The sequence below is a fragment of the Pseudomonas sp. PA15(2017) genome (assembly GCF_001945395.1).
In the GTDB taxonomy this organism is placed as follows: domain Bacteria; phylum Pseudomonadota; class Gammaproteobacteria; order Pseudomonadales; family Pseudomonadaceae; genus Aquipseudomonas.
Genome location: NZ_MSXV01000015.1, coordinates 346 through 52548, shown reverse-complemented (window position 1 = coordinate 52548; position 52203 = coordinate 346). Strand labels below are relative to the sequence as shown.

45 protein-coding genes are annotated in these 52203 nt (G+C 63.3%); 8 read left to right on the top strand and 37 right to left on the bottom strand.

What is annotated here, in order from left to right; all coding sequences use genetic code 11:
* Window positions 1–148: 148 nt before the first annotated feature.
* The 24 genes from nuoN to cspD form a co-directional block, all read right to left on the bottom strand.
* Window positions 149–1636 (bottom strand): NADH-quinone oxidoreductase subunit NuoN, encoded by a 1488-nt coding sequence (gene nuoN, locus BVH03_RS06430; RefSeq protein ID WP_075960400.1) that lies wholly within the window; start codon window positions 1634–1636, stop codon window positions 149–151.
* 26 nt (window positions 1637–1662) lie between these two features.
* Window positions 1663–3192, bottom strand: coding sequence for an NADH-quinone oxidoreductase subunit M (gene nuoM / locus BVH03_RS06425; RefSeq protein ID WP_075960399.1), 1530 nt, complete (start codon window positions 3190–3192; stop codon window positions 1663–1665).
* Between the two features lie 41 nt (window positions 3193–3233).
* Window positions 3234–5081, bottom strand: coding sequence for an NADH-quinone oxidoreductase subunit L (gene nuoL, locus BVH03_RS06420; RefSeq protein ID WP_075960398.1), 1848 nt, complete (start codon window positions 5079–5081; stop codon window positions 3234–3236).
* Window positions 5078–5386 carry an NADH-quinone oxidoreductase subunit NuoK gene (gene nuoK / locus BVH03_RS06415; RefSeq protein ID WP_027905359.1) on the bottom strand — a complete coding sequence of 103 codons (309 nt, stop codon included), beginning with the start codon at window positions 5384–5386 and terminating at the stop codon, window positions 5078–5080. Before nuoK ends, nuoL begins: the two co-directional genes overlap by 4 nt.
* Window positions 5383–5892, bottom strand: coding sequence for an NADH-quinone oxidoreductase subunit J (gene nuoJ / locus BVH03_RS06410; RefSeq protein WP_027905360.1), 510 nt, complete (start codon window positions 5890–5892; stop codon window positions 5383–5385). Before nuoJ ends, nuoK begins: the two co-directional genes overlap by 4 nt.
* Window positions 5892–6440, bottom strand: a complete 549-nt coding sequence (gene nuoI, locus BVH03_RS06405) for an NADH-quinone oxidoreductase subunit NuoI (RefSeq protein WP_075960397.1) — start codon at window positions 6438–6440, stop codon at window positions 5892–5894. The genes nuoJ and nuoI overlap by 1 nt, the downstream gene beginning before the upstream one ends.
* A gap of 154 nt (window positions 6441–6594) precedes the next feature.
* On the bottom strand, window positions 6595–7587 hold the full coding sequence (gene nuoH, locus BVH03_RS06400) for an NADH-quinone oxidoreductase subunit NuoH (RefSeq protein WP_013791405.1): 993 nt from the start codon (window positions 7585–7587) through the stop codon (window positions 6595–6597).
* Window positions 7584–10313 carry an NADH-quinone oxidoreductase subunit NuoG gene (nuoG, locus tag BVH03_RS06395; protein WP_075960396.1) on the bottom strand — a complete coding sequence of 910 codons (2730 nt, stop codon included), beginning with the start codon at window positions 10311–10313 and terminating at the stop codon, window positions 7584–7586. The genes nuoH and nuoG overlap by 4 nt, the downstream gene beginning before the upstream one ends.
* A gap of 108 nt (window positions 10314–10421) precedes the next feature.
* Complete coding sequence (nuoF, locus tag BVH03_RS06390; protein ID WP_075960395.1) at window positions 10422–11783, bottom strand: NADH-quinone oxidoreductase subunit NuoF; 1362 nt, start codon at window positions 11781–11783, stop codon at window positions 10422–10424.
* Window positions 11780–12271 carry an NADH-quinone oxidoreductase subunit NuoE gene (gene nuoE, locus BVH03_RS06385; RefSeq protein WP_075960394.1) on the bottom strand — a complete coding sequence of 164 codons (492 nt, stop codon included), beginning with the start codon at window positions 12269–12271 and terminating at the stop codon, window positions 11780–11782. The genes nuoF and nuoE overlap by 4 nt, the downstream gene beginning before the upstream one ends.
* A 10-nt stretch (window positions 12272–12281) precedes the next feature.
* Window positions 12282–14063, bottom strand: a complete 1782-nt coding sequence (gene nuoC, locus BVH03_RS06380) for an NADH-quinone oxidoreductase subunit C/D (protein WP_075960393.1) — start codon at window positions 14061–14063, stop codon at window positions 12282–12284.
* A gap of 60 nt (window positions 14064–14123) precedes the next feature.
* Complete coding sequence (locus BVH03_RS06375) at window positions 14124–14801, bottom strand: NADH-quinone oxidoreductase subunit B family protein (RefSeq protein ID WP_013791410.1); 678 nt, start codon at window positions 14799–14801, stop codon at window positions 14124–14126.
* A 10-nt stretch (window positions 14802–14811) separates the two neighbouring features.
* Window positions 14812–15225, bottom strand: a complete 414-nt coding sequence (locus tag BVH03_RS06370) for an NADH-quinone oxidoreductase subunit A (protein ID WP_013791411.1) — start codon at window positions 15223–15225, stop codon at window positions 14812–14814.
* A 427-nt stretch (window positions 15226–15652) separates the two neighbouring features.
* On the bottom strand, window positions 15653–17248 hold the full coding sequence (locus BVH03_RS06365; protein ID WP_075960392.1) for an isocitrate lyase: 1596 nt from the start codon (window positions 17246–17248) through the stop codon (window positions 15653–15655).
* 470 nt (window positions 17249–17718) lie between these two features.
* The gene (locus tag BVH03_RS06360) at window positions 17719–18525 is read right to left on the bottom strand and encodes a secretin N-terminal domain-containing protein (RefSeq protein ID WP_075960391.1); all 807 of its coding nucleotides are present in this window, start codon (window positions 18523–18525) and stop codon (window positions 17719–17721) included.
* A gap of 14 nt (window positions 18526–18539) precedes the next feature.
* Window positions 18540–19154: a histone acetyltransferase HPA2 gene (locus BVH03_RS06355; RefSeq protein WP_075960390.1), complete on the bottom strand. Its 615-nt coding sequence runs from the start codon at window positions 19152–19154 to the stop codon at window positions 18540–18542.
* Between the two features lie 36 nt (window positions 19155–19190).
* Complete coding sequence (locus BVH03_RS06350) at window positions 19191–19613, bottom strand: GNAT family N-acetyltransferase (protein WP_013791415.1); 423 nt, start codon at window positions 19611–19613, stop codon at window positions 19191–19193.
* Window positions 19606–20775: a cupin domain-containing protein gene (locus tag BVH03_RS06345; RefSeq protein WP_027905369.1), complete on the bottom strand. Its 1170-nt coding sequence runs from the start codon at window positions 20773–20775 to the stop codon at window positions 19606–19608. The genes BVH03_RS06350 and BVH03_RS06345 overlap by 8 nt, the downstream gene beginning before the upstream one ends.
* Window positions 20776–20855: 80 nt before the next feature.
* The gene (purB, locus tag BVH03_RS06340; protein ID WP_075960389.1) at window positions 20856–22226 is read right to left on the bottom strand and encodes an adenylosuccinate lyase; all 1371 of its coding nucleotides are present in this window, start codon (window positions 22224–22226) and stop codon (window positions 20856–20858) included.
* A 167-nt stretch (window positions 22227–22393) separates the two neighbouring features.
* A complete protein-coding gene (gene hflD, locus BVH03_RS06335) occupies window positions 22394–23014 on the bottom strand; it encodes a high frequency lysogenization protein HflD (protein WP_075930300.1) in 621 nt (206 codons plus the stop codon).
* The gene (mnmA, locus tag BVH03_RS06330) at window positions 23011–24126 is read right to left on the bottom strand and encodes a tRNA 2-thiouridine(34) synthase MnmA (protein WP_075960388.1); all 1116 of its coding nucleotides are present in this window, start codon (window positions 24124–24126) and stop codon (window positions 23011–23013) included. The genes hflD and mnmA overlap by 4 nt, the downstream gene beginning before the upstream one ends.
* Window positions 24127–24209: 83 nt before the next feature.
* Window positions 24210–24656 carry an NUDIX hydrolase gene (locus BVH03_RS06325; protein ID WP_075960387.1) on the bottom strand — a complete coding sequence of 149 codons (447 nt, stop codon included), beginning with the start codon at window positions 24654–24656 and terminating at the stop codon, window positions 24210–24212.
* Between the two features lie 80 nt (window positions 24657–24736).
* Entirely contained in the window at window positions 24737–26965 is a 2229-nt protein-coding gene (locus tag BVH03_RS06320) for an NADP-dependent isocitrate dehydrogenase (RefSeq protein WP_075960386.1), read from the bottom strand.
* A gap of 582 nt (window positions 26966–27547) precedes the next feature.
* Entirely contained in the window at window positions 27548–27814 is a 267-nt protein-coding gene (gene cspD, locus BVH03_RS06315; RefSeq protein ID WP_075960385.1) for a cold shock domain-containing protein CspD, read from the bottom strand.
* A 221-nt stretch (window positions 27815–28035) separates the two neighbouring features.
* Here cspD and clpS point away from each other — a divergent pair, with 221 nt between their 5' ends.
* Together clpS and clpA are read left to right on the top strand one after the other, a co-directional pair.
* Complete coding sequence (gene clpS / locus BVH03_RS06310; RefSeq protein ID WP_075930296.1) at window positions 28036–28398, top strand: ATP-dependent Clp protease adapter ClpS; 363 nt, start codon at window positions 28036–28038, stop codon at window positions 28396–28398.
* Window positions 28399–28426: 28 nt separating this feature from the next.
* A complete protein-coding gene (clpA, locus tag BVH03_RS06305) occupies window positions 28427–30697 on the top strand; it encodes an ATP-dependent Clp protease ATP-binding subunit ClpA (protein ID WP_075960384.1) in 2271 nt (756 codons plus the stop codon).
* Window positions 30698–30820: 123 nt separating this feature from the next.
* Here clpA and infA read toward each other — a convergent pair whose 3' ends face one another.
* The 4 genes from infA to trxB form a co-directional block, all read right to left on the bottom strand.
* Entirely contained in the window at window positions 30821–31039 is a 219-nt protein-coding gene (gene infA, locus BVH03_RS06300; RefSeq protein WP_002553999.1) for a translation initiation factor IF-1, read from the bottom strand.
* 142 nt (window positions 31040–31181) lie between these two features.
* Window positions 31182–31889 carry an arginyltransferase gene (locus tag BVH03_RS06295; RefSeq protein WP_075960383.1) on the bottom strand — a complete coding sequence of 236 codons (708 nt, stop codon included), beginning with the start codon at window positions 31887–31889 and terminating at the stop codon, window positions 31182–31184.
* Window positions 31890–31958: 69 nt separating this feature from the next.
* Entirely contained in the window at window positions 31959–32651 is a 693-nt protein-coding gene (aat, locus tag BVH03_RS06290; protein WP_075960382.1) for a leucyl/phenylalanyl-tRNA--protein transferase, read from the bottom strand.
* A 47-nt stretch (window positions 32652–32698) separates the two neighbouring features.
* The gene (gene trxB / locus BVH03_RS06285; RefSeq protein WP_075960381.1) at window positions 32699–33649 is read right to left on the bottom strand and encodes a thioredoxin-disulfide reductase; all 951 of its coding nucleotides are present in this window, start codon (window positions 33647–33649) and stop codon (window positions 32699–32701) included.
* 215 nt (window positions 33650–33864) lie between these two features.
* On the opposite strand from trxB, the gene ftsK reads away from it, so the two are divergent.
* The 6 genes from ftsK (at window position 33865) to cysG (ending at window position 41468) form a co-directional block, all read left to right on the top strand.
* Window positions 33865–36273 (top strand): DNA translocase FtsK, encoded by a 2409-nt coding sequence (ftsK, locus tag BVH03_RS06280; protein WP_075960380.1) that lies wholly within the window; start codon window positions 33865–33867, stop codon window positions 36271–36273.
* Window positions 36274–36291: 18 nt separating this feature from the next.
* Complete coding sequence (lolA, locus tag BVH03_RS06275) at window positions 36292–36918, top strand: outer membrane lipoprotein chaperone LolA (RefSeq protein ID WP_075960379.1); 627 nt, start codon at window positions 36292–36294, stop codon at window positions 36916–36918.
* A 6-nt stretch (window positions 36919–36924) separates the two neighbouring features.
* Window positions 36925–38250, top strand: a complete 1326-nt coding sequence (locus BVH03_RS06270; RefSeq protein WP_075960378.1) for a replication-associated recombination protein A — start codon at window positions 36925–36927, stop codon at window positions 38248–38250.
* Window positions 38247–38621 carry a fluoride efflux transporter CrcB gene (gene crcB, locus BVH03_RS06265; RefSeq protein ID WP_075930289.1) on the top strand — a complete coding sequence of 125 codons (375 nt, stop codon included), beginning with the start codon at window positions 38247–38249 and terminating at the stop codon, window positions 38619–38621. The genes BVH03_RS06270 and crcB overlap by 4 nt, the downstream gene beginning before the upstream one ends.
* A gap of 16 nt (window positions 38622–38637) precedes the next feature.
* Window positions 38638–39915 (top strand): serine--tRNA ligase, encoded by a 1278-nt coding sequence (gene serS, locus BVH03_RS06260; RefSeq protein ID WP_075960377.1) that lies wholly within the window; start codon window positions 38638–38640, stop codon window positions 39913–39915.
* A 161-nt stretch (window positions 39916–40076) separates the two neighbouring features.
* Entirely contained in the window at window positions 40077–41468 is a 1392-nt protein-coding gene (gene cysG / locus BVH03_RS06255) for a siroheme synthase CysG (protein ID WP_075960376.1), read from the top strand.
* Between the two features lie 59 nt (window positions 41469–41527).
* Here cysG and BVH03_RS06250 read toward each other — a convergent pair whose 3' ends face one another.
* From BVH03_RS06250 to BVH03_RS26610, 9 genes are all read right to left on the bottom strand, one after another.
* Window positions 41528–42529, bottom strand: a complete 1002-nt coding sequence (locus BVH03_RS06250) for a TRAP transporter substrate-binding protein (RefSeq protein ID WP_075960375.1) — start codon at window positions 42527–42529, stop codon at window positions 41528–41530.
* 160 nt (window positions 42530–42689) lie between these two features.
* A complete protein-coding gene (locus BVH03_RS06245) occupies window positions 42690–43976 on the bottom strand; it encodes a glycosyltransferase family 4 protein (RefSeq protein WP_075960374.1) in 1287 nt (428 codons plus the stop codon).
* Window positions 43977–43982: 6 nt separating this feature from the next.
* The gene (locus tag BVH03_RS06240; protein WP_075960373.1) at window positions 43983–44480 is read right to left on the bottom strand and encodes a disulfide bond formation protein B; all 498 of its coding nucleotides are present in this window, start codon (window positions 44478–44480) and stop codon (window positions 43983–43985) included.
* A gap of 310 nt (window positions 44481–44790) precedes the next feature.
* The gene (locus tag BVH03_RS06235) at window positions 44791–46194 is read right to left on the bottom strand and encodes an efflux transporter outer membrane subunit (RefSeq protein WP_371915344.1); all 1404 of its coding nucleotides are present in this window, start codon (window positions 46192–46194) and stop codon (window positions 44791–44793) included.
* Between the two features lie 5 nt (window positions 46195–46199).
* Window positions 46200–49376 (bottom strand): efflux RND transporter permease subunit, encoded by a 3177-nt coding sequence (locus BVH03_RS06230; RefSeq protein ID WP_075960371.1) that lies wholly within the window; start codon window positions 49374–49376, stop codon window positions 46200–46202.
* Window positions 49377–49476: 100 nt separating this feature from the next.
* Window positions 49477–50697 carry a multidrug efflux RND transporter periplasmic adaptor subunit MexE gene (gene mexE, locus BVH03_RS06225; RefSeq protein ID WP_075960370.1) on the bottom strand — a complete coding sequence of 407 codons (1221 nt, stop codon included), beginning with the start codon at window positions 50695–50697 and terminating at the stop codon, window positions 49477–49479.
* Between the two features lie 581 nt (window positions 50698–51278).
* Complete coding sequence (locus tag BVH03_RS06220; RefSeq protein ID WP_075960369.1) at window positions 51279–51635, bottom strand: type II toxin-antitoxin system RelE/ParE family toxin; 357 nt, start codon at window positions 51633–51635, stop codon at window positions 51279–51281.
* A gap of 2 nt (window positions 51636–51637) precedes the next feature.
* Window positions 51638–51928, bottom strand: a complete 291-nt coding sequence (locus tag BVH03_RS06215; protein WP_075960368.1) for a type II toxin-antitoxin system ParD family antitoxin — start codon at window positions 51926–51928, stop codon at window positions 51638–51640.
* A 47-nt stretch (window positions 51929–51975) separates the two neighbouring features.
* Window positions 51976–52203: hypothetical protein (locus BVH03_RS26610; protein WP_218189536.1), on the bottom strand; the 228-nt coding region annotated here is incomplete at its 5' end.

The window sequence follows — 52203 nt, the reverse complement described above, 5'->3', positions numbered from 1 at the left end:
CTTTGCCCGCGACCTTCGCCCTGGATATAACCCATAAACGACAATGCCCCTATCAACCGATAGAGGCATTGTCTTCAACTCACCCTCGGACTGCTAGGTTTTCACACAGTCTGCTGAGGCAGCCGTTTTTCCATGGACGCCAATCGGATCAGAGCGCGGCAGTGGCCAGGCCGGCCTGCTGAACGAGATCCAGCAGCGGCTGCGGGTACACGCCGAGCACGAAGGCCAGGGCTGCGACCAGCATCAACATGATGCCGCCGGCACGTTGGCCCCAGTTGAACGGTGCATCGTGACGCTGCAGGTTCGGCTCGTTGAGGAACAGCGTGACCATCACGCGCAGGTAGTAGAACACCGCGATGGCGCTACCCAGGATCAGCGCACCGATCAGCCACCACAGTTGCGCCTGCACACCCGCGGCAATCACGTAGAACTTGCCGATGAATCCTGCAGTGAGTGGGATACCAGCCAGCGACAGCATCATCACGGTCAGCACCGCGGTCAGGTACGGGCGACGCCAGAACAGTCCGCGATACTCGTACAGTGCGTCGGCGTCACGGCCGTTGTAGGGCGTCGACATCAGGGTGATCACCCCGAAGGCGCCCAGGCTGGTCAGCACGTAGGTGGCCATGTACACGCCGATGGCTTCCACGGCCAGGCCTTTGCTGGCGATCAGCGCCACCAGCAGATAACCGAAGTGGGCGATCGACGAGTAGCCGAGCAGACGCTTGAGGTTGTTCTGCACCAGAGCCAGCAGGTTGCCGAACAGAATGGAGGCGATGGCGATGACCGTCAGCAGGTCGTTCAGCCAGCCGCCGGCGGTGGCCGGGGAGAGCTGGTACAGACGCAGCAGCACGGCGAACACGGCGACCTTGCTGGCAGTGGCCAGGAAGACGGCCACCGGCGCCGGAGCGCCTTCGTATACGTCCGGCGTCCACAGGTGGAAGGGCACCATGGACAGCTTGAACGCCAGGCCGATGAGCATCATGCCGATACCGATCTGCACCAGCTGGCTGCCGCTGGCAGCAGCCAGGCTGGCACCGATCTGGGCGAAGCTCAGGCTGCCGGCGTCGGCATACAGCAGCGCCATGCCGAACAGCAGGAAGGCGCTGCCGGCGGCCGACAGCACCATGTACTTGATGCCGGCTTCCAGCGACCGCCTGTTGAAATAGGCGTAGGCGATCATCCCGTAGGTCGGCACCGAAAGCAGTTCCAGGCCGATGAACAGCCCTGCCAGGTGCTCGGTGCTGACCAGCACCAGGCCACCGGCCGCGGAGAGCAGCAGCAGCAGGTACATTTCTTCGCGGTTGCGCGGGTAGCCCTTGGTCTGCCCGTCATTGACCTTGGCCTCGCCCAGGTAGGCATGGGTGAGGGTGACGCAAGCCAGCGTCGCGATCAGCACCAGCGCCATGTAGTAACAGGCGAAGGTGTCGATCTGCATCAGCGGGGTGACTTGCAGCGGGGTGACGCCAAGGGTCGGCAGCAGTGACAGCAGCGCCGCGTTGAGGCCGATCACCGAGAGCACGAAGGTCATCGCGTGGCTGCGTTTCCAGGCGATGGCCAGCATGACCACCACCACGGTGGCGCAGGTGACCAGCAGCGGCAGCAGGGCGATCAGGTGTTGGGTGGTGAATTGCACAGCATGATGTTCCATAGATTTAACCCTTACCGGCCCGAGGCGAGTTGATCGAGAGCGCCACTGAACCACTGCTGCACGCCTTGCATGCTGGCGGCAGAGGTGTCGAGCACCGGCTGCGGGTAAACGCCGAGCAGGATCAGCAGCACCGCGAGGCACAGCACCATGCTCAGTTCACGAAATTGCAGGCCCGGCAGCGGGCTGTCGTTCTTCACCCGGCCGAAGTGGGCGCGGTGAATCATGATCAGCGAGTACACCGAGCCCAGTACCAGGCCGGTCGCCGCGATCACGGTGACCCACGGTGCGGCCTTGAAGCTGCCGATCAGGATCAGGAACTCGCCGACGAAGTTGCCGGTGCCCGGCAAGCCCAGTGCCGCAGCCGCGAAGAACAGGCTCAACGCCGGCAGCCAGGACATGCGTGCCCAGATGCCGCCCATCTCGCGCATGTCGCGGGTGTGCAGGCGCTCGTACAGCTGGCCGCAGAGGATGAACAGCGCCGCAGCCGAAAGGCCGTGGGCCATCATCTGCACCACCGCACCCTGCAAGGCGATCTGGCTGCCCGAGTAGATGGCGATCAGCACGAAGCCCATGTGCGACACGCTGGAATAGGCCACCAGGCGCTTGATGTCGGTCTGCGCGAACGACAGCAGGGCGCCGTAGATGATCGCGAACACGCCCAGGTACATGGCGATCGGCGCGAACTCCGCCGAGGCATTCGGGAACAGCGGCAGCGAGAAGCGCAGCAGGCCGTAGGCGGCGGTTTTCAGCAGGATACCGGCGAGGTCCACCGAGCCTGCGGTCGGTGCCTGAGCGTGGGCATCGGGCAGCCAGGAGTGGAAGGGCACCACCGGGAACTTCACCGCGAAGGCGATGAAGAAGCCCAGCATCAGCAAGTATTCGGTACCTTCGGACAGCTCGGTCTTGAGCAGGTCGGCATAGTTGAAGGTGAACACGCCGGTCTGGTTGAAGTGCACGAACACCAGGCCAAGGATCGCCACCAGCATCACCAGGCCGCTGGCCTGGGTGAAGATGAAGAACTTGGTGGCCGCGTTGATGCGGCTCTTGCCAGGGCTACCGCTATGACCCCAGAGCGCGATGAGGAAATACATCGGCACCAGCATCATTTCCCAGAAGAAGAAGAACAGGAACAGGTCGATGGCCAGGAACACGCCGACCACACCGCCGAGAATCCACATCAGGTTGAGGTGGAAGAAGCCGACGCGGTTCTGGATCTCGTTCCACGAACAGAGCACCGACAGCACGCCGAGCAGGCCGGTGAGGGTGACCATCAGCACCGACAGGCCATCCATCGCCAGATGGATGCTGATGCCGAAGCGCTCGATCCAGCGTACCTGGAATTCGTGGGCCCAGCGTGGCTCGGCACCCGGCGCAGGCGCGAGGCTGAAGTCACCGGTGCCCCACAGCCAAAGGCCGAGGCCGAACAGCAGGGACATGGTCAGCAGCGCGATCCAGCGCGGCAGGGTTCCGCCGAAGCGCTCCGCCTGCCAGCACAACAGGCCGCCGATAAAGGGAATCAGGATTAGCCAAGGCAGAATCATGACGGGCGAGTTTCCTTAGAAAAAGTATTCGGGATCATCGGTCAGGCCAGCAGCACGGCAGCGAGCACCAGCACGGCGCCCCCGGCGATGGAGATGGCGTACCAGCGCAGATGCCCGGTTTCGCTGCGGCTCAGTACGCCATGACCACCACGCGCCAGGCGCGGGACGATGCCGATGGCACCGTCGATCGGGTCACGGGCGAGCACTCGGCAGAAGAACAGGTAGGGCTGCACGAAAATCTTGTCGTAAAGCCAGTCGAAGCCCCAGGCGGCGAACCACCAGGCCGACAGGAACCGACCCGGCGCGCTGCCCGCGACGGCGCTGACGAAATTGCGCTTGCCGAGGAACAGCATCGCTGCTAACAGGATACCGGCCAGGGCGATGCAGCCCGAGACGATTTCCAGGCTGTGCTTGGCCTCGCCACCGGCATGGCCGGCGCTCTGCGGCAGCACGCCAGCCAGCGGCGGGGTGATCCAGGCGCCGATGAAGGTCGACAGCACGATCAGCACGATCAGCGGCAGGTTGTGGGCGATGCCATGACCGGCATGGGCGTCGGTCTTTTGCTCGCCATGGAAGGCGATGAAGATCAGCCGGAAGGTGTAGATCGAGGTCATGAAGGCGCCCAGCAGGCCGGCGTAGAGCAGGCCGGAATTACCGCTGGCGAAGGCTTCCCAGAGAATCTCGTCCTTGGAGTAGAAGCCCACGGTGATCAGCGGCAGCGCCGCCAGGGCCGAGCCGCCGACGATGAAGCTGGCATAGGCCAGCGGCAGCTTCTTCCACAGGCCGCCCATCTTGAAGATGTTCTGCTCGTGGTGGCAGGCGTGGATCACCGAACCGGAGGCGAGGAACAGCAGCGCCTTGAAGAAGGCGTGGGTCATCAGGTGGAAGATCGCCGCGTCCCAGGCGCCAACGCCCAGGGCCAGGAACATGTAGCCGATCTGGCTCATGGTCGAGTAGGCGAGGATGCGCTTGATGTCGGTCTGTACCAGGGCGGCGAAACCCGCCAGCACCAGGGTCACGCCACCGACGATGCCGACCAGCTCGAGAATCTCCGGGGTCAACAGGAACAGGCCATTGGTACGGGCGATCAGATAGACGCCCGCGGTGACCATGGTGGCGGCGTGGATCAGTGCAGAAACCGGAGTCGGGCCGGCCATGGCGTCGGCCAGCCAGGTCTGCAGGGGCAACTGGGCGGATTTACCGACCGCGCCGCCGAGCAGCATCAGGGTCGCCAGCCATAGCCAGGTATCGCCGGCTGCGTACTTCTGCGGGGCCAGCACCATCAGCTCCTGGATGTTCAGGGTGCCGAGGTTGAGGAACAGCAGGAACAGGCCGATCATCAGGAACACGTCGCCGATCCGGGTGACGATGAACGCCTTCAGCGCCGCGTTACCGTTGGGCACGTGCTTGTAATAGAAGCCGATCAGCAGGTACGAGCACAGGCCCACGCCTTCCCACCCGAAGAACAGGGTCATCAGGTTGTCGCCCAGCACCAGCAGCAGCATGCTGAAGATGAACAGGTTGGTGTAGGAGAGGAAACGCGAGTAACCCTCTTCACCACGCATGTACCAACTGGCGAACATGTGGATCAGGAAGCCCACGCCGGTAACCACGCCGAGCATGGTCAGCGACAGGCCGTCCAGGTACAGGGTGAAGCTCGGCGCCAGGCCGTCGACGCTCATCCACTGCCACAGGGTCTGGGTGTAAACGCCGTCTGCCGGTGGCGCGACGTTGAACTGCCACATGATCCAGGCGGTGGTCAGGGCCGACAGGCCGACCGAGCCGACACCGACGATGGCGGCAGCGCCTTCGCTCAGGCGGCCGCGGGAAAAGGCCAGGATGAACCAGCCGATCAATGGGAACAGTAGGGTCAGGAATAGGAGGTTCATCCGCGCATCTCGCTGGCTGCGTCGATATCGAGGGTGTGGAAGCGGCGATACAGCTGCAGCAGGATCGCCAGGCCGATGCTCGCTTCGGCGGCGGCCAGGGCGATGACCAGAATGAACATGATCTGCCCGTCAGCCTGGCCCCAGCGCGCACCAGCGACCACGAAGGCGAGGGCGGCGGCATTCATCATCACTTCCAGGCTCATTAGCACGAACAGGATGTTGCGGCGCACCATCAGGCCGACCAGGCCGAGGCTGAACAGCACGCCGGCCAGCGCCAGGCCGTGCTCCATTGGAATACCGTTCATGGCGTAGCATCCTTGATGTCGTTACGGCCCAGGTGATAGGCGGCGACCAGTGCGGCCAGCAGCAGCATGGACGCCAGCTCGACGGCCAGCAGATAAGGGCCGAACAGGTGAATGCCCACGGCCTTGGCATCGACCGTGGTGTGGCCGATGGTGGCGCCGCTCGGGACGGCGAACAGCACGTACAACAGCTGACCCAGCAGCAGCGCGGAAAGCAACGCCGGGCCGATCCAGATGCCCGGGGTCAGCCAGGTGCGTTCCTGCTGTACCGAAGCCGGGCCGAGGTTGAGCATCATCACCACGAACACGAACAGCACCATGATGGCGCCGGCGTAGACGATGATCTCCAGGGCGCCGGCGAACGGCGCGCCGAGGCTGAAGAACACCATGGACACGGCGAGCAGCGAGATGATCAGGTAGAGCAGGGCATGCACCGGGTTCTTGCCGGTGATCACGCCGAAGGTCGAAGCAACCGCGACCCCTGCGGAGAAGTAGAAGGCGAATTCCATTATGGCAACAACCCCTTGACGTTGATCGGCTCGGCTTCGTCTTGCGCGGCGCCTTTCGGCTTGCCGGCGATGGCCATGCCGGCCACGCGGTAGAAGTTATAGTCCGGGTTCTTGCCGGGGCCGGAGATCAGCAGGTCTTCCTTCTCGTACACCAGGTCCTGACGCTTGAACTCGCCCATTTCGAAATCCGGGGTGAGCTGGATCGCGGTGGTCGGGCAGGCTTCCTCGCACAGGCCGCAGAAGATGCAGCGCGAGAAGTTGATGCGGAAGAAGTCCGGGTACCAGCGGCCGTCTTCGGTTTCCGCCTTCTGCAGCGAAATGCAGCCTACCGGGCAGGCCACGGCGCACAGGTTGCAGGCTACGCAGCGTTCTTCGCCGTCGGGGTCGCGGGTCAGGACGATGCGGCCGCGGTAGCGCGGCGGCAGGTAGACCTGTTCTTCCGGGTATTGCAGGGTGTCGCGCTTGCGAAAGCCATGGCCGAAGACCATGGCCAGGCTGCGCAATTGCGTGCCGGTGCCGACCAGTACGTCCCATATGTATTTGAACATCGCTCTTTCTCCTACGAGGAAATCTACAAATTGCTGCACTCGGCCATGCTGCGTTGAAGTCCACCTCAAAATGCTCATGTACTACTCGTACACTCCGCTTTTTCGGCGGACTTCGCCTTGCCTGACCTTCGTTCGCTGCTTTGTAAATCTCCTCTTACTGGGCCGTGGCCAGCACGACGGCGCCGGTCACCAGCAGGTTGATCAGGGTCAGCGGCAGGCAGAACTTCCAGCTGAAGGCCATGACCTGGTCATACCGCGGGCGCGGAATCGAGGCGCGCAGCAGGATGAAGATCATGATGAAGAAGCAGGTCTTGATCGCGAACCAGAAGAACGGGATCTGCGGCAGGATGCCGAACGGGCCGTGCCAGCCACCAAAGAACAGGGTCACCAGCAGCGCGGAGATGGTCACGATGCCGATGTATTCACCGACGAAGAACATGCCCCATTTCATGCCGGCGTATTCGATGTGGTAACCGTCGGCCAGCTCCTGCTCCGCTTCCGGCTGGTCGAAGGGGTGACGGTGCGTCACGGCCACGCCGGCGATGAAGAAGGTACAGAAGCCGAAGAACTGCGGGATGATGAACCACAGGTTCTGGGCCTGGTAATCGACGATGTCGCGCATGTTGAACGAGCCGACCTGGGCGACGATGCCCATCAGCGCCAGGGCCAGGAACACCTCGTAGGAGATGGTCTGGGCCGAGGCACGCAGGCTGCCGAGCAGGGCGAACTTGTTGTTGCTCGACCAGCCGGCGAACAGCACGGCGTACACCGACAGGCCTGCCATGGCGAAGAAGAACAGAATGCCGATGTTCAGGTCCGCCACGCCCCAGTTGGGGGTGATCGGGATGATCGCGAAGGCCACCAGCATGGCGCCCATGGCGATGATCGGCGCCAGGGTGAAGATCAGCTTGTCGGCGAACGGCGGCGTCCAGTCTTCCTTGAAGAACATCTTGAGCATGTCCGCAGCCAGCTGGAACATGCCGAACGGGCCGACCCGGTTAGGGCCGTAGCGATCCTGCCACCAGCCGAGCAGGCGGCGTTCGACGAAGCTCAGCAGCGCACCGCACACCACCACGGCAAGCAGGATGACGATGGCCTTGAGCACTTCCTGGATGATGTCGAGCAACTGTGGAGTCAGCCAACTCATTGCGCGGCCTCCCCAATGTTGCTCACGGTCGCACCAGCGACGGCGGCCGGAATGCCAGCCAGGCCGACCGGCAGGCCGACCAGACCGATGCCCAGCTCCTCAGTGACGCGCAGCGGCAGGCGCAGGTTCTGGCCGTTGACGCTCAGTTGCAGCAGTGCGCCGTCGTTGACGCCGAGGCGATCGGCTTCATCCTTGGCCAGCGCCACGTAGGCTTCGGGTGTGCGTTCGGCGATCGGCGCGGCGCGCGAGGACATTTCCTCGCTGCCGAACAGATGATGCAGCGGCACGGCCTGCCAGGTGCCCTGGGCCGGGTTGAAGGCCGTCGGTGCGCTGAACCAGCCCAGGCTTGCGCCCTTGGCTTCGATCAGGCGCACGCCGGGGTCGCCGGCACGCAGGTGACCACCGACTTCATCCTGGAATTTGTTCCAGGCCTGAGGCGAGTTCCAGCCGGGTGACCAGGCGAACGGGATCTGCTGACGGTCTTCCTTGCTGCCCGAGTAGCCTTCCATGGAGAAGGCGAAGGCGCTGTCCTTGTCCTGAGGCTGACGCGGCTCGTGCACGCTGATGTTGGCGCGCATGGCGGTACGACCGCTGTAGCGATGCGGTTCGCGGGCCAGCTTGAGGCCCTTGATGCGGAACGAGGCGCTTGGCGCAGCATCGCGAATACCGGCCAACTGTGCGGAGCTGTCGGCGCAGGCAGCGGTGACCTGGTCGAGCTGGGTCCAGTCGACGACGCGATTGTGCAGCGTGCTGTGCAGCGCATGCAGCCAGCGCCAGCCTTCGCGCACCAGAATATTGGCGTCGTAGTAGGACGGGTCATAGACCTGGAAGAAACGCTGGGCGCGGCCTTCCTGGCTGACCAGGGTGCCGTCGCCTTCGGCGAAGCTCGCAGCCGGCAGCAGCAGGTGCGCCTTGGCGGTGGTCGCGGTGCTCTGGTGATCGGCGACGATCACCACCTTGGCGGCTGCCAGGGCGGCGTCCACACGGCCGGCATCGGCGCGGTGGTAGAGATCGTTCTCCAGTACCACCAGGGCGTCGGCCTGACCGGAGGTCAGTGCTTCGAGGGCGTCGTCCAGGTTGTTGCCGGCGAACTGCTCGCCCATCAGCAGGGCCATGCCCATGCTGTTGGCTTCCGGCACCACCAGGCTGATGGAGCCGTTCTTCTCGCGGTTCTTCAGGGCGCTGGCGATGTTCGCAGCGGCCTCGATCAGCGCGCGATTGCCCAGCGAGGCGCCGGAAACGATCAGCGGGCGCTTGGCGCCCACCAGCGCCTCGGCGATGCGTTGCACCAGCTCACCGGCCTCGGTTTCCAGGCCTTCGACGGCCGGGGCGCTCGGGTCGATGGCGTGGGCCACCGCGAAGCCGATGCGCGCCAGGTCATCGGGCGCGGCGTGCACGCACTGCTCGGCGACGTCGTCGAGGCGGGTGGCGGTGACGCTGGCAATGAACAGCGGATTGAGCGCGTGCTGGGCGACGTTCTGCACGGCGGCCATGTGCCAATCCTGGATCTTCGCACCAGCGGCGATTTCGGTGGCCTTGCCCTTGACCGACTGGCGCAGGGCCAGGGCGACGCGGGCGGCGGTCTGGGTGAGGTCTTCACCAAGTACGAACACCGCGTCGTGGCTCTCGATGTCGCGCAGGGTCGGCACCGGCAGCGGGCCGTTCTGCAGCACGTCGCGGATCAGGCCGATGTTGGCCTGCTCGGCCGCGGCGATACCGGAGTAGAAGTTGCCAGCGCCGACCAGCTCGCGCAGGGCGAAGTTGCCCTCCAGGCTGGCACGCGGCGAACCGATGCCGATCACCTTGCGGCCCTTGAGCAGGGCAGCGGCCTGATCCAGTGCGGCGTCCAGGCCCATCTTCATCTTGCTGAGCATCATCAGCGGCTGACGCGGACGGTCTTCACGGTTGACGTAGCCATAGCCGAAGCGGCCACGGTCGCAGAGGAAATACTGGTTCACCGAGCCGTTGAAGCGGTTCTCGATGCGGCGCACTTCGCCGTAGCGCTCACCCGGGCTGGTGTTGCAGCCGCTGGAGCAGCCATGGCAGATGCTCGGGGCGAACTGCATGTCCCACTTGCGGTTGTAGCGCTCGGAGTGGGTCTTGTCGGTGAACACACCGGTGGGGCAGACCTCGACCAGGTTGCCGGAGAATTCGCTTTCCAGGGTGCCGTCTTCGACGCGGCCGAAGTACACGTTGTCGTGGGCACCGTAGACGCCCAGGTCGGTGCCGCCGGCGTAATCCTTGTAGTAGCGCACGCAGCGGTAGCAGGCGATGCAGCGGTTCATCTCATGGGCGATGAAGGGGCCGAGTTCCTGGTTCTGGTGGGTGCGCTTGCTGAACCGATAGCGACGGGCGTTGTGGCCGGTCATCACCGTCATGTCCTGCAGGTGGCAATGGCCGCCTTCCTCGCAGACCGGGCAGTCATGGGGGTGGTTGGTCATCAGCCACTCGACGACGCTCTTGCGGAAGGCCACGGCCTCTTCGTCGTCGATGGAGATCCAGCTGTTGTCGGTGGCCGGCGTCATGCAGGACATGACCAGGCGGCCGCGCTTGTCGTTTTCGTCGGTGTACTGCTTCACCGCGCACTGGCGGCAGGCGCCAACGCTGCCGAGCGCCGGGTGCCAGCAGAAGTAGGGGATGTCGAGACCAAGGGACAGACAGGCCTGCAGCAGGTTGTCCGCACCATCGACTTCGAGATCTTTGCCGTCTACGTGGATAGTGGCCATTTTTCTTCAGTCTTCGTTTGCCCACCGTGAGGTGGACGGGCTAAGGGAATTCTCTTCAACGACCTGGGCCGGACGGCGCCATCGCGCCCACTCGTCCGGCCAGCGGGCCTATACCGCGTGTGCCGTTACCGGCGGCTGTGGCGCAATGGCGCCCACGCCGGCTTCGAACTCTTCACGGAAATACTTGATCGCGCTGCCCAGTGGCTCCACGGCGCCCGGTGCGTGAGCACAGAAGGTCTTGCCGGGGCCGAGGAAGTTGACCAGGCCGAGCAGGGTGTCGATGTCCTCGCGGGTGCCCTGCTTGCGCTCCAGGGCACGGAGGATCTTCACGCTCCACGGCAGGCCGTCACGGCAGGGTGTGCACCAGCCGCAGGATTCGCGGGCGAAGAACTCCTCCATGTTGCGCAGCAGCGACACCATGTTCACCGTGTTGTCGATGGCCAGGGCCAGGCCGGTACCCATGCGGGTGCCGACCTTGGCGATGCCGGCGGCGTACATGGAGGCCTCGAGGTGCTCGGGCAGCAGGAAGCCGGTGCCGGCACCGCCGGGCTGCCAGGCCTTGAGGGTGTAACCGTCGCGCATGCCGCCGGCGTAGTCCTCGAACAGCTCGCGGGCGCTGATGCCGAACGGCAGCTCCCAGATACCCGGCGTCTTGACCTTGCCGGAGAAGCCCATCAGCTTGGTGCCGTGGTCTTCGCTGCCTTCGCGGGCCAGGGACTTGTACCAGTCCACGCCGTTGGCGACGATGGCCGGCACGTTGCACAGGGTCTCGACGTTGTTGACGCAGGTCGGCTTGCCCCACACGCCCACCGCAGCGGGGAAGGGTGGCTTGGCACGCGGGTTGGCGCGACGGCCTTCCAGGGAGTTGATCAGTGCGGTTTCTTCACCGCAGATGTAACGCCCGGCACCGGTGTGCACGAACAGCTCGAAATCGAAGCCGCTGCTCAGGATGTTCTTGCCGAGCAGGCCGGCGGCCTTGGCTTCCTCGATGGCACGGTTGAGGTTGGCGGCGGCGTCGACGTATTCGCCGCGCAGGAAGATGTAACCGCGGTAGGCCTTCAGGGCCCGGGCGCTGATCAGCATGCCTTCCACCAGCAGGTGCGGCAGCTGCTCCATCAGCATGCGGTCCTTCCAGGTATTGGGCTCCATCTCGTCCGCGTTGCACAGCAGGTAGCGGATGTTCATGGACTCGTCGTTGGGCATCAGGCCCCACTTCACGCCAGTGGGGAAGCCCGCACCGCCGCGGCCCTTGAGGCCGGAATCCTTGACCGTCTGCACGATGTCGGTCTGGGCCATTTCGGCCAGCGCCTTGCGGGCGGCGGCATAACCGTTCTTCTGCTGGTACTCGTCGAGCCACACCGGTTGGGCGTCATCGCGCAGGCGCCAGGTCAGCGGATGGGTCTCTTCGCTGCGGGCGATGCGGTTGGCCGGGCCGAAGGAGGTCAGCAGGTTGGAGCTGCGACTGATCATTGGAAGTTCTCCAGCAGTTGCGCCACGCCTTCGGGCTGCACGTCGCCAAAGGTTTCGTCGTCGATCATCAGCGCCGGCGCTTTGTCGCAGTTGCCCAGGCAGCACACCGGCAGCAGGGTGAAGCGGCCGTCGGCGGTGGTCTGGCCGGGCACGATGCCCAGCTCGGCCTTGATGCTGCCGAGCACGTTCTCGTGGCCACCGATGAAGCAGGTCATGCTGTCGCACACACGAATGATGTGGCGGCCGACAGGCTGGCGAAAAATCTGGCTGTAAAAGGTGGCGACGCCTTCGACATCGCTGGCCGGGATACCGAGAATCGCGCCGATGGCATCGGCGGCGCCGTCCGGCACCCAGCCGCGTTCCTTCTGCACGATCTTCAGGGCTTCGATGCTTGCGGCACGCGGGTCCTCGTAGTGGTGCATCTCGTGCTCGATGGCCGAGCGCTCGGTTTCACTGAGGGCGAAACGGTCGGTCTGAATCATGTTCATGGTGTTCTCCTCAGCGATCCACGTCGGCCATGACGAAGTCGATACTGCCCAGGTACGCGATAAGGTCGGCGACCATGCTGCCGCGGATCACCGAAGGGATCTGCTGCAGGTGGGCGAAGCTCGGCGTGCGGATGCGCGTGCGGTAGCTCATGGTGCTGCCGTCACTGGTCAGGTAGTAGCTGTTGATACCCTTGGTCGCTTCGATCATCTGGAAGCTTTCGTTGGCCGGCATGACCGGCCCCCAGGAAACCTGCAGGAAGTGGGTGATCAGGGTTTCGATGTGCTGCAGCGTGCGCTCTTTCGGTGGCGGCGTGGTCAGCGGGTGATCCGCCTTGTACGGGCCTTCCGGCATGTTGCGCAGGCACTGATCAATGATCCTGATGCTCTGACGCATCTCCTCGACGCGCACCATGCAGCGGTCATAGGCGTCGCCGTTGACGGCCAGCGGCACTTCGAATTCGAAGTTCTCATAGCCGGAGTAGGGGCGCGCCTTGCGCAGGTCGAAATCGCAGCCAGTGGAACGCAGACCGGCACCGGTGGTGCCCCATTCCAGCGCTTCCTTGGTGTTGTACTGGGCAACGCCGATGGTACGGGCCTTGAGGATGCTGTTCTTCAGTGCAGCCTTCTCGTACTCGTCGAGGCGCTTGGGCAGCCAGTCGACGAATTCCTTGACCAGCTTGTCCCAGCCGCGCGGCAGGTCGTGGGCGACGCCACCGATGCGGTACCAGGCCGGGTGCAGGCGGAAACCGGTGATGGCTTCGATCACCTTGTAGGCACGCTGACGGTCGGTGAAGGTGAAGAACACCGGGGTCATGGCGCCCACGTCCTGGATATAGGTACCCAGGAACAGCAGGTGGCTGGTGATGCGGAAGAACTCGGCCATCATGATGCGGATGGTGTCGACCTTCTGCGGTACCTTGATGCCGGCCAGCTTTTCGACCGAGAGCACATAGGGCAGGTTGTTCATCACCCCGCCCAGGTAGTCGATACGGTCGGTATAGGGGATGAAGCTGTGCCAGCTCTGGCGTTCGGCCATCTTCTCGGCGCCGCGGTGGTGGTAACCGATTTCCGGCACGCAATCGAGGATCTCTTCGCCGTCAAGCTGCAGGATGATGCGGAACGCACCGTGGGCGGACGGGTGGTTGGGGCCGAGGTTGAGGAACATGTAGTCCTCGTTCTCGCTGTGGCGTTTCATGCCGCAGTCTTCGGGGTTGAAGCGCGCGGCCTCTTCCTCGAGCTGCTGCTTGGCCAGGGTCAGGCTGAACGGGTCGAATTCGGTAGCGCGCGCCGGGTAGTCCTTGCGCAGCGGGTGACCTTCCCAGGTCGGCGGCATCATGATCCGGGTCAGGTGCGGGTGGCCGGTGAAGTGGATGCCGTACAGGTCCCACACCTCGCGCTCGTACCAGTTGGCGTTCGGCCAGATGCCGGTTACGGACGGCAGGTTGAGGTCGCCCTCGCGCAGCGCCACCTTGATCATCACGTCGCTGTTACGCTCCAGCGACATGAGGTGATAGAACACGGTGAAGTCGGCGTCCGGCAGGCCGCGACGCTGGGTGCGCAGGCGCTCGTCGACGCCGTGCAGGTCATACAGCATGACGTAGGGGCGGGTGGTCTGGCGCAGGAAGCGCAGCACGTCGACGAGCTTGTCGCGGCCGACCCAGATCACCGGCATGCCGGTACGGGTGGCCTGCAGCGTGAAGCTGTCGGCGCCAAAACGGGATTGAAGCTCAACGACGACGTCTTGGTCGTCCGCCTTGTACGGCGCAATGGACACGATGGTGTCTGCAGTCATGGTCTCGATCGCTATCGGTCAACGGTGAGAGTGAGTCCGGCTTTTATAAGGAAGCAGGACTCAGACTTCGTCAGGGGAACGCAGGTTGGTAACCGCAATACGCTGCTCGCGGCGCTGTTCTTTCTGGGAAGGCATCTCGGCGCGGTAAACGCCTTGATCGCCAACGACCCAGGACAGCGGGCGGCGCTCCTGACCGATGGACTCCTGCAGCAGCATCAGGCCTTGCAGGAATGCCTCGGGCCGGGGCGGGCAACCGGGAATGTAAACGTCGACAGGAAGGAACTTGTCGACACCCTGAACGACCGAGTAGATGTCGTACATACCGCCGGAATTGGCGCACGAGCCCATGGAGATGACCCACTTGGGTTCGAGCATCTGCTCATAGAGACGCTGGATGACCGGCGCCATCTTGATGAAGCAGGTGCCGGCGATGACCATGAAGTCGGCCTGGCGCGGGGACGCTCGGATTACCTCGGCGCCGAATCGCGCGACGTCGTGCGGCGCGGTGAAGGCAGTGGTCATTTCCACGTAGCAGCAGGAAAGCCCGAAGTTGTACGGCCACAGGGAGTTCTTGCGACCCCAGTTCACCGCACCGCTGAGAACATCCGAGAGTTTCCCCATGTAGATGTTCTTATGCACTTCGTCTTCTAGCTGTTGGTCGGTAACGACCTCCCGCTTGCCGATCGGGTATTGCTCGTTGGGAGCATCCGGATCGATCCGAGTGAGTTTGTATTGCATCGCCAAAGCCTCATTGTTTCAGCTTCGCCTGCCGAGCCTTACGACTCTCGGGTGCCCAATCCAGCGCACCGATACGCCAAAGGTAGACAAGACCTGCCAACAGAATGTTTATGAAAACGGCTGCTTCGATAAAGCCGGCCCAGCCGCTTTCGCGAACGGAGACGGCCCAGGCGAAGAGAAAGAGGGCTTCGACGTCGAAGATCACGAAGAGCATCGCGACCAGATAGAATTTGGCGGACAAGCGCAGGCGCGCACTGCCGGTGGGAAGCATGCCCGATTCGAAGGGCTCGTTCTTGCTGCGCCCCCAGGCTTTGCTGCCCAGCAGGCTGGAGACACCCATCATGAAGGCACACAGGCCAACGACGCCCAGCAGAAAAACGGCCAACGCCCAGTTATGGGACAGGGAACTGCTTGCTTCCAGCATGCCGGGGCTCCTCAGGCAAGGAACGGCTTAACGCACGATTTAAAATTATGGCAAGGCATTAAATGCCTTGAATCAATTCGCATAATGTTATGCCTGTATTGGGTGTAAGTAAATTTTTCAGCGCAAAAAAATAATAAAACGTCGCATGCCTGCAATCGGCCGTTTTTCAGAAAGCCACGCAAATCAACGAGCTACAAAACAAGGCGAAAACTTTGGCAGCTCCAGCAAGTTATATGTAGTGGGAAGTAAAGGTCGCTTCAATGCGAATATATGTCATTTGAGAATTCATTCTTTTAACGCTTCGCCTAGCGGCTTACCTCGATAACTAACGTCATTAAAGCTGCGCGCCATAGTTGCCAATAAAAAAGCCCCGGCATCGCTGCCGGGGCTGAGGCTCGAAACATATGTCCGGGCGCGGTGCCAGTTCTCAGTGGAACTGATTCATGGTGTTGTCCTTGCCGCCAGCCTTCAGGGCCGCTTCACCGGCGAAGTACTCCTTGTGGTTGTCGCCGATGTCCGAGCCCGCCATGTTCTGGTGCTTGACGCAGGCGATGCCCTGACGGATCTCCTGACGCTGCACGCCCTTGACGTAGGCCAGCATGCCCTGATCGGCGAAGTAGCCCTTGGCCAGGTTGTCGGTGGACAGCGCGGCCGTGTGGTAGGTCGGCAGGGTGATCAGGTGGTGGAAGATGCCGGCATTGGCCGAACCGTCGCGCTGGAAGGTGCGGATCTTCTCGTCGGCAACCTGGGCCAGTTCGGTTTCGTCGTACTCGGCGCTCATCAGCTTGGCGCGATCGTAGGCCGATACGTCCTTGCCATCGGCAACGAAGGCATCGAACACCTGCTGGCGGAAGCTCAGTGTCCAGTTGAACGACGGGCTGTTGTTGTAGACCAGCTTGGCGTTGGGGATCACTTCGCGAACGCGATCGACCATGGCCTTGATCTGGCCGACATGGGGCTTCTCGGTTTCGATCCAGATCATGTCCGCGCCGTTCTGCAGCGAGGTGATGCTGTCCAGTACGCAGCGATCCTCGCCGGTACCCTTGCGGAACTGGAACAGGTTGGACGGCAGGCGTTTGGGCCGCAGCAGCTTGCCTTCACGGTTGATCACCACGTCGCCGTTCTTCAGTTCGGCCGCGCTGATTTCGTCGCAATCCAGGAACGAGTTGTACTGGTCGCCCAGGTCGCCCGGCTCGTTGGTCACGGCGATCTGCTTGGTGAGGCCGGCACCCAGGGAATCGGTACGGGCGACGATCACGCCGTCGTCTACGCCCAGCTCTAGGAAGGCATAGCGCACCGCGTTGATCTTGGCGAGGAAGTCGGAATGGGGCACGGTGACCTTGCCGTCCTGATGGCCGCACTGTTTCTCGTCGGAAACCTGGTTCTCGATCTGGATGCAGCAGGCGCCGGCTTCGATCATCTTCTTGGCGAGCAGGTAGGTGGCCTCGGGGTTGCCGAAACCAGCATCGATGTCAGCGATGATCGGCACCACGTGGGTTTCGAAATTGTCGATCTGCGCCTGGATCTCGCTCTGCTTGGCACGATCGCCCGACTCGCGAGCCGCATCGAGAGCGCTGAACAGCAGGTCCAGCTCACGGGCGTCGGCCTGGCGCAGGAAGGTATACAGCTCTTCGATCAGTGCGGCGACCGCGGTCTTCTCATGCATGGACTGATCCGGCAGCGGGCCGAAATCGGAACGCAGCGCGGCGATCATCCAGCCGGACAGGTACAGGTAGCGCTTGTTGGTGGTCTTGAGGTGCTTCTTGATGGAAATCAGTTTCTGCTGGCCGATGAAGCCATGCCAGCAGCCCAGCGACTGGGTGTAGACGGACGAGTCGGCGTCGTACTCGGCCATGTCCTTGCGCATGATGGCCGCGGTGTACTTGGCTACATCCAGGCCAGTCTTGAAGCGGTTCTGGGCGCGCATACGAGCGACGGATTCCGGGTTGATAGCGCTCCAGCTGCTGCCAGCGGCTTCTTTCAGGGCGGCAACGGCTTTGATGTCGTTTTCGTAAGCTGACATGGTCAATCCTTCAAGTGTGTGTTTGGTCGAGCACCGGGCATCGCGCATGGAAGCGCAGGCTCGGCGCGAGCTCACCGCAGACGTTGAGAGGAAACCGGAAAAGAGGAGGGCCGTGGCCGGGTGGACGAAGCGCGTCGTGTGCCCGCCGCCGGGTAGGCGAGCGGTAGTGCGTGCAGGCCCGTGGACGCCCTTGGCACTGTGCCGTTCGATGCGTGAAACGCTTCCCCGTCCCTCAGGACAACCTCGTTCCAGTCGCCATCTCGTCGAGCTGCCTTGTGGGCGTAACAACACGAATCGATCCCTGCGGTAAGCGGAGACTGACCCGGAGGTTCCGTTTCCAGAACCCCTGATTAGCGGGAGCGAGGCAATCATGCGACCGGCGAAAATGTTCGTCAATCGTTTTTGTAGTGTTTTTTTAGGAGTACTACATAAGTCTTAGATCGACCGTATGGTCACGTTTTACGGGGCTTTCAGTTGATCACCTCGACCTTCACGCGCATGCTCATGTCGTCGCGGCCTTCGGTCGAGTAGCGGCGCAGAACGCCACTGCGGTCGGCCTGACTCTGCTCGCTGCTGCCGCCGATAGTGATCCACTCGCCGAGCCGTCCGCTGACCCGGGTGTCGGCTTGCTGGATGTCGATAACGCCGGGTTGCTGCTGGCTGACTCGGTCACGGTTGCTGCTGATATCCAGGTGCACGATCTCACCCGCCAGGCTGGCGGTGACGTAGAAACCCTGGGTGACGTTGCGGTACTCGGTGTTGTTGTACACCTGGCCGTAAGGGCCGCGGCTGCTGGTGGTCACCGGCACGCTCTGGCCAACCTGGATCAGCGCCGGGTAACCCTCGCTGGTCTGCACCTGCTGCGTGCCGCCGCCGCGGCTGTCGGTGCTGCGGCGAATGATGCGCGCCTGGTCGCGACCGTCGACTTCGCCACGGCCGATTTCCACGCGGCCATTGCCGGCGCTGATGCTGCCGTCGACCCCGTAACCCCGATCGTCGCGGTAGGTCGATTCACTGGTGTCGACGCTGATCAGCAAGCGCCGCGGCTGGGTGTCGAGCTGGCCGAGCAGGGCGCGCACCTCCTCGATCTTCGCCGGCGACGCATTGACGATCAGCTGGTTGCCGTAGGCGCTCACCCGCCCGTCGTTGCCCAGTGCAGATTGCACCACGGGCAGCAGGTCGCCTGCGGTGCGGTAGTTGAGTGGAATGACTTCGGTGGCGGCCAGCGCCGAGAGGCTTAGGGCGAGCAGGGCGGCGCCGAGAAAATGTCGTTTCATGGCAAGAAATCTCTTCATAGCAGAAAACTTCGCAAGTCAGAATCGGTGATGCTGGTATCCCAGGTCTGGTCGAATAGCCGCTGCAACTGACGCACACGGGCGGCGTCCTGGTAATTCGCATAGCCGCCGAACTGATCCGGCTCCGGGCGCATCAGCACGCCCTGGTCGTCAGCCAGCAGAAAGGCGCCCTCAGGAACAGGGTAATCCGGATGGCAGCGGCGAATGTGCAGGTGGCTGGGCAGTTTTCGCGACAGGGCGATGAGTCTGTGCCCGTCACGAACCGCGCGGCTGCTGTCGCACACCAGGATGCGCAGGCTGCTGTGGCGATGGCGCAACAGAAAATCGCTACAGGCTGCGTGAATGCTGCTGTGATGGTAGAGCCAGGGTTCGAGATCGGGGCTATAGAGGCACAGCGTGCGCCTGGCCTGCTGCATCATCGCCAGGGCGTGGCTGCGGGCTTGGTCGGGCAGGCTGAAACGCTGCATGGCCGACTCGCTGCCGAGCACGAAGGGTGCCGGCTCCCAGGCGGCCGGCTGCGGCAGGGGGCTGTCCGGGTTGTGCAGGGTGAAACGCCCGGGCGACTCGAACTCGATGGGCTCGAGATCGGCGGGCGTGTGTTCGTCGTTCATGCTGACCTCTGTGGCACCGGTGTGCCACGGCTGAGATCAGCTGCTGCGCACCATGTCGACGTGAGGGATACCGGCTTCCAGGTACTCCTCGCTCACTACAGTGAAGCCCAGCTTTTCATAGAACGGCGTCGCCTGCACCTGGGCACTGAGCATTTGCTGGCTCAGACCACGTTTTTCCGCTTCGGCGATCACCGCCTGCAGCAGGGCTTCGCCTACCTTCAGGCCGCGCCAGTCCTTGAGTACCGCTACCCGGCCGATCTGGCCGTCGGCGAGCAGGCGCGCCGTACCGATCGGGTAGTCGCCTTCGCAGGCGAGAAAATGCACGGCATCACTGTCTTCGGCGTCCCATTCCAGTTCAGGCGGCACGGCCTGTTCAGCGACGAAGACGGTTTCGCGGATGCGATGCAGCTCTTCGTAATCCTTGTGCCAGTCGGCGATGCGTACGTGCAGGTCATTCATCGGCAGCAAACTCCAGGCTTCCTTGCTTGGCTAGTTCGAGCACCAGCTCGCGGGCCTCGTCGTTGCCCAGCCATGGGCCGAGGTTTTCCAGATGCAGGGCGTCGGCCGAGCAGATCATCTTCAGCAATTCGCGCAGGCTGGCGGAGACCAGGCGGCTCTGCCCACTGGCGAACAGCACCAGGCCATCGCCGACTTCCGACCAGGCCAGGCGCGCGCTCGGGTTGCGAACCAGAATGGCGCCGTCCTCGAGCTGATCGAGGAAGCCGTCCTCGTCGATCTCGATGCCTTCGACCAGCTCCGGGTACTTGGGCTCGGTCATGAACTGGCCGAACCAGGTCATCAGCAGGCGCTCATCGCTCATGTGCTCGGCGAGCAGCGCCTTGAGGCGTTCGAGGGCGTCACGCTGGATCTCGTGCGGGTCGCTGGTCGGCGCGGTGCCGGCGTCGCTGTAGCGCGTTTCGTCCGGCAGGAACTGGCCAAGGAAGTCAGTGAAATGGGTCAGAACTTCGGCCGCGCTGGGTGCGCGGAAACCCACGGAATAAGTCATGCAATCGTCCTCGGCGGTGCCACAGTGGGCCAGGAGCGGCGGCAGATAGAGCATATCGCCGGGCTCGAGCACCCATTCTTCAGTTTGATCGAATTGAGCCAGGATCTTCATGTCCAGATCCGGCAGCAGCGGGCTCTGGGCGTCGCACATCTGGCCGATCTGCCAGCGGCGGCGGCCATGGGCCTGCAGCAGGAATACGTCGTAGTTGTCGAAGTGCGGGCCAACGCCGCCACCTGGCGTGGCGAAGCTGATCATCACGTCGTCGATCCGCCATTTGGGCAGGAACTTGAACTGCTCCAGCAGCTCGGCCACATCGGGCACGAACTGGTCGACGGCCTGCACCAGCAGGGTCCAGTCACGCTCCGGCAGGTCGGCGAACGCATCCTCGGCGAACGGGCCGCGGCGAACTTCCCACGGGGTTTCGCCATGTTCGAGCACCAGGCGCGACTCGACCTCTTCCTCGAGGGCCAGGCCAGCCAGTTCATCGGGAGAAATCGGGCTCTCGAAATCGGTGATGGCCTGGCGCACCAGCAAGGGCTTCTTCTGCCAGTAGTCGCGCAGGAATTCGCGTGCGCTCAGGCCACCCAATAGCTGAAGAGGAGCATCAGGATTCATTTGTAAGTCCTTGATATTTATCGGTGCGTATAAAAAGAAACGCCCGGCGTCAGCCGGGCGTTCTCGGGCGTACCCGTCGGTCAGATGCGCTTGGCCTGAGCCACGGCGTTGCCGATGTAGTTGGCCGGGGTGAGCTGCTTGAGCTCTTCCTTGGCAGGAGCGGGCATGTCCAGCGCGTCGATGAAGGCCAGCAGCGCCTCGGGCGTGATGCCCTTGCCGCGCGTCAGCTCCTTGAGCTTCTCGTACGGGTTCTCGATGGCGTAGCGACGCATGACGGTCTGGATCGGTTCGGCGAGCACTTCCCAGCAGGCGTTCAGATCTTCAGCAATACGCCCAGCATTGAGCTCCAACTTGCTGATTCCCTTGAGGCTTGCTTCGTAGGCGATCACGCTGTGGGCGAAACCGACACCGAGGTTGCGCAGTACGGTGGAGTCAGTCAGGTCACGCTGCCAGCGCGAGATCGGCAGCTTGCTGGCCAGGTGCTGGAACAGCGCATTGGCGATACCGAGGTTGCCTTCGGAGTTCTCGAAGTCGATCGGGTTGACCTTGTGCGGCATGGTCGACGAGCCGATCTCGCCAGCGACGGTCTTCTGCTTGAAATAGCCGAGGGAAATGTAGCCCCAGATATCGCGATCGAAGTCGATGAGGATGGTGTTGAAGCGCGCGATGGCGTCGAACAGTTCGGCGATATAGTCGTGGGGCTCGATCTGCGTGGTGTAGGGATTCCACTGCAGGCCCAGGTCACCTTCGATGAACTGGCGGGCGTTGGCTTCCCAGTCGACCTGCGGGTAGGCCGACAGGTGAGCGTTGTAGTTGCCCACGGCGCCGTTGATCTTGCCCAGCAGCGGCACGGCAGCGATCTGGGTGATCTGCCGCTCGAGGCGATAGACGACGTTGGCCAGCTCCTTGCCCAGGGTGGTCGGCGATGCCGGTTGGCCGTGGGTGCGCGACAGCATCGGCACGTCGGCGAACTTGACCGCCAGCTCGCGGATGGAGGCAGCGATCTGACGCATCAGCGGCAGCAGCACGGTGTCACGGCCTTCGCGCAGCATCAGGGCGTGGGACAGGTTGTTGATGTCCTCGCTGGTGCAGGCGAAGTGGATGAACTCGCTGACCTTGTCCAGCTCTGGCAGCTTGGCAGCCTGCTCCTTGAGCAGGTATTCCACGGCTTTGACGTCGTGGTTGGTGGTGCGCTCGATGTCCTTGACGCGCTCGGCGTGCTCGACGGCGAAGTTTTCCGCCAGCTCGTTGAGCAGGGCATTGGCTTCGGCAGAGAAGGGCGCGACTTCGCTGATGCCCTCATGGGCGGCGAGGCGCTGCAGCCAGCGGACTTCCACCTGGACGCGGAAACGGATCAGGCCGTATTCGCTGAAAATGGGGCGCAGGGCGCTGGTTTTGCCGGCATAGCGGCCGTCTACGGGCGAAACCGCGGTGAGCGAGGAAAGCTGCATGGGAGGCGTTCTCGGACAGTCGGGCGTTGAAAAGGGCGCATATCATACATGAAGGCGCACGCTGCAGGCTGCAAGCTGCAGGTAAAAGCGATTGATGGGCAGGCACTTCAAACTAGAAAATCTTTAAAACCAATTACTTGCAACGAAAACCTAACCTGAAGCCTGCCTTAGCCACGTAACATCGGATAGAGTTCGCGCAGCAATTTGCGACGGCTGAATACCAGCTGCCAGCGATGCCCGCCCAGTTGGCGCCACAGGCGTGCCGAGCGAATCCCGGCGAGCAGCAGGCCGCGAATCTTCGAGGCATTGGCCGGTTGTTGCAGGAAGCGGCTGTCGCCCTGCACCTGAATGCGCTGCTTGAAGGTGCTGATGGTGTCCTGGTAGAGCGCGCCACAGGAGGAAATGACGTTCTCGTGGCCAATGCCGAAGTGGTCGGCCTGGCTCTGGATCTGATCCAGGCGATTGCCCATCAGTTGCAGCAGGTCGCCGCGCTTGTCGAGCTGCCGCTCCAGACCGAGCAGGGCGAGGGCGTAGCGCAGCGGCTCGCGTTGCAGGCTGGTGGGGTCGCGCTCCAGGGCGCTGACCAGGGCGCGGTAACCGTCGCGCAGATTGAGGTCATCACCGCCGTACACGTCCAGCGTGCCGTTGGCGTCGCGCACCAGCAGGCTGTTGATCAGGCAGGTCACTTCGCTTTCGGCGGCCTGGCCGGTCTTGGCGATCTTGTCGACCATCACCGCGGCCTGAAACACCGCGCCCAGGGCGATCAGCTGCTCTTGAATGGGGTTCATCGCGGTGCGCCCTCGCTCCAGGGTTCGGCGTTCTCGATCACGCCGCCGCCGAGGCAGACGTCACCGTCATAGAACACCACGGACTGCCCGGGCGTGACCGCACGCTGGGGTTGCTCGAACGTAGCGCGGTAGCCATCGGCGGTGCGCTCCAGGGTGCAGGCCTGGTCAGCCTGGCGGTAACGCACCTTGGCGGTCAGGCGCCGAGGGGCATCGAGCGCCACGGGGTTGACCCAGTAGATCTGCGAGGCATGCAGGGCGCGGGAAAACAGCCAGGGATGCTCGTTGCCCTGGCCGACGATCAGCACGTTGCGGGTCAGGTCCTTGTGCAGCACGTACCAGGGCTCGTCGCCGGCATCCTTGAGGCCGCCGATGCCCAGGCCCTGGCGCTGGCCGATGGTGTGGTACATCAGGCCGTGATGTTTGCCGATCACGTCACCCTCGGTGGTTTCGATGTTGCCTGGCTGCGCCGGCAGGTACTGCTTGAGGAAGTCGCTGAAACGGCGCTCGCCAATGAAGCAGATACCGGTGGAATCCTTCTTCTTGGCGGTGGCCAGCTCGTACTTCTCGGCAATCGCTCGCACTTCGGGCTTCTCCAGTTCGCCGACCGGGAACAGCGTCTTGGCGATCTGCTCGCCGCCAACGGCGTGCAGGAAGTAACTCTGATCCTTGTTCGGATCCAGGCCCTTGAGCAGTTCGCTGCGCCCGTCGATATCGCGGCGGCGCACGTAATGGCCGGTGGCGATCAGGTCGGCACCGAGCATCAGGGCGTAGTCGAGGAACGCCTTGAACTTGATTTCACGGTTGCAGAGGATGTCCGGGTTGGGCGTGCGCCCGGCCTTGTACTCGGCCAGGAAGTGCTCGAACACGTTGTCCCAGTACTCGGCGGCGAAGTTGGCGGTGTGCAGCTTGATGCCGATGCGGTCGCACACGGCCTGGGCGTCCGCCAGGTCGTCCATGGCAGTGCAGTATTCGGTGCCGTCGTCTTCGTCCCAGTTCTTCATGAACAGGCCTTCGACCTGATAGCCCGCTTCGAGCAGGAGCAGGGCCGAGACGGAGGAGTCGACACCGCCGGACATGCCGACGATGACGCGCTGGGTAGCTGGATCTTGCATGGTCGGGATCAATACGGGCTTCAAAGGGGCGAGATTCTAACAGGATGCGCGGTGCGTTTCAGTCTGCCGCGCATGGCCGGTTTTCACATGGGGTCATGGATGAGGGCAAGGGGGAAGCGGGCGCCCGCCAGGTAGTCATCCAGGCAGCGCAGTACCAGCTCGCTGCGCAGGCGGTCGCGCTCGGCCAACAGTTCGTCGTACGTGAGCCAGCGGATGCCACTGATGTCGCTGTCCAGCGCACGCTCGGCATGGTGCCGAACCAGGTTGGCGACGAAGCAGATGCGCTGATAGGTCACGCCGTTGCTCGGTGCGGTGTACAGGTAGATGCCGGTGACGCCGGTCAGCTCGACGTCGCAGCCGGTCTCCTCGAGCGTCTCGCGCACGGCTGCCTGCTGCAGGCTCTCCTTCGGTTCCAGGTGGCCGGCCGGCTGATTGAGCACCAGGCGCCCACCCTTGAGCTCCTCGACGAACAGAAAGCGCCCCTCGTGCTCGACGATGGTGGCGACGGTGACGTGTGCGTGCCAGGTCATGCTGACTCCTTTTCGAATTCTGAAAACGACAACCCCGGCGCAAGGCCGGGGTTGTCGGTGTCGCTAGATCAGCACGTTGCTCAAGCCAGCGAGGCCAGGGCTGCGTTGAGGGTCGCGCTCGGGCGCATGACTTTTTCGGTCAGCGCCTTGTCCGGTGCGTAGTAGCCACCGATTTCTGCCGACTTGCCTTGTACCGCGCCGAGCTCGGCGACGATCTTGGCTTCGTTGTCGGTCAGGGTCTTGGCCAGTGGTGCGAACTGCGCCTGCAGGGCGGCGTCTTCGCTCTGGGCTGCCAGGGCTTGGGCCCAGTACAGCGCCAGGTAGAAGTGGCTGCCACGGTTGTCGATGCCGCCAACCTTGCGCGCCGGCGACTTGTCGTTGTCGAGGAACTGGCCGGTGGCCTGGTCCAGAGTCTTGCTCAGCACTAGTGCTTTCGGGTTGTCGTAGGTGTTGCCCAGGTGCTCCAGGGAAGCAGCCAGAGCGAGGAACTCACCCAGGGAATCCCAGCGCAGGAAGTTCTCTTCGACCAACTGCTGCACGTGCTTGGGCGCCGAACCGCCAGCGCCGGTTTCGAACAGGCCGCCGCCGTTCATCAGCGGCACGATCGACAGCATCTTGGCGCTGGTGCCCAGTTCCATGATCGGGAACAGGTCGGTCAGGTAGTCGCGCAGCACGTTGCCGGTCACCGAAATGGTGTCCTTGCCTTCGCGGATACGGGCCAGGGAGAACTTGATGGCTTCGACCGGTGCGAGGATGCGGATGTCCAGGTCGCTGGTGTCGTGATCCTTCAGGTACTTCTCGACCTTGTTGATCATTTCGGCGTCGTGGGCGCGAGCCGGGTCCAGCCAGAACACCGCCGGGGTGTTGCTCAGACGGGCGCGGTTGACGGCCAGCTTGACCCAGTCCTGGATCGGCGCGTCCTTGGTCTGGCACATGCGGAAGATGTCGCCTTCCTCGACCTTCTGCTCCATCAGTACCTTGCCGTTGGCATCGCTGACGCGAACCACGCCGGCGGCCTGGATCTGGAAGGTCTTGTCGTGGGAGCCGTACTCTTCGGCTTTCTGCGCCATCAGGCCAACGTTCGGCACGCTGCCCATGGTGGTCGGGTTGAAGGCGCCATTGGCCTTGCAGTCTTCGATCACGGCTTGGTAGATACCGGCGTAGCAGCGATCCGGGATCACGGCCTTGGCATCCTGCAGTTCACCCGCGGTGTTCCACATACGGCCCGAGTCGCGAATCATCGCCGGCATCGAGGCGTCGACGATCACGTCGCTCGGCACGTGCAGGTTGGTGATGCCCTTGTCGGAGTTGACCATCGCCAGCGCCGGGCGATCGGCGTAGACGGCGTTGATGTCGGCTTCGATCTCGGCCTGCTTGTCGGCTGGCAGCTTCTTGATGCTGGCGTACAGGTCGCCAATGCCGTTGTTCAGGTTGAAGCCGGCTTCCTGCAGGGCAGCCGCGTGCTTCTCCAGGGCCGACTTGTAGAACTCGGCGACGATCTGGCCAAAGATGATCGGGTCGGAGACCTTCATCATGGTGGCTTTGAGGTGCACCGAGAACAGCACGCCTTGCTTCTTGGCGTCTTCGATCTGGGCGGCGATGAAGCTGCGCAGGGCCTTCTTGCTCAGTACCGAGCAATCCAGGACTTCGTCAGCCAGCACGCCGGTTTTTTCTTTCAGCACGGTGGCACTGCCGTCAGCGCCAACCAGTTCGATCTTCACACTGCCTTTGGCGTCGATCAGGGCCGCTTTCTCGCTGCCGTAGAAGTCGCCGCTTTCCATGTGCGCGACATGGGATTTGGAGTCGGCAGCCCAGGCGCCCATCTTGTGCGGGTGCTTGCGAGCATAGTTCTTGACCGACAGCGGTGCGCGGCGGTCGGAGTTGCCTTCGCGCAGGACCGGGTTCACGGCGCTGCCCTTGACCTTGTCGTAGCGGCTGCGGATATCGCGCGCCTGCTCGCTGTCGTCGGCGTCCGGGTAGTCGGGCAGGGCGTAACCCTGGCTCTGCAATTCCTTGATGGCGGCCTTGAGCTGCGGTACCGAGGCACTGATGTTCGGCAGTTTGATGATGTTGGCTTCTGGCGTGGTGGCCAGGGCGCCCAGCTCGGCGAGGTGATCACCCTGTTTCTGAGCATCGGTCAGAAACTCGGGGAACAGCGCCAGGATACGGCCGGCCAGCGAAATGTCGCGGGTCTCGACGGCGATATCGGAGGAGGCGGTGAAGGCTTTGACGATGGGGAGCAGGGAGTAGGTCGCGAGCGCAGGGGCTTCGTCGGTGAGGGTGTAAATGATCTTCGAGCGTGTGGTCATATTTGATTTAACTCTCTCTTTACTGAACTTGCACGGCACTGATCCGGGTGAGGTGGCTTCTGGCCACAGCGCGGCATCAATGAGGTGAATTCGAAGTTCCATCCCGATGATGTTGGGTGTCGCAGCTGCCTGATGGCGGTATCTGGATCGCCTGACAGGGCACGCGCGACGGGTGCTGGAAGCCGTACTCCAGGCAAAGGCGCCCTTATGACTACTCAGTCAGCGCCCGAGTATATCAAACCGACGTGCCAAGTTGCTCGCACCGGTAGCGAAGATGAGCGTTCATCGGCCCGGCACTGCTCTTGGAACCTCTTCACGACCTTTTCAGGCGACGCTGGTGAGGTTGCCAGGGCAGATGCGGCAATTGATGCAGTATCTGTGGGAGCGTGCGGGGACGCCTGGGGTCTGTTCCCGCGAAATCATGGGTATGCCCGGTTCCCACAAGAGGCGATCTGCCGTCAGCTACCACCACTCAGCCGCCAAATCGCCGAACCTCGGCTTGAACACTTTGAACAGCGGCGAACCCTGGCCGCAACGATAAAAAAACCGGCCACTGGGGCCGGTCGTTCGTGGCGTGAGGGGTCAGGCTCCGACCGCACTCGCCTGCACCTTGCTGGCAGCCGGTGCAGGCGCATCCTGCACGGCCTGGGCGGTACTGATGTTCACGGCGTGGAGCCCCTTGGGGCCTTGAATGATATCGAAGCTGACGGCCTGGCCGGCCTTCAGCGTTTTGTACCCATCCATCTGAATGGCCGAGTAATGGGCGAACAGGTCCTCATCTCGGCCATCGGCCAGGATGAATCCATAGCCCTTGGCGTTGTTGAACCACTTGACCTTACCACTTAGCATGCTGATATCCCTCTGCAAGGAACCCCACTGCTGGAGTATCATCCACATTAGATCCAGCGTTCACGGGATCACCCAGCGAACGCAAGCCCTTTCGCCCCGTAGGGGTATCCTTTGGTTGTAACACCCTTTTGCCGATAGTCAAGGCATCGCACGAAACGACGATAAACGGGTCTGATTTTTGTGGCCTGCTCCATTCACCCCCCACGAACCTTTTATCCAGCATGCATGCAAGTAGCCAGATTCGACTAACATTCAATCAGGATCGACCCGCACCGCATGAGGACGACTCTTCAGGCCTGGCCGTCGAGGAGTCCAAGCCGGCATTGCAGGCGCCCCCACTCTACAAGGTGGTCTTGTTCAATGATGACTACACCCCCATGGATTTCGTGGTCGAGATACTCGAGACCTTCTTCAACCTCAATCGCGAGGTGGCAACCAGGATCATGTTGACCGTGCACACCGAAGGTCGCGCCGTATGCGGGCTCTACACCCGTGACATTGCCGAGACCAAGGCCACGCAAGTCAACCAGTACGCGCGTGAAAGCCAGCACCCATTACTCTGTGAAATCGAGAAGGACGGTTAACGCCGGCCGCTTGGCATGAGGTGAAGCTATGTTAAATCGAGAGCTCGAAGTCACCCTCAACCTGGCCTTCAAGGAGGCCCGCGCGAAACGTCATGAATTCATGACCGTGGAGCACCTCCTGCTGGCTCTTCTGGACAACGAAGCAGCAGCCAGCGTGCTGCGCGCCTGCGGTGCCAGCCTGGACAAGCTGCGCAGTGACCTGCAGGAATTCATCGACTCCACTACACCGCTAATCCCTCAGCACGATGAAGAGCGCGAAACCCAGCCGACGCTGGGCTTCCAGCGCGTGCTGCAGCGTGCGGTATTCCACGTGCAGAGCTCCGGCAAGCGCGAAGTCACCGGTGCCAACGTGCTGGTGGCGATCTTCAGCGAACAGGAAAGCCAGGCCGTGTTCCTGCTCAAGCAGCAGAGCGTGGCCCGTATCGACGTGGTCAATTTCATCGCCCATGGCATTTCCAAGGTACCCGGGCAGGGCGCCTCGCCCGAAGCCGATCCGGAAATGCAGGACGAAGAGGGCGGCGAGTCCTCTTCCTCGAGCAACCCGCTGGACGCCTACGCCAGCAACCTTAACGAGCTGGCGCGCCAGGGCCGCATCGACCCGCTGGTCGGTCGCGAGCACGAGGTCGAGCGCGTTGCGCAGATCCTCGCCCGCCGTCGCAAGAACAACCCGCTGCTGGTCGGCGAGGCTGGCGTCGGCAAAACCGCCATCGCCGAAGGCCTGGCCAAGCGCATCGTCGACAATCAGGTGCCCGACCTGCTGGCTGACAGCGTCGTCTACTCGCTGGATCTCGGCGCGCTTCTGGCCGGCACCAAGTACCGCGGCGACTTCGAGAAGCGCCTCAAGGCACTGCTCACCGAGCTGCGCAAGCGCCCGCAAGCCATCCTGTTCATCGACGAAATTCACACCATCATCGGTGCCGGCGCGGCGTCGGGCGGCGTGATGGATGCCTCGAACCTGCTCAAGCCGGCCCTGTCTTCCGGCGAGATTCGCTGCATCGGCTCGACGACCTTCCAGGAATTTCGTGGCATCTTCGAGAAGGATCGCGCGCTGGCGCGGCGCTTCCAGAAGGTCGATGTGGTGGAGCCGTCGGTGGAGGACACCATTGGCATCCTCAAGGGCCTCAAGGGGCGCTTCGAGCAGCACCACGACATCGAGTACAGTGATGAAGCGCTGCGCGCAGCCGCGGAGCTGGCCTCGCGCTACATCAATGACCGTCATATGCCCGACAAGGCCATCGACGTGATCGACGAAGCAGGTGCTTTCCAGCGCCTGCAGCCGCAGGAGAAGCGCGTCAAGCGCATCGACGTGCCGCAGGTCGAGGACATCGTGGCCAAGATCGCGCGTATTCCGCCGAAGCACGTTTCGAGCTCCGACAAGGAATTGCTGCGCAACCTGGAGCGCGACCTCAAGCTGACCGTATTCGGCCAGGACGCCGCCATCGATTCGCTGGCCACCGCCATCAAGCTGTCGCGGGCTGGCCTCAAGGCACCGGACAAACCGGTCGGCTCGTTCCTGTTCGCCGGCCCCACCGGCGTCGGCAAGACCGAGGCGGCTCGCCAGCTGTCCAAGGCGCTGGGCGTGGAGCTGGTGCGCTTCGACATGTCCGAGTACATGGAGCGGCACACCGTGTCGCGCCTGATCGGCGCGCCACCCGGCTACGTCGGTTTCGACCAGGGCGGCTTGCTGACCGAAGCGATCACCAAGCAGCCCCATTGCGTACTGCTGCTCGATGAGATCGAGAAGGCGCACCCGGAAGTCTTCAACCTGCTGCTGCAGGTCATGGACCACGGCACGCTGACCGACAACAACGGCCGCAAGGCGGACTTCCGCAACGTGATCCTGATCATGACCACCAACGCCGGCGCGGAAACCGCCTCCCGGGCCTCGATCGGCTTCAGCTACCAGGATCACTCGTCCGATGCCATGGAAGTGATCAAGAAGAGCTTCACGCCGGAGTTCCGCAACCGTCTGGATACCATCATCCAGTTCGGCCGTCTCAGTCACGACACGATCAAGAGCATCGTCGACAAGTTTCTCATCGAGCTGCAGGCGCAGCTCGAGGACAAGCGCGTCATGCTCGAGGTCAGCGATGCCGCGCGCGACTGGCTGGCCGAGCAGGGTTACGACGTGCAGATGGGCGCGCGGCCGATGGCTCGCCTGATCCAGGATCGCATCAAGCGTCCGCTGGCCGAAGAGATTCTCTTCGGGGAGCTTTCCGAGCACGGCGGCACGGTGCACGTGAATCTGGAAAACGGCGAACTGACGTTCGACTTCGAGACTACCGCAGAAATGGCCTGAGGGCTGACGGAGCGCTCGTTGCGCTCCGCCTCCCCAGGCAAGCAACCAATAAAAAGCCCGGCAACGATGCCGGGCTTTTTATTGGGTCGCTGGAGCAGAGCAGTGAATCGTGCTCTTGCCCTGTTAGCGAGCGCGATAGGTGATGCGCCCCTTGCTCAGGTCGTACGGGGTCAGCTCTACGCGAACCTTGTCACCCGTCAGAATGCGGATGTAATTCTTGCGCATCTTTCCGGAGATGTGCGCGGTAACGACGTGCCCGTTTTCCAACTCCACGCGAAACATGGTGTTGGGCAGGGTGTCGACGACAGTGCCTTCCATTTCGAAGCTGTCTTCTTTCGACATGCAGTAAAGCCCTCGGTATCCAGAGAATGGCCCGGCGCAACTGGCCCCAGGCAAAAGCGGCAGGTATTGTGCCTGAAAACGAGGGTTGACGCCAAGGGGCTGCCTCTGTTTCAGCAGCGAAAGGCCAGGAAAACCGTTGATTTCAAGTCAGCGCGACCCAGCGCTGATTGACGAAGAGCTCGATGGGGCGGTACTGGGTCTTGTAGTTCATCTTCCTGCAGTTCCTGATCCAGTAGCCAAGATATACGGCCTGCAGGTTCAGACGCAGCGCTTCGCCGATTTGCCAGAGAATGGCGTAGCGACCCAGGCTGCGGCGCTCTTCGTCCGGGTCGTAGAAGGTGTAGACCGCCGACAGACCATTGGGCAATACGTCGGTCACGGCGATGGCGAGCAACCGGCCCTGTTCGCGAAATTCGAAGAAGCAGGAGAACGACAGGTCGCGCACCAGGAACGTGGAGAACTGCTCGCGGCTGGGTGGATACATGTCGCCGTCGGCATGGCGCTGCTCGATGTAGCGCGCATAGAGTTGATAATATTCTTCGTTGAAACAAGGCCTTACCGCACGAACCTCAAGCGACTCATTACGTTTGAGGATGCGCCGCTGCTGCCGATTGGGAGTAAAGCGGGCAGCCGGAATCCGCGCCGGCACGCAGGCCGTGCAGCGCTGACAATGCGGGCGATAGAGATGATCGCCGCTACGCCGGAAACCCAGCTCGGAGAGCTCGGCATACATGTCCGCGTCCATCGGCTGGCTGGGGTCGAGAAACAGCGTGGTGGCCTGTTCCTCGAGCAGGTAGCTGCAGGGATGGGGTTGCGTGGCGTAGAACTTCAGGCGAGCCAGCTCAGTCATGATCGACTCCCGGGAATGGCCTGGAATCAGTGTATGCCAGTGCCGGGCTGCGAGCCAGAACGGCGCTCGTCACCGGTCGCCAGCGCCGTGCCAGTCGGCCAGGCTGGGTTGATCCAGAAAACGCTCCAGATAACCGGCGAACGCCTGGCGACTGATCGCGCGTGCGCCGAGGCTGTGCAGGTGCTGGGTCGGCATCTGGCAGTCGATCAGTTCGAACTGCCAGGCCTGGAGTTGCTCGACCAACCTGGCGAAACCGACCTTGGAAGCGTTGTCGGCCCGGCTGAACATCGACTCGCCGAAGAACAGCCTGCCCATGGCCAGCCCGTAAAGCCCGCCGACCAGTTGCCGGTCCTGCCAGACCTCGACGCTATGCGCCACACCGCGCTCGTGCAGCTCGACATAGGCCTGTTGCATGGGCGTGGTGATCCAGGTGCCGCCCGCGTGGTCGCGGGGCGCCGCGCAGGCGCGTATGACATCGGCGAACGCCTGGTCGAAGGTCACCTGAAAATGACCTTGGCGGATGACCTTGCGCAGGCTGCGCGACACATGCAATTCGCTGGGGAACAGCACGGTGCGCGGGTCGGGTGACCACCACAGCAGCGGCTGGCCGTCCTGATACCAGGGGAAGCAGCCGTGCCGATAGGCGGCGATCAGCCGCTCGGCGCACAGGTCGCCACCAGCGGCCAGCAGGCCGTTGGGTTCGCGCAGCGCCTTGTCGAGCGGCGGAAAGGTCAGGGAGTCGCGTTGCAACCAGGTAAGCATGGGCGAGACCGCAGCGGGGGAGGGCGGGAGTCAGCCCGCCCGGAGCCTCAGTTGTCGTCGAGGAACTTCTCGACGTCCAGGGCGGCCATACAGCCCGCGCCGGCCGAGGTGATGGCCTGGCGGTAGACGTGATCGGCCACGTCGCCGGCGGCGAACACGCCTTCGATGCTGGTGGCCGTGGCATTGCCTTCGCTGCCGCCCTTGATCAGCAGGTAGCCGTCATGCATTTCCAGCTGGCCCTGGAACAGGTCGGTATTGGGCTTGTGGCCGATGGCGATGAACACGCCAGCCAGTGGCAGGTCGCTGGTGGTACCGTCCTGGGTGCTGCGCAGGCGCGCGCCGGTCACGCCAGTGGCATCGCCCAGCACTTCTTCCAGGGTGTGGTTCCAGTGCAGCTTGATATTGCTGTTGGCCGCCTTGTCGAAGATCTTGTCCTGCAGGATCTTCTCCGAGCGCAGCTTGTCGCGGCGATGCACCAGGTGCACTTCCTTGGCGATGTTGGACAGGTACAGCGCTTCTTCCACGGCGGTGTTGCCGCCGCCGATGACCGCCACCACCTGGTTGCGATAGAAGAAGCCGTCGCAGGTCGCGCAGGCGGACACGCCCTTGCCGGCGTACGCTTCTTCGGAGGGCAAGCCCAGGTACTGCGCCGAAGCGCCGGTGGCGATGATCAGCGCATCGCAGGTGTAGGTGCCGCTGTCACCCTTGAGGGTGAACGGACAGCTCTGCAACTCGGCGGTGTGGATGTGGTCGTAGATGATCTCGGTTTCGAAGCGCTCCGCGTGTTTCTGCATGCGCTCCATCAGCCCTGGTCCCGTCAACCCCTCCACGTCACCCGGCCAATTGTCGACCTCGGTGGTGGTGGTCAGCTGACCGCCAGGCTGAATGCCGGTGATGATGACGGGCTTCAGATTGGCACGAGCGGCGTATACGGCGGCGCTGTAACCGGCCGGCCCGGAGCCCAGGATAATCAGGCGGGAATGCTTGACTTCGCTCATAAAAACACCTCATAAGCCTTTGTCACAAAAGAGAATGCATGCTCAAATTGAGCCGCACGGACGAATAGTGGCCGCTATGCTACACCGAAGCACGGGACAAGCGGGAGCCAGCGGGGCGATTGGTTCCCCAACGCACCGGCGGCATGCCGTACAATGGCGGCGTTTCGTCCTCCACCGATCATTCGGCGCGCTAGCAGCGCAGGAACAGATGCGTTTTGAAGAACTCTAGCTCTACAGCACCGGCGCCGGCCTGGCGTCAGCAATTGCCATATCGCCTCAAAGAGGGCGCCCTGATCGCTCTCGGAGCGCTGTGTCTCTACGTGTGGATGGCGCTGCTCACCTACGATCCGGCCGACCCGGGCTGGACGCACACCAGCAACGTCGAGCAGGTGCACAACGCAGCGGGGCGCGCCGGCGCCTGGTTCGCCGATGTATTGTTCATGGCCCTAGGCTATTTCGCCTACCTGTTTCCGCTGCTGCTGGGCATCAAGGCCCTGCAGGTGTTTCGCGCGCGCCACGAGCCGTGGCATTGGAGCGGCTGGCTGTTCTCCTGGCGGCTGATCGGCCTGGTGTTCCTGGTGCTTTCCGGCGCGGCGCTGGCCTACATTCATTTCCACAGCGGCGCCAACATGCCGGCCTCGGCCGGCGGCGCGCTGGGTGAGAGCCTCGGGCAACTGACCGTTTCCGCGCTCAACGTGCAGGGCAGCACGCTGCTGTTTATCGCCCTGTTCCTGTTCGGCCTGACCGTGTTCACCGACCTGTCCTGGTTCAAGGTCATGGACCTGACCGGCAAGATCACCCTCGACCTGCTGGAGCTGGTGCAGAGCGTGGTCAACCGCTGGTGGAGTGCGCGCCAGGATCGCAAGCAACTGGTCGCCCAGCTGCGCGAGGTGGACGAGCGCGTGCACGACGTCGCCGCCCCGGTGGTCAAGGACCGCCGCGAACAGGCCAAGGTCAAGGAACGTCTGATCGAGCGCGAAGAGTCGCTCAACAAGCACATGACCGAGCGCGAGAGTCGCCCGGCACCGGTGATTTCCGCACCGGCGGCGCCCAAGGCGCCGGAGCCGAGCAAGCGCGTGCAGAAGGAGAAGCAGGTGCCGCTGTTCGTCGACAGCGCCGTGGAAGGCACCTTGCCGCCCATTTCCCTGCTTGACCCGGCCGAGGCCAAGAAGGTCGAGTACTCGCCCGAGTCCCTGGCGGGCGTCGGCCATCTGCTGGAAATCAAGCTCAAGGAGTTCGGCGTCGAGGTCACGGTGGATTCGATCCATCCGGGCCCGGTGATCACCCGCTACGAAATCCAGCCAGCGGCCGGTGTCAAGGTCAGCCGCATCTCCAACCTGGCCAAGGACCTGGCGCGTTCGCTGGCGGTAACCAGCGTGCGCGTCGTGGAAGTGATTCCCGGCAAGACCACCGTAGGTATCGAAATTCCCAACGAGAACCGCCAGATCGTGCGCTTCTCCGAAGTGCTGTCCACCCCGGAATACGACGACGCTAAGTCGCCGGTGGCCCTGGCCCTGGGCCACGACATCGGCGGCAAGCCGGTGATCACCGACCTGGCGAAGATGCCGCACCTGCTGGTGGCCGGTACCACCGGTTCCGGTAAGTCGGTGGGCGTCAACGCGATGATCCTGTCGATCCTGTTCAAGTCGAGCCCGGAAGACGCGCGGCTGATCATGATCGACCCGAAGATGCTCGAGCTTTCGATCTACGAGGGCATTCCACACTTGCTGTGCCCGGTGGTCACCGACATGAAGGAGGCGGCCAACGCTCTGCGCTGGAGCGTGGCGGAGATGGAGCGCCGCTACAAGCTGATGTCGAAGATGGGCGTGCGCAACCTGGCCGGTTTCAACCGCAAGGTCAAGGACGCCATCGAGGCCGGCGAGCCGCTGGCCGACCCGCTGTATCGCCGCGAGAGCATGGAAGACGAAGCACCGCTGCTCAAGCCGCTGCCGACCATCGTGGTGGTGGTCGACGAATTCGCCGACATGATGATGATCGTCGGCAAGAAGGTCGAAGAGCTGATCGCCCGTATCGCCCAGAAGGCGCGTGCGGCTGGTATCCACCTGATTCTCGCCACCCAGCGCCCGTCGGTGGACGTGATCACCGGCCTGATCAAGGCCAACATCCCGACCCGTATGGCGTTCCAGGTATCGAGCAAGATCGACTCGCGCACCATCATCGACCAGGGCGGCGCCGAGCAGCTGCTCGGCCACGGCGACATGCTCTACATGCCGCCGGGCACCAGCCTGCCGATCCGCGTGCATGGTGCTTTCGTGTCCGATGACGAAGTGCACCGCGTGGTGGAGGCCTGGAAACTGCGCGGCGCACCGGATTACAACGAAGACATCCTCGCCGGCGCCGAAGAAGGCGGCGGCGGTGGCTTCGACGGCGGCAGCGGCGGCGAGGGCGGTGAAGACAGCGAGAGTGATCCTTTGTACGACGAAGCGGTCAACTTCGTACTGGAGAGCCGCCGCGCCTCGATCTCTTCGGTGCAGCGCAAACTGAAGATCGGCTACAACCGCGCTGCTCGCATGATCGAAGCCATGGAAATGGCCGGCGTCGTCACCCCGATGAACACCAACGGCTCGCGCGAGGTCATCGCACCTGGTTCGAGCCGCGATTAACTCCGACAGAGGATTCACATGCGCCTGATTCGCCTGATGCTGCTTGCCGTTCTCACCACGGCCAGCCTGTTCGCCCACGCTGACGACGAGGCGGCGGTCACACGCCTGACCGAGCTGCTCAACCAGGCGCAGACCATCACCGCACGCTTTTCCCAGCTGTCGCTCGACGGCAGCGGCACCCAGCTGCAGGAAACCGCCGGCGAGCTGGCACTCAAGCGGCCGGGCCAGTTCCGCTGGCACACCGACGAGCCTATGGAACAGTTGCTGGTTTCCGACGGCAAGCAGGTCTGGCTGTACGATCCGGACCTGGAGCAGGTCACCATTCAGTCCCTCGACCAGCGCCTGACCCACACGCCGGCGCTGCTGCTGTCCGGCGACGTGTCGCAGATTCGCGAAAACTTCGAGATCACCTTCAAGGAAGGTGGCAACGTGGTGGATTTCATCCTCAAGCCGAAGTCCAAGGACACCCTGTTCGACAGCCTGCGTCTGTCCTTTCGCAACGGCGTGCTGAACGACATGCAACTGATCGACAGCATCGGCCAGCGCACCAACATCCTGTTCATGAGCGTGAAGATGAACCAGCCTCTGGATGACAAGCAGTTCAGCTTCGAAATCCCCGAGGGTGCGGACGTCATCCAAGAGTAGGTCGTCGTGGATCTGTTTCGCAGCGCACCCGTCGCCCAGCCCCTGGCCGCCCGTTTGCGGGCGACCACGCTGGACGAATATGTCGGCCAGGAGCATCTGCTGGCCCGCGGCAAACCGCTGCGCGAAGCCTTGGAGCAGGGCGCCCTGCACTCGATGATCTTCTGGGGCCCGCCCGGGGTCGGCAAGACCACCCTGGCGCGCCTGCTGGCCCAGGTCACCGATGCGCATTTCGAGACCATTTCCGCGGTGCTGTCCGGGGTCAAGGAAATCCGCCAGGCCGTCGAGGTCGCCCAGCAGCATGCTGCCCAGTATGGCCGTCGTACCATCCTGTTCGTCGACGAAGTGCATCGCTTCAACAAGTCCCAGCAGGACGCGTTTCTTCCCTATGTCGAAGACGGCACGCTGATCTTCATCGGCGCGACCACCGAAAACCCGTCCTTCGAGCTCAACAACGCCTTGTTGTCCCGTGCCCGCGTCTATGTGCTCAAGAGCCTCGACGACGCTGCGCTGCGCAAGCTGGTCGGCCGTGCCCTGAACGAGGCCAAAGGGCTTGGCGAACGCCGCCTGACGCTGCCGGAAGAAAGCTTCGAGATTCTCAAGAGTGCCGCGGACGGCGACGGCCGGCGGTTTCTCAATTTTCTCGAGAACGCGGCTGACCTGGCCGAGGACGGCGGTGAGATCAGCACCGAGCTGCTGCTCGATCTGCTTGGCGACACGCGGCGGCGTTTCGACAAGGGTGGCGAAGCGTTCTACGACCAGATCTCCGCGCTGCACAAATCGATTCGCGGCTCCAGCCCGGACGGTGCGCTGTACTGGTTCGCACGCATGCTCGACGGCGGCTGCGACCCGCTGTACATCGCCCGCCGCGTGGTGCGCATGGCCAGCGAGGATATCGGCAACGCCGACCCGCGCGCTCTGACCCTGTGCCTGAACGCCTGGGACGTGCAGGAACGTCTGGGTAGTCCCGAGGGCGAGCTGGCCGTGGCCCAGGCCATCGTCTACCTGGCCTGTGCGCCGAAGAGCAACGCTGTGTACATGGCCTTCAAGGCCGCCAAGCGTGATATCGCCGAGAATGGCTCGCGAGAGGTGCCGCTGCACCTGCGCAACGCACCGACCAAGCTGATGAAGGAGCTCGGCTACGGCGACGAATACCGCTACGCCCACGATGAGCCCGACGCCTACGCGGCCGGCGAATACTACTTCCCGGAAGACCTCGAACCTAGGCGCTATTACGAGCCGGTGCCGCGCGGCCTGGAACTGAAAATTCGCGACAAGCTGGCCCATCTGGCCAACCAGGATGCCAACAGCCCCCGGCAGCGGAGAAAGCCATGATCACGACCATCGTCGCGGTAGCCGTCGGCGGTGCCCTGGGCACCCTGGCGCGGTTTTTCACCGGCAACTGGGTCAATGCCAACTGGCCACAGCATTTTTATGGCGCGACCTTGATCGTCAACCTCGTCGGTTGCCTGCTGATCGGGGTACTCTACGGCCTGTTCCTGATGCGCCCCGAGGTGCCGCTGCCCGTTCGGGCAGGGCTGATCGTCGGCGTGCTGGGCGGTTTCACCACATTTTCTTCGTTTTCCCTGGACACCCTGCGCCTGCTTGAAGGCAGCCAGGCGCCACTGGCCCTGGCCTATGTGGCAGTGAGTGTCCTGGGCGGCCTGCTCGCCACCTGGGCAGGCCTTTCGTTAACCAAACTCTGATCGACGAGAACCTGAAATGCTCGATTCCAAACTGGTGCGCAGCCAACTGCACGATATTGCCCAGCGTCTGGCCACCCGTGGCTATGAACTGGACGTGACCCGCGTCGAAGCCCTCGAGGCGCAGCGCAAGTCCGTTCAGACCCGCACCGAGCAACTGCAGGCCGAGCGCAACAGTCGATCCAAGTCCATTGGCCAGGCCAAACAGCGCGGTGAAGACATCGCGCCACTGCTGGCCGATGTCGACCGCATGGGCAACGAGCTGGAAGCGGGCAAGCGCGAACTGGACGGCATCCAGGTCGAGCTCGACAACCTGCTGCTGAGTATCCCCAATCTGCCGCACGAGTCGGTGCCGGTGGGCGCCGATGAAGACGACAACGTCGAGGTGCGTCGCTGGGGTACCCCGCGTGCCTTCGATTTCGCCGTGCAGGATCATGTCAGCCTCGGCGAGCAGCACGGCTGGCTGGATTTCGAAACCGCCGCCAAGCTGTCCGGCGCGCGCTTCGCTCTGCTGCGTGGGCCGATCGCCCGTCTGCACCGCGCCCTGGCGCAGTTCATGATCAACCTGCACACTGCCGAACACGGTTACGAGGAAGCCTACACGCCTTACCTGGTGCAGGCGCCCGCGCTGCAGGGCACCGGCCAGCTGCCGAAGTTCGAGGAAGACCTGTTCAAGATCAGCCGCGAAGGCGAAGCCGACTTCTACCTGATCCCGACCGCCGAAGTGTCGCTGACCAATATCGTCGCCGGCGAGATCGTCGAGGCCAAGCAACTGCCGTTGAAGTTCGTCGCCCATACGCCGTGCTTCCGCAGCGAGGCCGGTGCATCGGGCCGTGACACCCGCGGGATGATTCGCCAGCACCAGTTCGACAAGGTCGAGATGGTTCACGTGGTCGAGCCGGGCAAGTCTTTCGAAGCACTGGAAGAGCTGACCGGCCACGCCGAGAAAGTGTTGCAGCTGCTCGAGCTGCCGTACCGCGTTCTCGCGCTGTGCACCGGCGACATGGGCTTCAGCGCGACCAAGACCTACGACCTGGAAGTCTGGGTGCCGAGCCAGGACAAGTACCGCGAAATCTCCTCGTGCTCCAACTGTGGCGACTTCCAGGCACGCCGCATGCAGGCCCGTTATCGCAACCCGGAAACCGGCAAGCCCGAGCTGCTGCACACCCTCAACGGCTCCGGCCTGGCGGTGGGCCGTACCCTGGTGGCCGTGCTGGAGAACTACCAGCAGGCCGACGGCACCATCCGCGTACCGGAGGTGCTGAAGCCGTACATGGGTGGCATCGAAGTCATCTGAAGCGGGCTTGCGAGAAGGCTTGGGCGCTCTACTGAGCCAACGGTGGACCAATAGAGCGCCGGCTACGCGCCCGATCCACCGTACCGATCAGGCCCCGAGCGTTGTCTCGGGGCCGCCATTTTTTACCGTCGCTGCCGTGGGCGACTGAAGCAGGCCTTGTTATGGACTTCCTCCCCCTGTTCCACAAACTGCAGAACCGCCGCGTGCTGGTAGTAGGCGGTGGCGAAATCGCCTTGCGCAAGGCGCGGCTGCTGGCCGATGCCGGCGGTACATTACGGGTGGTGTCGCCCGACGTGGTCAGCGAATTGCGCGAACTGGTCGAGCAAGGAGCAGGGCAGTTGCTGCTGCGTCGCTACGAGGCGGGCGACCTGCAAGGCGTGTCGCTGGTCATCGCGGCGACCGACGACGTGCCGCTCAATGCGCAGATATCCGAGCAGACCCAGGCCCTCGGCATTCCGGTCAACGTGGTCGATGCGCCAGCGCTGTGCAGCGTGATCTTCCCAGCCATCGTCGACCGTTCGCCGCTGATCGTCGCGGTCAGCAGCGGTGGCGACGCGCCGGTGCTGGCACGCCTGATTCGCGCCAAGATCGAGACCTGGATCCCGGCAACCTATGGCCAGTTGGCCGGGTTGGCGAAAATCTTCCGAGCCCAGGTCAAAAGCCTGTTCCCCGACGTACAGCAGCGCCGCGTATTCTGGGAAGACGTATTCCAGGGCCCGGTGGCCGAGAGTGCATTCGCCGGCAAGCTCAGTGAAGCCCGCCGTCTGCTCGAAGACAAGATCAACGGCGCGGCGCCCCAGGCGCTGGGCGAGGTGTACCTGGTCGGCGCTGGCCCCGGCGATCCCGATCTGTTGACCTTCCGCGCGTTGCGCCTGATGCAGCAGGCCGACGTGGTGCTCTACGACCGTCTGGTCGCCCCGGCCATCGTCGAGCTGTGCCGCCGTGATGCCGAGCGCATCTACGTGGGCAAGCGCCGCGCCGATCACGCCGTGCCCCAGGAGCAGATTAACGGGCGCCTGATCGATCTGGCCAAGGCCGGCAAGCGTGTGTTGCGCCTCAAGGGCGGCGACCCGTTCATCTTCGGCCGTGGCGGCGAGGAGATCGAGCAACTGGCGGCCCACGGCATTCCTTTTCAGGTGGTGCCGGGCATCACCGCGGCCAGCGGCTGTTCGGCTTACGCCGGCATCCCCCTGACGCATCGCGATCATGCCCAGTCGGTACGTTTCGTCACCGGGCACTTGAAGGACGGTAGCGCCGATCTGCCGTGGCAGGAGCTGGTGGCTTCCAGCCAGACCCTGGTGTTCTACATGGGCCTGGTCGGCCTGCCGACCATCTGCCAGCAACTGGTCGCCCACGGTCGCGCTGCCAGCACACCGGCGGCGCTGATCCAGCAGGGCACCACGGAAAACCAGCGGGTATTCACCGGCACCCTGGCCAACTTGCCGGACCTGGTAGCACGGCATGAAGTGCACGCCCCGACTCTGGTGATCGTCGGGGAAGTGGTGTTGTTGAGGGAGAAACTGGCCTGGTTCGAAGGGGCGCAGCACGCCTGAACCTGGGGGCAAAAACAATGAGGCCCGCATGACGCGGGCCTCTTTCGTTCGAATGCCGATCAATCGTGGCGCTTGCGGTTCACTACCTGAGCCGCCTTGATCACGTCGCTGCCGATCTCCGCCTCGAACTGTTGCCATACCGGCTGCATCGCATCGCGCCAGGCCTGGCGCTGTTCCGGGGTAAGGCTGATGATCTGACTCTTGCCGGAGGCTTCGATGCGGCGGCGATCGGCCTGGTTGGCTTCTTCGGCCTGGCGGTTCACCGCATAGGTGACTTCGTCGATGATCGCTTCCAGCTCGGTGCGGATCTGGTGAGGGATGGCGTACCAGAAGCGCGCGTTGCTGATCAGCATGTAGTCGAGCACGCCGTGGTTGGTTTCGGTGATGAACGGCTGAACCTCGTGCAGGCGCTGGCTGTAGAGGTTCGACCAGGGGTTTTCAGCGCCCTGTACCTGACCGCTCTGCAGGCCCTTGTAGACCTCGGCGAAGGGCATCTTCACCGCGGTCGCACCCAGCTGGGCGAACTGGGCATCGAGCACCTTGGAATTCTGGATGCGGAAGTTCAGGCCGGCGGCGTCGCCTGGCAGGCGCAGGGCCTTGGTCGCCGACATCTGCTTCATGCCGTTGTGCCAATAGGCCAGGCCAACGATGTTCTGATCTTCCATCGAGCGCAGCAGCTGACGCCCCTTGGCGCGCTTCTGGAAGCGATTGACGGCCTCCAGGTCATCGAATATGAAAGGCAGGTCGAACACCTGCAACTGCTTGGTGTACTGGTCGAACTTGGCCAGCGACGGCGCGAGCATCTGCACCTCGTTGTTGCGCAGGGCCTCGAGCTCGTTGGCATCGCCATACAGTGACGAATTGGGAAACACCTCGACCCGCACCTTGCCTTCCAGACGCTGATCGACCAGGCGTTGGAACATCAGGGCGCCCTGGCCCTTGGGCGTGTCGTCCGCCACCACATGGGAAAGTTTGATTACCAGCGTGCTTTCCTGGGCAACGGCGGCGTAGGAGGTGAGTGTCAGGGCACAGACGGCCGCGACAGCGATCTTTTTCAGCATGTGGATGACCTTATTCTTGTCGACTGTTTTCACGGTCGGACGCCGGTTGGCATTAGCGCCCGTAGGAACCGCTTAGGATTGTAGGCGAAGTCTACTGCAATCATGGCGCCATATATGTGACAGCCGTCCTGGCTGCGGCAAAATGCCAGCTTGCGCCGGATCAGCCGCCGCGGGCGTTCTTCGCGGCGATCCACTGGGACATGTACTGGGTGCTCTTGTGCTGGTGGTGACGCAGCATGGCGCCCACGAAGTTCAGCTGGCGATGCTGCTCGCGCGTCTCCAGTAACTGCTCCAGCCGGGCGAGCAGTTCGGCGCCGAGCCGCGGGCGATCGAAGCGCTGCTGTAGTAGCGGCGCGATGTAGCTACGCGCTTGCGACCACGTCGCCGGGTCTTCATGAAGCTGCACGGCCGCCTCGGCAAAGGCCTGGGCCTCATCGCTCACGTGCCCCGGCCAGGGCAGCTCGCCGTGCATGCCTTCGCTGCCGATACGGGTGGTCACGCTGGGGGTACCGCAGGCCATGGCATCGGCCAGCTTGCCCTTGATACCCGCACCGAAGCGCAGAGGCGCCAGGCAGACCCGGGCCTGGGCCATCACCCGATGCGCGTCGTCCACCCAGCCCAGCACGTGAAAGCCCTGCCTGGGGTTGTGCAGCGCCGTGGCCTTGGGCGGTGGGTAGGCGCCATGGACGTGCAACTGCGCCTGGGGCAAGCGTGCACGAATCAATGGCCAAAGGGTATGCTTGAGCCACAACACGGCGTCCCAGTTGGGCGCATGGCGGAAATTGCCGATGCTCAGGAAATGCGCACGTTCGGCAAAGGGCAGGTCGGCCAGCACAGGCGGGATCAGCATCAGCGCGCAGTCGTGCAAGAGGCACGCCGGCACGCCGAACTGCGCCTGCAGCAATTGCATCTCGAACGCGGAAATCATCAGCGTCAGGTCGCAGCGGTAGATCGACGCCACTTCGCGCTGGGCCATGTCGCCGGTCGCCATGGCCGCGTACAGCTGCTGCGGGGATGCCTGTACGGGCCCGACCTGCTGCCGCTGAGTTTCGTTGTCGCAGGTCTGCTGGCTGGCCTTGAGCAAAGCGTGGCGGGCGTCGCGCAGACAATGCAGGTCACTGGTGTCGAGCACCCGCAGCGCCGTAGGCCAGGCGCGTTCCACCCGCCAGCCGAACTGCTCCTCGGTGAAGAAACGGTCGAACAGCACCAGGTCCGGTTGGTGGCTGGCGACATAGCGATCGAAGCTGTCGCAGTTCAGGGCGACGGCGACCTCCTCGATCGCAAGCGTGGCCAGGTCGGCACGATGGCTGGACAACGCCGCGGCGCTGGCGAAGGTGACCTGCCAGCCCTGGGAGCGAAACACCCCGAGCAGTTCCAGCATGCGGCTGCCAGCGGCAGACGAACGCGGCTCCGGCCACACGTAGCCGAGCACCAGTACCTTGCGCATAAGGGCTCAGCGCGTGCCGCGAATGCTGCGCCACAGAGTGACCAGCACCAGCACGAACAGCGCGGCGATGCTTGCCAGCGTCCACGCGGTGAACGGCACGCCAAGAATCTTGTAATCGTTCATGCCGCACACGCCGCCGCTCATGAACACGCCAGGCCAGTATTCGTGCAAGGGCAACTGCTGGTAGTAGAACGGGAAGGGTGAGCAACTGCTGCTTTCCATGATGCCCAGTTCGATCAGCGTGACGTGGGCGTTGTCGATCAGCGCCATACCGCTGGCGGCGAGCAGCAGCGGCCACAGCAGTACCGCCAGCCAGGTCTGGCGGGCTGCCGAGGCGGCGCTCAGCAGCAAGGCGATGACGGCGGTCAGGCATAGCCACAGGCGAATCTGCACGCACAGGGTGCAGGGTTCCCAGCCGAATACATGCTGGGCAATCAGGGCGCCGGCGAGCATCAGGACGCTGGCCAGGGCGATCAGCAGCAACAGCGGGGCGGGGCGGGACATGCAATTCTCCAGGGGCGAGGGCCTACGGCGACAAGGTGCCGTTTGTACCGGAAGGCAGCGTGCCGGGCAATCGAGGATTGCGATGAAATCCATCATTTTTGCGGGCCTGGATACGATCGCGCTCAGTGACGATGGGTATTTTCTTTGGGAATGGGCCATGCCGGTGATTTCGCGCCCATGGACTGGGCGTCCCTGCGCGCTCCCACATGGGCAGCGGTCGACTCGGACCCTGAGCACAAAAAATCCCCACGCAGAGGGGCATCTGCGTGGGGCAACAGGGGCCGACAAGCGGCCGGGAGGGAAAGGGTATTCAGGAGGCCGGCTGCCAACCGCCACCCAGGGCCTTGTAGATGGCGACGATGCCCTGATACAGCTCGACCTCGGCCTGGGCCTGGCTGTCTTCGGCGGCCAGGCGTTCGCGTTCGGCGTCGAGCAGCACGAGGAAATCAGCGCTGCCTTCGCGGTACTGCAGGGCGGCCTGGGCTGCGGCGGCGCGGCTGGCCTCGGACTGGCGCACCAGCGACAGCAGACGCTGCTGGCGTTTGCCGTAGTCGCTGAAGGCGTTCTCCGATTCCTCCAGGGCCAGCAGCACCTGCTGCTCGTAACTCGCCAGGGCGCCGTCGGCATCCGCTTCGGCGCCGCGCAGGCGGGCCCTGACGCTGCCAAGGTCGAACGCGGCCCAGCTGATGGTTGGCGCCACGCCCCAGGCGCGCGCTGCCGAGGAGCCGAGCTGCGAGCCGCGGCCGGCGGTAAAGCCGAGGAAGCCGGACAGGCTGACCCGCGGGAACAGATCCGCCGTGGCCACGCCGACCTGGGCGGTAGCCGCCGCCAGCTCGCGTTCGGCGGCGCGCACGTCCGGCCGGCGACGCAGCAGCTCGCCCGGGTCACCGATCGGCAGTGCCTTGGCAATGGCCGGCAGCGGGCGCGGCGCCAAGTCCACGCTGAGTTGCTCCGGGCGTTGGCCGAGCAGGGTGGCAATGCGGTTGCGCGCCCGCACCTGCTGCGCCTGCAGTTGCGGCAGCGTCGCTTCGGTGGCCGCCAGGCGGGCGTCGGAGCGCAGCACGTCCAGCTCGCTGCCCATACCGACTTCGCGGCGACGTTCGATGATGTCCCGAGACGACTGCTGGTTCTGCAGATCGGAGCGGGCGATGCCTTCGCGCAACTGCGCTCCACGCAAGGTGCCGTAGGCGTCGACCAGTTCGGCGATCAGGCTGACCTGCAGCTGCTGATAGTCGGCCTGGGCCACTTCGATCTGCGCCTCGCTGGCTTCCAGCTGCCGCTGGATGCGACCGAACAGATCGAGCTCCCAGGCCATGTCCAGGCCCAGGTCATAACGCTCGGCATTGACCCGCTGCTCGGTCACGCCGGGCTGCTGGGCCTTGCCGATTTCGCTGCTGGCCCGGCTGGTCACGGTGGGCAGACGGTCGTTGGCGACGTCGTCGCGAATCGACCGGGCAGCGCGCAGCCGGGCGTAGGCCACGCGCAGCTCGCGGTTGTTCTGCAGCGACTGATCGACCAGTTGATTCAGGGTCGGGTCGTCGAATTGTTGCCACCACTGCGCTTCGAAGCGGGCGGTGTCATAGCGGCCCTGGGCCGCTTGCGCCGACACCGAGGTGGCATCCTGCGGCGCCTGGTAGTCCGGGCCGACCGCGCAGGCGCTGATGGCCAGCGCCAGGGCTGAGATCAGCAGCGTGCGTGGCACCAAGTGAGTCATCGAATTCATGCCTGGGCCTCCTGCAGACGGGCCTGTTGTTTGCGCGCCTGGCGTTTTTCCACGAAGGCGCGAATCAGTACGTAGAACACCGGGGTGAGCAGCAGGCCGAAGAAGGTCACGCCGAGCATGCCGCTGAATACCGCGACGCCCATGGCATGGCGCATTTCCGCGCCGGCGCCGCTGGACAGCACCAGCGGGACCACGCCCATGATGAAGGCGAAGCTGGTCATCAGGATCGGCCGCAGACGCAGGCGGCAGGCTTCCAGCACCGCGGCGACGCGATCCAGGCCGTGCTCCTGCTGTTCCTTGGCGAACTCGACGATCAGGATCGCGTTCTTGCATGCCAGGCCAACCAATACGATCAGGCCGATCTGGGTGAAGATGTTGTTGTCGCCGCCGGACAGGATCACCCCGGTAATGGCCGACAGCAGCACCGTCGGCACGATCAGGATCACCGCCAGCGGCAGGCTCCAGCTCTCGTATTGGGCGGCCAGCACCAGGAAGGCCAGCAGCACGCAGAGCGGGAACACGAACAGTGCGGTGTTGCCGGCGAGAATCTGCTGGTAGGTCAGCTCGGTCCACTCGTAGCTCATGCCGTTGGGCAGTTCTTCCTTGAGCAGCTTGGCCATCGCCGCTTCGGCCTGGCCGGAGCTGTAGCCCGGTGCTGCGGCGCCGTTGATCTCGGCGGTGATGAAGCCGTTGTAGTGCATCACCCGGTCGGGGCCGGAGGTGTCGCTGACCTTGACGAAGGTCGACAACGGGATCATCTCGCCACGGTTGTTGCGCACCTTCAGTTGGCCGATCTGCTCGGCGTCCAGGCGGAAGCGCTGATCGGCCTGCACGTTGACCTGGTAGGTACGGCCAAAACGGTTGAAGTCGTTGGCGTACAGCGAACCGAGGTAGACCTGCATGGTGTCGAAGATGTCATCGATGGCTACGCCGTGGGTCTTGGCCTTCTCACGATCGAGGTTGGCTTCCACCTGGGGCACGTTGACCTGATAGCTGGTGAACAACCCGACCAGCTCCGGCACGTTCTGGCTCTTGGCGATGATGTTCTGGGTCTGCTTGTACAGCTCTTCGTACCCCAGGCTGCCACGGTCCTGCAGCTGCACGCGGAAGCCGCCAATGGTGCCCAGGCCCATCACCGGCGGTGGCGGGAAGATGGCGATGTAGGCTTCCTGAATGCTGGAGAACTGGCCGTTGAGGTCGGCGGCAATCGCGTTGGCGCTCAGCGAGGCGTCCTTGCGCTGGTCGAAGTTCTTCAGGGTGACGAAGACAATGCCGCTGTTCGGGCTGTTGGTGAAGCCGTTGATCGACAGCCCCGGGAACGCCACGGTGTTTTCCACGCCTGGGTGCTTGGCGGCGATGTCCGACATGCGCTTGATCACCGCTTCGCTGCGGTCCAGGCTGGCGGCGTCCGGCAACTGAGCGAAGGCCACCAGGTACTGCTTGTCCTGAGGCGGTACGAAGCCGGTCGGGGTGCTGGAAAAGCCCATATAGGTCAGCCCCATGAGGCCCGCGTAGACGATCAGGGCGATGCCGCTACCGCGCACCACCCGGCGCACGGCGCCGACGTAACCATGGCTGGCCCGCTCGAACACGCGGTTGAAGGGGTTGAACAGCCAGCGCCCAAACAGGCGGTCGAGCACTACCGAGAAGCGGTCCTTGGGCTCGTGATGACCTTTGAGCAATACGGCGGCCAAGGCCGGCGACAGGGTCAGCGAGTTGAAGGCGGAGATCACCGTGGAGATGGCGATGGTCAGCGCGAACTGCTGGTAGAACTGCCCGGTGAGGCCGGAGATGAAGGCGGTCGGCACGAACACGGCGCAGAGCACCAGGGCGGTGGCGACGATCGGCCCGGTGACTTCCTTCATGGCCTGACGGGTCGCCTCCAACGGCGTCTTGCCGAGGCCGATGTTGCGTTCGACGTTCTCCACCACGACGATGGCGTCATCCACCACGATGCCGATGGCCAGTACCAGGCCGAACAGCGACAGGGCGTTGAGCGAGAAACCGAACATGTGCATGACCGCGAAGGTGCCGATCAGCGACACCGGCACGGCGGCCAGGGGGATGATCGAGGCGCGCCAGGTCTGCAGGAACAGGATCACCACCAGCACCACCAGCACGATGGCTTCGAGCAGGGTGTGCACCACCGCCTCGATGGACTCGCGCACGAAGATGGTCGGGTCGTAGACGATTTCGTAATCCACGCCTTCCGGGAAGCTCTGCTTGAGTTCGGCCATGCGCTCGCGCACCGCTTCGGAAATGGCGATGGCGTTGGAACCCGGGCGCTGGAAGATCGGCATGGCCACGGCGGGCTTGTTGTTGAGCAGCGAACGCAGGGCATATTGCTTGGAGCCCAGTTCGATGCGGGCGATGTCCTTGAGGCGGGTGATCTCGCCGTTCTCGCCGGCGCGCACCACGATGTTCTCGAACTCTTCCTCGCTGACCAGCCGGCCCTGGGTATTGATCGACAGCTGGAAGCTGTTGTCGCTGGCAGCCGGTGGCGCCCCCAGGGAGCCGGCCGCTACCTGGCGGTTCTGCTCGCGAATGGCATTGACCACATCGGTGGCGGTCAGCCCACGGGAGGCGACCTTGTCCGGGTCCAGCCACACGCGCATCGAGTAGTCACCAAGGCCGAACAGCTGCACGTCGCCGACGCCATCGAGACGAGCCAGCTCGTCCTTGATGTTCAACGAGGCGTAGTTGGACAGGTAGAGCATGTCGTAGGCGTCGTTGGGCGAGGTCAGGTGCACGACCATGGTCATGTCCGACGAGGCCTTGTCGACCGTCACGCCGAGGCGCTGCACTTCGGTAGGCAGCGTCGGCATGGTGCGGGTGACGCGGTTCTGCACCTGCACCTGGGCGGTATCCAGGTTGGTGCCCAGGGCGAAGGTGATGGTCAGCGTCATGCGCCCGTCATTGGTCGCCTGGGACGACATGTAGAGCATGCCCTCGACGCCGACGATGGCCTGTTCGAGCGGCGAGGCCACGGTTTCGCCGATCACCTTGGGGTTGGCGCCGGGGAAGTCGGCACGCACCACCACGGTGGGCGGCACCACTTCCGGGTATTCGCTGATCGGCAGCTGGAACAGCGAGATGGCGCCGCCGATCAGGATGATCAGCGAGAGCACGGCGGCGAAGATCGGCCGCTGGATGAAGAACTGCGAGAAGTTCATCGTTAATGTCCTTTTGATGCGGGCACAGCCCAGCCTGCCCATGCCATGGGCGGCGCGAGCAGGTTCTCGGGTAGGAAGTGGGAGAGGGCGTGGCCCGGTGTTACTTGAGGCTGACCTTCAGGGATTGGTCATTGCGCGCCGAGGCCACGGCCTTGCGCTGCTTTTCCAGCGTCGCCAGGGTTTTCTCGTCGGCCATCGGTACGCTCTGCGGGTCCACGGTGCTGCCCGGTATCGCACGCTGCAGGCCGTTGACCACCACGCGGTCGCCCTTGGCCAGACCACTGCGGACGATGCGCAGCCCCTCGAGCTTGGGCCCCAGCTCCACGGAGCGATAGGCCACGGTGTTGTTGTCAGCGAGCACCAGCACGAACTTCTTGCCCAGGTCGGTACCGACGGCGACGTCCTGGATCAGCATGGCGTCGTAGGTGTCGCTGCCCACCAGTTTCAGGCGCGCATACAGGCCCGGGGTGAAGGTGCCGTCACGGTTGTCGAACACGGCGCGGCCGCGGATGGTGCCGGTGCGCGGGTTGACCTGGTTGTCGAGAAAGTCCAGCTGGCCCAGATGCGGGTTGCCGGCCTCATTAGACAGACCCAGGTACACCGGGCTCTTGCCACGGCTGTCATGGCCGGCCTTGCGAGCCAGCTCGGTGTACTTGAGGAAGGCGCGCTCGTCGGCGTCGAAGTAGGCGTACACCTTGTCGGTGGACACCAGCGAGGTGAGCAGCGATTCGCTGGCGGTCACCAGGTTGCCGGCGGTCACTTCGGCACGGCTGACGCGGCCATCGATGGGCGCGGTGACGCGGGTGAAACTGAGGTTCAGGCGGGCGTTGTCGAGTTCGGCCTGGATGCCGGCCACGGCGGCCTGGGCTTCCTGCGCCGCGCTCTTGCGAGCATCGGCCAGCTCGGTGGAAATCGCATTGCCTTCACGCAGGCGCTCGCCACGCTGGGCTTCGCTGCTGGCCCGCACCTGGTTGGAGCGGGCTTGTTGCAGCTGGGCCTCGAGGCGTTTGACCTCGGCCTGGAACGGGCGCGGGTCGATCTGGAACAGCAGGTCGCCTTTGTTCACCAGTGCGCCTTCGGTGAAGCTCACCTTGTCGATGAAGCCGGACACCCGCGGGCGTATCTGCACCGATTCCGGCGCCTCGAGGCGGCCGGTGAACTCGTCCCACTCGTTGAGGGGCTGTTCGATGACTTCGGCCACGCTGACCTTGGGGGTAGGCATCTGCTGTGCGGTTTCCTGGCTCTTGCCACAGGCGGCCAGCACGAGGGCTGCGGTGAGGGCCAGGGGGAATTGCCAGAGCCTTGGGTTGGACTGTTCCATGATTGCGATCCGCCAAGAAGAGAGGGAAGTGATGGAGGCGGAGTCTGGTCGCTGCAACATCCGGGAACGAATCGAACACCACGAAGATAGATATCATCGAGAATGATGATATTACCCGTTGGAATATAAATAGAGAGCTACCTATCTATTTAATCTAGACCTTCTAGAGGCAGGCGTAAGAATCTGGCCATGATCTTCAAGCTCAGGTTCGTCGACTTCGGCGGCTAAGTGGCGGCCACCGGCTTAGTATTTGTGTGCGGGCCATGCCCGCGAGTAATCACGGGCACGGACTGGGCGTCCCCGCCCGTTTCCACAGATAAAGCAACGATGTCCGCCTCTACCTTGTAGCTGCCGCTCCATGCGCATACAAGACTTTGAACAGGCTCTAAAAGCTATTCCAGACTGTCCGGATCACCGAAAACATTTTGACTGGGTTCTAGGTCAATATTTTTAGGTCGATAACACATTGTTTGCCCCCACTTTTGTCGCCTTTCGCACCGCGTGTGCGGGTGGTCGCGAATGGCAATCTCCGACGGACTTCGTTATTCCTGGTCAGTTAAGTCGTTGGGCCAGGTTGCTGATCAATCGTTAGGCAAGTGCAACTGCACTTCCATGGCGTCATGAAGGAGCCTGACGACCTCGATCACGTCGTCGTTTGCCACACGATAGAACACGGTATGGCGTGGACTTTTGACCGTTCCATGGGTTTGTTTGGCCTGCTGGCGTGAATAGATGAGGTGATAGCTGCGAAGACCCGGTGCTAGCTCATCGCGATCATGGCTACCGATGCGATAAGGCTTGTCGGCAAGCGCTTGCAGCGCCGCGAGGATCAGCGCTTGGTAGCGCTGGCGAGTTTGATCGCCGAACTGCGTCTGCGAGAACCTGAGAATGTCGACAATGTCGGCGCGCGCCGGGTTGGAAATCCGATACTGCGGCATGCTTAGTGCTTCTCGCGCGCGGGGAGGGTTGCCTCCAGGCTCAAGCCCTCGAGGTAATGCTCCAGATCCCCTCCGTTCACCTGAGTGAAGCGCCCTTGCTCAAGATCCATGATGCCGATTGAGGTCGCCTGACGCAGAGCCTCAATTTTGGCGGTGTCTTCGGCGACGCGCTGCTCCAACAAACGTAAACCTTCTCGCATCACTTCGCTGGCATTCTGATAACGGCCGGACTGCACCAAGTCATGGATAATCTGTTCCTGATGAGGGGTGAGCACAACGTTTCGCGTCGCCATGACTAGCTCCAGATCTATGCAAACAGGTACTTTTGATTGTTGGCATATTATGCCATTTTCGCCGGGAGAATAGCTTGGGGCCGACATCCGGCGATGAGGTGATAGCTGACTCGGCGCCAATCAGCAAGGTTCAAAGTCATCTGTCCGTAATAAAGCAACCTATAGATTGATTTGAAGATCGCTATGCCTGAATTGGGTGCTGCGCGATCAATGAAGCGGGGACAATCTTTAATCAAGATGGCGGCACTGGTCGGCAATTTTGAATTTCCGCGCTC

Bases quoted from the DNA above. Each gene is read 5' to 3' on its own strand.
- nuoM (WP_075960399.1), bottom strand. From the start codon at position 3,192: ATGATTCTGCCTTGGCTAATCCTGATTCCCTTTATCGGCGGCCTGTTG.
- nuoL (WP_075960398.1), bottom strand. From the start codon at position 5,081: ATGAACCTCCTATTCCTGACCCTACTGTTCCCATTGATCGGCTGGTTC.
- nuoK (WP_027905359.1), bottom strand. From the start codon at position 5,386: ATGAACGGTATTCCAATGGAGCACGGCCTGGCGCTGGCCGGCGTGCTG.
- nuoJ (WP_027905360.1), bottom strand. From the start codon at position 5,892: ATGGAATTCGCCTTCTACTTCTCCGCAGGGGTCGCGGTTGCTTCGACC.
- nuoI (WP_075960397.1), bottom strand. From the start codon at position 6,440: ATGTTCAAATACATATGGGACGTACTGGTCGGCACCGGCACGCAATTG.
- nuoH (WP_013791405.1), bottom strand. From the start codon at position 7,587: ATGAGTTGGCTGACTCCACAGTTGCTCGACATCATCCAGGAAGTGCTC.
- nuoG (WP_075960396.1), bottom strand. From the start codon at position 10,313: ATGGCCACTATCCACGTAGACGGCAAAGATCTCGAAGTCGATGGTGCG.
- nuoF (WP_075960395.1), bottom strand. From the start codon at position 11,783: ATGATCAGTCGCAGCTCCAACCTGCTGACCTCCTTCGGCCCGGCCAAC.
- nuoE (WP_075960394.1), bottom strand. From the start codon at position 12,271: ATGAACATGATTCAGACCGACCGTTTCGCCCTCAGTGAAACCGAGCGC.
- nuoC (WP_075960393.1), bottom strand. From the start codon at position 14,063: ATGACTGCAGACACCATCGTGTCCATTGCGCCGTACAAGGCGGACGAC.
- BVH03_RS06375 (WP_013791410.1), bottom strand. From the start codon at position 14,801: ATGCAATACAAACTCACTCGGATCGATCCGGATGCTCCCAACGAGCAA.
- BVH03_RS06370 (WP_013791411.1), bottom strand. From the start codon at position 15,225: ATGCTGGAAGCAAGCAGTTCCCTGTCCCATAACTGGGCGTTGGCCGTT.
- BVH03_RS06365 (WP_075960392.1), bottom strand. From the start codon at position 17,248: ATGTCAGCTTACGAAAACGACATCAAAGCCGTTGCCGCCCTGAAAGAA.
- BVH03_RS06360 (WP_075960391.1), bottom strand. From the start codon at position 18,525: ATGAAACGACATTTTCTCGGCGCCGCCCTGCTCGCCCTAAGCCTCTCG.
- BVH03_RS06355 (WP_075960390.1), bottom strand. From the start codon at position 19,154: ATGAACGACGAACACACGCCCGCCGATCTCGAGCCCATCGAGTTCGAG.
- BVH03_RS06350 (WP_013791415.1), bottom strand. From the start codon at position 19,613: ATGAATGACCTGCACGTACGCATCGCCGACTGGCACAAGGATTACGAA.
- BVH03_RS06345 (WP_027905369.1), bottom strand. From the start codon at position 20,775: ATGAATCCTGATGCTCCTCTTCAGCTATTGGGTGGCCTGAGCGCACGC.
- purB (WP_075960389.1), bottom strand. From the start codon at position 22,226: ATGCAGCTTTCCTCGCTCACCGCGGTTTCGCCCGTAGACGGCCGCTAT.
- hflD (WP_075930300.1), bottom strand. From the start codon at position 23,014: ATGAACCCCATTCAAGAGCAGCTGATCGCCCTGGGCGCGGTGTTTCAG.
- mnmA (WP_075960388.1), bottom strand. From the start codon at position 24,126: ATGCAAGATCCAGCTACCCAGCGCGTCATCGTCGGCATGTCCGGCGGT.
- BVH03_RS06325 (WP_075960387.1), bottom strand. From the start codon at position 24,656: ATGACCTGGCACGCACACGTCACCGTCGCCACCATCGTCGAGCACGAG.
- BVH03_RS06320 (WP_075960386.1), bottom strand. From the start codon at position 26,965: ATGACCACACGCTCGAAGATCATTTACACCCTCACCGACGAAGCCCCT.
- cspD (WP_075960385.1), bottom strand. From the start codon at position 27,814: ATGCTAAGTGGTAAGGTCAAGTGGTTCAACAACGCCAAGGGCTATGGA.
- clpS (WP_075930296.1), top strand. From the start codon at position 28,036: ATGCATGCAAGTAGCCAGATTCGACTAACATTCAATCAGGATCGACCC.
- clpA (WP_075960384.1), top strand. From the start codon at position 28,427: ATGTTAAATCGAGAGCTCGAAGTCACCCTCAACCTGGCCTTCAAGGAG.
- infA (WP_002553999.1), bottom strand. From the start codon at position 31,039: ATGTCGAAAGAAGACAGCTTCGAAATGGAAGGCACTGTCGTCGACACC.
- BVH03_RS06295 (WP_075960383.1), bottom strand. From the start codon at position 31,889: ATGACTGAGCTGGCTCGCCTGAAGTTCTACGCCACGCAACCCCATCCC.
- aat (WP_075960382.1), bottom strand. From the start codon at position 32,651: ATGCTTACCTGGTTGCAACGCGACTCCCTGACCTTTCCGCCGCTCGAC.
- trxB (WP_075960381.1), bottom strand. From the start codon at position 33,649: ATGAGCGAAGTCAAGCATTCCCGCCTGATTATCCTGGGCTCCGGGCCG.
- lolA (WP_075960379.1), top strand. From the start codon at position 36,292: ATGCGCCTGATTCGCCTGATGCTGCTTGCCGTTCTCACCACGGCCAGC.
- crcB (WP_075930289.1), top strand. From the start codon at position 38,247: ATGATCACGACCATCGTCGCGGTAGCCGTCGGCGGTGCCCTGGGCACC.
- serS (WP_075960377.1), top strand. From the start codon at position 38,638: ATGCTCGATTCCAAACTGGTGCGCAGCCAACTGCACGATATTGCCCAG.
- cysG (WP_075960376.1), top strand. From the start codon at position 40,077: ATGGACTTCCTCCCCCTGTTCCACAAACTGCAGAACCGCCGCGTGCTG.
- BVH03_RS06250 (WP_075960375.1), bottom strand. From the start codon at position 42,529: ATGCTGAAAAAGATCGCTGTCGCGGCCGTCTGTGCCCTGACACTCACC.
- BVH03_RS06245 (WP_075960374.1), bottom strand. From the start codon at position 43,976: ATGCGCAAGGTACTGGTGCTCGGCTACGTGTGGCCGGAGCCGCGTTCG.
- BVH03_RS06240 (WP_075960373.1), bottom strand. From the start codon at position 44,480: ATGTCCCGCCCCGCCCCGCTGTTGCTGCTGATCGCCCTGGCCAGCGTC.
- BVH03_RS06235 (WP_371915344.1), bottom strand. From the start codon at position 46,194: ATGACTCACTTGGTGCCACGCACGCTGCTGATCTCAGCCCTGGCGCTG.
- BVH03_RS06230 (WP_075960371.1), bottom strand. From the start codon at position 49,376: ATGAACTTCTCGCAGTTCTTCATCCAGCGGCCGATCTTCGCCGCCGTG.
- mexE (WP_075960370.1), bottom strand. From the start codon at position 50,697: ATGGAACAGTCCAACCCAAGGCTCTGGCAATTCCCCCTGGCCCTCACC.
- BVH03_RS06220 (WP_075960369.1), bottom strand. From the start codon at position 51,635: ATGCCGCAGTATCGGATTTCCAACCCGGCGCGCGCCGACATTGTCGAC.
- BVH03_RS06215 (WP_075960368.1), bottom strand. From the start codon at position 51,928: ATGGCGACGCGAAACGTTGTGCTCACCCCTCATCAGGAACAGATTATC.